Below are 56841 nucleotides of genomic sequence, written 5' to 3'. Positions count from 1 at the left end.
CACCAACGCCATTAAAAAAGGCGATAAGTATCGCCCCAAAAACATTTAATCCATACTCGATCGAAACCATAGCTCCGACAATCGAGAAGCAAATCACATCGATTGCGTCGGAGAAAATAAATATAAATCTGCCTTGCAGTTTTTTGGTCTGGGCTGCGAAAATATGCGAGGCGATAAGCACCGCAATGACGATGATTACTGGCATATAGTGCGTGAAGGAATACAGCGGTCTGCCCACCGTGATATCGCGCACAATCCCGCCGCCAAGGGCGGTCAAAAACGCAGCCAAAAAAATCCCTAGCCAGTCGCAATCCCTTTTAACCGCGAATAAAAATCCGCTCAAAGAGGCTGAGGCAATGCCGATGTATTCGATATATAAAATGATATTATGCTGTGTCATTGGCGTGGGTAAATTCTAAGATTTAGTGAAATTTGGGCTAAAATTTGCATTAAATTTCGCCCTTGTTTTGGAAAAACCACAAAAACGCCGCCACTAACCCAGAGGCTCGCACGATTTTTTCGTCATACATAAATTTTTTAGCTTCATCTAACGGCAAAAAATACAGCTCGATATTCTCACCATCGACCCCGCCACCTGCGCCTTTTTTCATGCTTTCATCAATCTCGCCGTAAAATAAAATTTGGCGATTTGCGCCAAAACCAAGCGCGCTGTAAAAGCTCGTGATAAACTCCAAATTTTTAAGTTCATATCCGGTTTCTTCGTAAATTTCCTCGATTGCGGTTTGTTCCTCGCTAATGCCTTTGTCTAAAATCCCAGCGCACAGCTCGTAGGTAAAGCCCTTTTCATCGCAGTTTATTAAATTTTCGTCTTGGTAAAACCACACACTTGGGCGAAACTGCTTAACGAGCAAAAACGCCTTTTTTTCGCTGTGATACAGCAGTATTGAGACACTATCATGCACCTTGACGCAGTCCCACGCCCGCGCCTCGCCGTTTAATTCAAAATTTAGCCTAAATGGCTTAATGAAATTCGAGTGTTCGAGTTTTGAAATTTTAAAATTTTTTATATCAATATCCATGTCGCAAGTCCTAAAAAGCTAAAAAATCCCACTATATCAGTAACCGTGGTCAGCAAAACCGAGCTTCCCACAGCTGGATCAATTCCAAAACGGCGCAAGGCAATCGGAATAATCGCGCCAAAAAATCCAGCCAAGGTCAAATTTATCACCATTGACATCGCAATCACGACGCCAAGAAGCTTCATACCAAACCACACCCACGCCACAACTCCCATTGCCACGGCAAAAATCGAGCCATTTACTAGCGAAATGGTAACTTCGCGCGTGATTACCGAGCGGATATCGCGTGCCTCGATTTCGCCGAGGGCTAGGCGACGAACCGTAACGGTGAGAGCCTGTGTGCCTGTGTTTCCGCCCATGGAGGCCACGATTGGCATAAGCACGGCAAGGGCGACGAGTTGCTCGATTGTAGCGTCAAAAAGTCCGATGATAATCGAGCTAATAATCGCCGTGCATAAATTCACGCCCAGCCATGATGCACGCGCCTTTCCAGCTGAAAATGCAGTATCTTCCTCCTCAGCCTCATCATCGACACCAGCAAGGTTATAAATTTGCTCTGTGGCGCGCTCTTGAATCAAATCATGCACATCATCGGCTGTGATTCGCCCAATCAGCACGCCGTTTGCGTCCAAAACAGGGATTACATTTAGGTCAAATTCCTCGAAATCCTTGATGACATCTTCGATTTTATCGGTATCAGTGGCGAAATGCACCTTTGCGTCTGCGTTAAATTTTTGCGAAATTTCTTTTAGCGTGAGCGAAAAATCGTATAAAATCAAATCCGAGGTCGAAAACGCGCTTAGCATGTGGCCTTTATCGTCTAAAACAAAGAGCTGAAAGACATTTTCGATATCGCCGTTTTGGCGCATTACCCTTAGCATATCGACAGCTTCGCCTAGGGTTTGGTTTTCGCGTGCGCTAAAAACCTCGGTTTGCATATACGCGCCAGCTTCGTCATCGTCGTATTTGTTAATCGTCAAAATATCGTGGCGATCGTCCTCATCAAGCCCGTAAAAAAGCTCCTTTGCCTTATCCTCGTCGATTTCTTCGATACTTTGGAGTAGTTCTGCTTGATCATCGCTTTCTAGCTCTTCGATAGCTTCGACGATTTTCTCGCTAGGAAGGGTTTCGATGATATCTTCGAGCATGTGATCTGGCATTTCAAGCGCAGCGTCAGCAAGGTCCTCGGGGTCGAGTTTTTCTAGGAATTCGACATATTTTTCCTCGTCGTGTTTTTTAAGCGCCTTTAAGTGATCTGCAAGGTCCGCTGGGCTTAGCTCTTCTTCTATCGTATCGCCGATATGCGCCTCTAAAAGAGCTTCGGCTTCTTCGTAATCTGTCAAAAATTCTTTATCTTTTGCTTCCATTTTTGCCTCTAATTTATGCTGACTAAATTTTCATAAGGTTCAAATTTCGCTGGGTTTTTCGAGCCGTCTTTAACTGCGTCAAATTTAGCGTTCATATCCTTTACCAACGCCTTAAATTTGCGCTCTTCCTCGCTTACGAAATTTGATTTTGTGATTTTTATGGTTTTTAAGGGATCGACTGGCTGGTTGTTGCGATACAGACCCAAATGCAAATGTGGTCCCGAGCTTAGGCCTGTGGAGCCTACATAGGCGATTAGTTGCCCTTGTTTTACGCTCATGCCGACTTTGAGCCCTTTGGCAAATCCGCTTAAATGCGCATACAGCGTAACCAAACCTCCGCCGTGGTTGATTTCGACGGTGTTTCCATAGCCGTTTTTGCGCCCTACGAAGGTTACTTTGCCATTACCTGCGGCATTTACTTTTGTGCCTTTTGGCGCAGCATAATCCACGCCTAGGTGCGCGCGGTATCGTTTAAGCACCGGGTGGAAGCGTTTAGGCGTGAAACGAGATGAAATTCTAGTATAAACAAGTGGCGTGGTAAGGACGAAATGTTCGACCTTTTTGCCGGTTTCGTTGTAGTATTTGTCCTCGAAATAATAAAGCGATTTTGGTTTTTTGGCTTCTTCGATTGTGCCGGCTAGGATTTTAACCCCGCCAAATGGGCGTCCAAGGCGAGTTTTTTGCTCGTATAAAATCGTAAGGCGATCGCCTTTTTGTAGTTTTTTGAAATTTACCTCGTTTTTAAAAACGCTCGAAAATTCATTTGCTAGCGCGATACTTCCGGTAGCCTTTAAGATATCGTTTGAGGGCGATGAAGTAATCTCAATGCTTAAAGCGTAAGAGTGTTGCTCATAAACAATCGGCGTGTAGATAAATTTGTAAATTCCTTTTTTATCGCGGTAAATTTGGATTTGAAGTTCGTCGTTTATGGGGATTAGGACTTGGACGATTTTGCCAAGCGGGTCTTTTAGCATCATGCACTCGACATCTGCGCGCACTTCGGCGGCTAATTCTTGATCCTCTTTGTCTAAATCATAATATGTCGAGAGCGGAATAGAGAAATTTTCCATAAATTGTAGCAAGCTCACGCCTGAGGGCCATTTAAATTTTTCAACACTCGCAGAAGAGGCAAATGAAAGGCTAAAAAGTAAAAAAATCAGTGCAAAAATTCTCATCATAAACCGCTTTAAAATTGAAATTAAAACCTCAATTCTAGCCAAATTTGGTTTATATTTGGCAAATATCCCTTGCCGTTTGTTGTAAATTCTTATGTATAATTGGCGAAAATTTTATTTTAGGAGTTAAATTTGAAACGAATTTTACTTGCTTTGGGGCTATTTTTATCATCTGTTTTTGGGGCTGAGTTTTATATGCCGCCTTACGAAACACTGATTTTTGATGTGCAAAATGGCGAAGCCGTAATCGCTGATAATCCCGCTATCATGGTAGGAAGCGCTGGGATTGTAATGCATGATTTCGGTAACGGCGAAAACGCTATCATCGCGCGCGCAGTAGTCAGCGAAAAATCCGGCGCAAAGGCAAAAATCAGATTTGAAGTCTTTGGTATGTTGGAGCAAAAAGCCCTGCCACTACCAAAAATTTTGCCAGCTAATGGCGATAAGGTGATTTTAAACTACCTTTATGACCGCGCCCTAATCGTGGCTCCAAATGCCGAAATTTACGCACAAATCGTGCAGGCTTTCCCAAATATCGAGTTTATTCACCCTGACCTTGGCGGAGCGTATTTGAGGCTAAATTCTAAACCAAACCCAAGCCGTGATGATTTCCGCAAAATTTGCGCGAAAAACAGCACTGGGCTAATTTTTATCGCAATGAACGAAAAGAGCGTATTTGCAGACTGCGGCAGCTTCAAACCACTTCGCACTTATGAAAGTGGCAAGGTCGCTTACTACACGCTTCCGTTTTATTCACGCGTAGGGGATATCAAAACCGTGTTTTGGGATTTCACAAATGGTCCGATTAGCGACTATGACAGACACTACTCATATCTTTTGGGCTTAGATGATGAATAATTCTGATATAGAATTTTTTACAAATTTACTAGGCGAGCAAAACGCCTATTTCGACGAAGCGCATAAAATCGCCTACTGCTACGACGCGACTAGAAGGCGTTTTAAGCCAGACGCTGTGCTTTTCCCGCGAGATGAGAGCGATGTGAGCGAGATTTTAAAATACTGCAACGCTCACAATCTGCCAATTATCCCGCGCGGGGCTGGAAGTGGCTTTACTGGCGGTGCATTAGCGCAAGATGGCGGGATAATTCTAGGCTTTGAAAAGCATATGAATAAAATTTTAGAGATTGATTTGCAAAATTTAGTCGCCGTCGTTCAGCCGGGCGTGATAAACAAAGATTTGCAAAACGCAGTCGCCAAAATGGGGCTGTTTTACCCGCCAGATCCTGCGAGTGAGGCATACAGCACGCTTGGTGGCAATGTCGCTGAAAACTCAGGCGGTATGAGAGCGGCGAAATATGGCATAACCAAAGACTATGTCATGGCTCTACGCGCTGTGCTTCCTAGTGGCGAAATCATACGCGCTGGCAAACGCACGATAAAAGATGTCGCAGGGTATAATATCGCTGGAATTTTAATCGCTAGTGAGGGCTCACTTGCTGTGATTACCGAAATCACGCTAAAACTCATCGCAATGCCAAAATTTAAAAAGACCGCAATGGGAATTTTCCCAAGTGTCAAAAACGCAATGGACGCCGTGTATAAGACAATGGCGAGTGGCGTAACGCCCGTGGCAATGGAGTTTTTGGACAATCTGTGCATAAAGGCTGTCGAGCAGAAATTTCACAAAGGTCTGCCAACTAGCGCTGGTGCGATACTAATCTGCGATGTCGATGGCAATATCGAAGATAGCTTAGAAGCCGATTTGCGCGTGATCAAAGATAGTTTTATGGCAAATGGTGCTAGCGAATTTCGTGTGGCAAAGGACGAGCGCGAGAGTGCGGATATTTGGTTTGCGCGCAGAAATTGCTCGCAATCAATCACTTGCTACGGCTCTTTGAAGCTAAACGAAGATATCACCGTGCCACGCTCGAATTTACCTGCGCTTTTGGATAAAATCGCTGAAATTTCGGCTAAATACGGGCTTGTTACGCCTTGTTTTGGACATACAGGCGATGGCAATGTCCATACAAATGTCATGGCTGATAAAAGCAATGTCGAAGAGGTCAAAAAGGCTCACTTAGCTATCGAGGAGATTTTCGCAGCGACTGTGGAGCTTGGTGGCACGCTAAGTGGGGAGCATGGGATTGGCATTTCGAAGGCTCCGTATATGAAAATGGCGTTTAACGAGGCTGAAATGGAGCTTTTCCGCGCGATTAAAAAGGCCTTTGATCCAAACAATATCCTAAATCCGAACAAAATGGGGCTGTAAAATTCGGCTCATTTGCGGTGGGCAAGTATGCCCACCTTACGAAACTGCTATTGTCATTTTATTATTTTTTTTATCTACAATCTCATATTTTTTATTTACCCCATATCTCGCCAGACTAAGCAAAAAATTTGAAAAATTAAATAACATTTTTTTATCACTAAAAGATAAAAATACAGAATTTGCATTATAATCATTTTGGAAAGATATATTAATTTTTTCTTTAAATAATGATTTATCTATTTCTATATATTTGTCATTTATATTTAAATTGTGCGAATTATTCTCTACATCAATGAAAAATCTACAACTTTTACTTTTTAATCTAACCCCATTAACAATATCATTATTTAAATTTGGTATAAATTCCAAAAGTGGCACAGGTTCTTCATCAATGGTGCGATATAATAAATTTTTTGCAAAATAAAATAAAGCCAAATTGGTGCTAAAACAAAAAGATGCCAATTTAGCTTTTTGATTTAAATTAACAAATAAAAAATGTTTATTATCTAAAATTAAATCATCATCAACCGTAATTATATTTTCATCGGTCGGAATTTTATTTATTATAAATTCCAACATATTATTCGCCTTGTGGTAAAAAAAATTCATTTTCATTTGTAGGTATTTTTATAAGTGGTGAAAAATCAACTTTCCAAATATCTACGCTGTCTATCAAATTATTATCATATACAAACATAGTAGCTACACAAAGTGTTCCGTCAATATCATAAAAATCTATATTTGAAATATGCTTACCGCCACCAATATATTTATTACTATCATAAACAAAACCAAAGCTTCCCATACTTCCATCTTCAAAATAAAAAATTTCGTCTGAAAATTTATAATATTTTTTTCTATTTTCATCAAATGAATTTTTAATTAAAATATCCACCATTTGTCTAATTTCCGTAGTTATATGGCTGACTTTCAATTTTTTATTATATACATAAATCTCTTTCATCGCAAAATCCTTATTTAACGATAATGGTGCCCGGCGCAGTATTTCTGGCTTGCGAAGCGAAATTTGGCTAAATTTCAAATTTCACTCTTCGCTAGGGGCGAAATTTTCGAAAATTTCTCTATGCAAAATTTCCTCCAAAATCACCGTCGCATACGAGCCTTTTGGCAGATAAAAGCTAAATCCAAACTGCGCCTTTTCCTCGTCGTAGCTGTGCGAGATATCCTCTATATAGCTCCACGCATAGCGATACGAGCCGTTTGTTTGCGCCAAATACGCCTCAGCCTCGGCGAAAATTTCGCTCTCAAATCTATTCGCCACGCCACTTGCGCGCAGTTTTTGCGCCCCAGCGATGAGCCCAGCGCTCGTGATATCGCGGCGCACAAACCGCTCTACCTCCGCGCCTAAATCCTCGCAGGTAAAAAACGCCCCGTGCGGGAAATGCCCCAAAATCTCGCCCGGAAGTAGCTTGTAAAATTGCGCCTGAGTGGCGATAGATTTGGCAAGGGCTTTGTCAAATCCGTAAATTTTGGCAAACTCGCTCACACTAAATTCGCTAGCAAATTTTGAAATTTCGACCCTTTTGGCTAGCCAAGCGTTAAATAGCTCGCTTTGATACGCGCTGATTAAGAAATCGCGCATTTTAGGGTTTTTAATGCGCTTTTCGCCACGCAGTATCGCAAGACCTGCCTCGGCATTGTCGCCAAATTTGCCAAAGCGCTGAAAGCCAAAATAGTTTGCAAACCCCTGCGCGCTGAGTGTTTCAAGAGCTTCACGCAGTTTTAAAGCGTCAGTTGGCAAGACCTTTTTTAGGCGGATAAAAAAATTATTTCCCTTTAAATGTCCGATTTTTAGCTTGTTTTTGTGGCGATTAAGGCTTAAAATTTTAATTTTTTCGTGCGAAAAACTCTCTAAATTTGGCGCGAATTTGAAAGGAAATGTAACAAACTGGCTAGTTAAGCCCTCTTTGTCTTTGAGCCCTGCATAGCCGAAATCGCGCATCTTAACGCCTAAATGTTCGCTTAAAATCTGCAAGGCTTCCCAGGTGGTTAGGTCCTTTTTTTGCAGATGTATCATCGCATGCTCGCCATCGCCGCTAGGCTCATACAATGGGACTTCGCGCACGACGAAATCGTTTGAGTTTTTGCTAAAATGCGCGTTTATGGGCGCGTGGTTTAAGGTATATAAAAATTTCATATTAATTTCACTTTTTGGCTAAAATAAAAGCGATTATTATATAAAATCGCGCCTAAAAATCTAATTATTAGCCAAATTTTAGTAGAATTTCGGGCGCAAAAAGGAGCAATTATGTTGGAGATTAGGCTTTTCAGATTTGACCCTAAAATCGATGTTTTAAGCTATTTTAAGCCATATATTTTTGAGCGCGAAAATTTCGCTAGCGTGGGCGAGCTTTTAGACGAGATAAAAGCGGGCGATCCGTATTTTAGCTATGAGGGCGTGAGTTTTGTCAAAATTAATGGCGTGGTCGCAAGCGTGGAGGAGCCATTTGGTGGGATTTTGGCGCGTTTTGGCAGGATTTTATACATCGCGCCACTTAGCCAGAGCGAGGCGCGCAAGGATTTGGAGTGCGGATTTGAGAGTTTTTACTCTAAATTTCAAAGTTTTTCTGCTATCGCTAATAGCGATACTTTCGAGTTTTACAAGGAATTAGCACCATATTTTTACAGCTCAAATTTAAGGAAGTTTAGCGAGGTTTTTTTGGGAAACAGCGCCTTTGTTTTTGCGAATTTTCTGCTCGAAAATTTCCCGCAAAAAAGGGGCGAAATTTTAGATTTTATCCGCCCGCAGCTTGTCTATTTCACGCCGTGTAATGCCCTAAATTTGGACTATGATTGCGATTTGATTTATGATAGGCTTTGCGAGCTTTGTGGGATTGATCCAGCGCGCGTGGATAAAATTTATAGCGCACAAAGCCTAGCCGAGATAGACGCAAACACTGCCCCGCACCGCTACACGGGCTTTAAAATCGCTGTTTGGGGCGATGAGGGCGCGCGGGATTTGGTGCGTAGATTTGGCGGAGATGTCGTGAGATTTGAGCGCGAAAACGAGGCGTTAAGGGCTGAAATTTACGGCGCCGAAAAGGAGTGCGCGCTAAGGGTGGCTGGGGAAATTCTCTTTGACGCGTTTGATAGCGGGGCTGATTTTTTGCTGGTAAATTCCAAAAAAGCACTTGGCTTTATTGATGGTAAAAGTGCCGAAATCTGCGCGCTAATGGGGCGCGAGTTAATTGATTTTTACCTGCTTAGCACGGACGAGTTTATCGCTCTTAGCAAGGGTGAAAAGCCAAAAACTTTGGCGTCGCATAAACTAAAAGTCGCGTTGGTGTAGAGCGGTTTGTGAATATGAAATTTCAAATGCTGTTTGGTGGAATAATATTATTAATTCTTGGAATATTTTCATCACTTGGTTTTAAAACTTGGAGTAAATTTAGTGGCTGGGTTGAGCCGTCTGATGAACTATCTGCATTTTATTTGGTTACCGGTTTTCTTTTTATATGTTTGGGTATTTTTTACAAATCAAAACGACAAATTAACACCAAAAATTTTAATTTTATTTCGCCAAAAACCAAAAAACAACCCAAAAAACCAAAAGGCGAAAAAGTCAAATTTGATAAACCAAAAAATAAGTTAAATTTGAAAAATGTAAAATTTAAAAATCAAAAAGACAGTATCGATAAAATGGATTAAATTTAAGGCGCAAATTCGCGCCTTAAATTTCGCCTATGAAACGACCTTGATCTCGATATCCTCGCCGTTGGCGTCGATTAGGATTGCATTTCCTTCTTTTAGCTCGTCGTTTAAAATCATATCGGCTATCTTATCCTCGACCAAATCATAAAGTGCGCGTCTTAGCGGTCTGGCGCCGTATTCTGCATCAAATCCAGCCCCAGCAATGAGCTTTTTGGCATTTTCGCTTAGAGTTGCGCTGATACCGCGCTCTTCGAGCAAATGCGCTAGCTCTTTAAACATAATTCCCACGATATCGATGAGATTGTCTTCGCTAAGGGCGTTGAAAATCACAATGTCATCGAGCCTGTTGATAAACTCGGGTCTGAAATAGTTTTTCAGCTCGTCTTTTACGGCATTTTCGCGCTCATTTTCGCCCAGACTCATAATCTTATCCGAGCCGATATTGCTCGTAAGGATTATAATGGTGTTTTTAAAATCCACGACCACGCCCTTGTTATCGGTCGCGCGCCCGTCATCGAGTATGCCAAGCAAGATATTAAAGACATCTTTGTGCGCCTTTTCGATTTCGTCGAAAAGTAGCACGCTATACGGACGGCGGCGCACAGCCTCGCTTAGCTGACCGCCCTCATCGTATCCCACATATCCAGGAGGCGCACCAAGCAAGCGTGAGACGCTGTGTTTTTCCATATATTCGCTCATATCAAATCTAATCATCGCTCGCTCATCGTCGAATAAAAATTTCGCTAGTGTTTTAGCACTCTCTGTTTTGCCCACGCCAGTAGGTCCTAAAAACAAAAAGCTTCCAATCGGGCGATTTGCGCTTGCAAGGCCAGCCTTGTTTCGCTTCACAGCGCGCGCTATGGCGTGAAGCGCGGCGTCTTGACCCACGACACTTTGTTTTAGGTGAGATTCGATATTTAGGTATTTTTCGCGCTCTGATGAGAGCATTTTGCTTACGCTAATTCCTGTCCATTTGCTAAGGATTCCTGCGACCATTTCCTCATCGACGCGGTTTTTTAGCAAAACTCCGCTTTCCTTCATATCCTCCCATTTGGCTTCTAGCTCTTTGACTTTGGCGTTTGCGGCTGGGATTTTGCCATATTCGATCTCAGCAGCCTTGCTTAAATCCCCTTTGCTTCTAGCGTTTGCGGCTTCGATTTTTAGGCTATCTATTGATTTTTTGGCTTCGCTTATGCCGTTAAATACAGCCTTTTCGTTTTCAAATTTAGCCAAAAGCGAATTTTTGGTTTCGTTTAAATTCTCGATCTCTTTGTCGATTTGATTTAGCCTTTTGTCGTTTTTGGCGTCGTTTTCCATTTTTAGGGCTTCTTTTTCGACTTGAAGGGTTAGAATTTCCCTTTTTGCCTTGGCTAGTTCGTAAGGCTCGCTCTCGATTTGCATTTTTAGCTCAGCGGCAGCCTCGTCGATCAAATCAATCGCCTTATCAGGCAAAAATCTATCGCTGATATAGCGGTGGCTAAGCTTGGTAGCAGCGACTAGCGCGCTATCTGTGATTGTGACATTGTGATGAACCTCTAAGCGCTCTTTTATGCCACGAAGTATCGCCGTAGCCTCGCTCACGGTCGGTTCGGCCACGATGACAGGCTGGAAACGGCGTTGCAAGGCGGCGTCTTTTTCGAAGTATTTGCGGTATTCTTTGAGCGTAGTCGCGCCGATAGTGTGTAGCTCGCCCCTAGCTAGGGCAGGTTTTAGGATATTTGCAGCGTCCATACTGCCTTCACTTGCCCCAGCTCCCACGATAGTGTGAATTTCATCGATGAAAAGTATCACATCGCCAGCTTTTTTAACCTCGTCGATGACGGCTTTTAGGCGATCTTCGAACTCGCCTCTGTATTTCGCACCGGCAATGAGCGCGCTCATATCAAGTGCCATTACGCGCTTGTTTTGTAGGCTAAGCGGGACATCTTTTTGCGCGATTAACTGCGCCAAACCCTCGACAATGGCGGTTTTGCCTACGCCTGGTTCGCCAAGAAGTATTGGGTTGTTTTTTGTTTTGCGGATTAGTATTTGCATCATACGAGTGATGACTTCATCGCGCCCGATAATAGGATCTAACTCGCCATTTATCGCTTTTTGGGTCAAATTTAGCGCAAATTTGCTAAGCGCTTCAAGTGTGTCATCGCCTGTTTTGGTGGTGATATTTTTGCCCGCTCTTAGCATTTCTAGCTCTTTTTTTATCTCGCTAAGATCGGCAAATTTAGCCAAAATTTCTTTTAGCGGAGATTTGTCTAAATTCGCCACTAACCAAGTATCAATAGCGATAAATTTGTCCCCAAGGCTCGTCATTAGGCCTTTTGCGCTCTCTAATGAATTTACCACTTCGCGCGAAATTTTGATATTATCGCGCGTGACATTTGAACTAGTTGGCAGGGTTTGTAGCGCGCTTTTGATTTCTAATTCAACCGCGCTTTTACTGATGTCAAATTTGTTAAAAATTTGATTTAGCACAGAGCTTGAATCCACGCACAATGCCCACAAAATGTGCAAATTCGCAACCTCGCCATTTTTGGAGTGGATAGCTAGGGAGAGCGAACTTTCGAGTAGTGAGTGCATTTTGTCGGTTAAAATTTCAAGTGTTTCGTTCATAAAAAACTCCTTAAAGTTGATTTTGTCTGTATTATATATATTTAGTCTAATTATGTCAAGGTTTTTTAGTAAATAAATTTAATCTTTCAAATTTTTCACTCTGAATTTTAAAATTTTATCGCTAAAAATGGCTTAAATTTAACTAATATTTAGCGAAATTTTTATAGAATTTCGCCTATTTCAAATTAAGGACAAATTTTTGCAACAAAAACATCTCTTTTTTGGCTTTGGTTTTGTATTTTCACTACTTTTTGGTCTGTTTTTTGTAGGAAATTTGGAGGCGAAAGAGGCAAATTCGACCAAAAAACCTGACAGCGAAAAAACAAGGCTTGAAGCGCTGGCAAAGCTTACTAAAACCCTAGCAATCGTGGAAAATAACTATGTCGAGCAGATGAGCTTTTCGGAGCTTGTGGATAAGACGATTTCTGGTCTTATGGGAAATTTGGACGCCCATTCTAGCTTTATGGATCAAAAAGCTTACAATGATACTAAGGTGCAAACTCAGGGCGAATTCGGCGGTTTGGGCATTCAGGTCGGTATGAAAGATGGCGCACTAACTGTCATTTCGCCTATCGAGGGCACACCGGCTGATAAAAAGGGGCTCAAAGCAAATGATGTGATTTTGCGAATCGACGGAAATGCGACACTTGGGATTACAATCGATGAAGCTGTAAGCAAAATGCGTGGCAAACCAAAAACCAAAATCACGCTCACAATCGTTCGCAAAGGCGAGAGTAAGCCCTTTGATGTAGAGATCGTGCGCGATATAATCAAGGTCGAGTCTGCGTATTCTAAAATGATAGATGATGAGAAAATTTTGTATTTGCGTGTAACAAATTTTGACCAGCATGTTACCGCTGATACGGCCAAATTTATAAAAGAACACCCCGAGGCAAAAGGGATAATCCTTGATTTGCGAAATAACCCTGGCGGACTTTTGGAGCAGGCAATCGGGCTTGTGAATTTATTCGTGGATAAGGGCTTAATCGTATCGCAAAAAGGTCGCAACAAATCAGATACTGAGGAGCATAACGCAGATCCTAAGAAAAAGGTAACCGACCTGCCACTCGTCGTGCTAGTAAATGGCGGAAGTGCGAGTGCAAGCGAGATCGTAAGCGGGTCGTTGCAGGATCTAAAACGCGCTGTAATCGTGGGCGAGAATACTTTCGGCAAGGGTAGCGTGCAGGTGATTTTGCCTATCGAAAACAAAGAAGCCTTGCGACTAACAATCGCGCGGTATTACCTTTCTAGTGGTCGCACAATCCAAGCTGTGGGCGTTACGCCTGATTTGATTGTAGCAGCTGGCAAGGTGCCTCAAAAGAGCGAAAATGAATTTTCAGTCAAAGAAGCCGACCTTAAAAAGCACCTAGAAAGCGAGCTTGCAAAGGTCGAAGAGCCGAAAAAAGAAGAAGAAAAAAAAGAGAAAAAAGATGAGAAAAATTTCATCTCAAAAGAGCAGATTAACGACGATATTCAGCTAAAAACCGCAATCGATGCGATTAAAATTTTAAGATTAAGTAAAGGAGAGTAGCATGGCAAGCAAAAAAGAGCTTATTTACGAGGGCAAAGGCAAAAAAATGTGGTCAGTCGAGGGCAACGATGATTTGCTAATTAGCGAATTCAAAGATTCCCTAACTGCATTTAACGGCGTGAAAAAGGCAGAAGAGGCTGGAAAAGGTGCGCTTAATTGCAAAATTTCAACTCAAATTTTTCATTTATTAGAGAAAAACGGCATTAAAACTGCGTTAGTTGAGACGCTAAACGAAACTGAGCAATTAGTCAAAAAATGCAAAATTTTCCCACTTGAAATCATCGCGCGAAATGTCGCTACTGGCTCACTTACAAAACGCCTTGGTATCAAAGAGGGCACGATTTTGCCATTTACTTTGGTCGAGTTTTGCTACAAAGACGATGATTTGGGCGATCCGATCTTAAATGACGAACACGCCATAATCCTAGGTGCGGTAAAAGATCAAGCCGAGCTTGACGAGCTTAAAGTAATCGCAAAGAAAATAAATGAAATTTTGGTTAAATTTTTCGATGAGAGAAATTTGCGCCTAATCGACTTTAAAATCGAACTTGGCAAAGATAGCAAGGGCGAAATTTTGCTAGCTGATGAGATTAGCCCTGATAGCTGCCGTTTTTGGGATAAGGATACGAATCAAAAACTAGACAAAGATGTATTCCGTCAAGGGCTCGGTGATGTAAAAGTCGCTTATGAGGAAGTTTTAAAAAGAATTTTAGGATAAAAAATGAAAGTAATCGTAAATGTAAAATTGAAAAATGGCGTTTTAGATCCGCAAGGCAAGGCCGTCAAACACGCCCTAACTTCGCTTGGTTTTAGCGGTGTAAATTCTGTAAGCGTGGCTAAACAAATCGAGCTTGACATGCAAGGCGAGAACAAAGAGGCGATTTATAAAAATGTAGAGCAAATGTGCGAAGACCTGCTAGCCAACACCGTTATCGAAGATTACGAGATTGTGCTATGAAGGTAGCGGTTATCAATTTCCCGGGCACGAACTGCGAACGCGACACGAAGTATGCTTTTGAGCGTCTTGGTTGCGATGTGGAAGTGATTTGGCATAAGGATACTACGCTAAATGCCGATTTGGTCGTGCTTCCTGGCGGTTTTAGTCATGGCGATTATCTAAGAACGGCTGCGATTGCGAAATTTAGCCCTATTATGGAGGCTGTGCGCGCTCACGCCAAAAAGGGTGGGTATTTGCTCGGTATTTGCAATGGATTTCAAATGCTTTTAGAGCTCAAACTCTTAAAGGGCGCGATGAACCGCAACATAAATTTGAGCTTTATCTCTAAATATCACTATCTAAAAGTCATTAGTAATGACAATAAATTTCTTGCTTGTTGCAAAAATGGCGAAATTTTAAATATCCCTATCGCGCACGGCGAGGGCAATTACTATGTCGATAGCGAAAATTTGAAAAAAATGTATGATAATGACCAAATTTTGCTTAAATACTGCGACGAAAATGGCAATGATTTAAACCCAAATGGCTCAGTTGATAGCATAGCTGGAATTTGCGATAAAAACAAAAAAATCTTTGGTCTTATGCCGCACCCTGAGCGCGCTATCGAGGAAATTCTCGGTGGAACGGACGGCGAAAAAATGCTAAAAGGGCTAGTTTGTTAAGAAGAGTTTTAGCCCTTTTTGGAATTTGCGCACTTAGCCTAGCTGCGCCAGAGGTTAGCATAGATTCGCTTGATGATTTGAGCAAATACGCTCCGAAAAAATCAGAGCAAACCAGCTCTACTGAGGGCGCACAGCGTGATAACTCTCGCGTGATGATGAAAATGAATAAAAACGAGGTTATGAATAAAAACCTTAGCCTTGATGATTTGAAGGCGCTCGCACCGACAAACGAGGTGGATTTGGATATTTCTGATGAGAAAATCTATGAGGATATCAAACCCAAAGAACTCACTCTCAAAGTCGATGGAGCGCCTAAAAAAGCCTATTATAATGAAATTTTTAGGATAAATTTCAGCGTGTATTTAGGTCAAAAAGTAACCGTTACGCCAAAGCTAGCGATTGATCGCACGGAGAATCTAATCTGGCTAAACGAGGATAATCTCTCGTGGATACAGGGCGATGAGATGTTTGAAACGACGCTGTATTTTAGCGCAAACGGCGAGGGTGCGAAGATAAACGACATTATTCTAACCTTAGAGCGAAATGGCGAATTTTTTGAAAAAAGCTCGATTAAACCGCGCAATCCTGAGTTTATCAAGCTAGAAAAAAGGGAAAATTTCGTCCATATTTCAGCCGATGATTTGAAGCTAAAAAACTACAAAACCGCCAAATTTGACGATAATTCAAATTTACTCACCCTAGATTTAAGCGTGCGAAACGGCGCGCTTGCCTCATTTAGCGTGGATAATCCTTCTATCATAAAACAAGGCGTGGATTCTGTGCGTGGCGGATACGCTAGCCAGAGTGGATATTATTTCGCTGTAATTGACAAAAATGTGAAAAATTTCGATTTTAGCTATTTTAATCTGCAAACGAAAAAATTCGAAAATTTCGGTATCGAGCTAAATCCGCAGGCCGAGGATCTTAGCACGCAAATCGGGCTCAATCCGAAAGAATCCAAATTCGAAGCTTACAAACAAATCGCCATTTACACCCTCGCAGCGGTGCTTTTGGTGATGTTTTTGCTCAGCAAAAATATCACTCCGCTGATTTTTGCGGTGATTGTTTTGGCGCTAAATTTGTATTATCAAAACCCTTATGGAAACGGCAAAATCGCCAAAAATACCGCCGTGCATATCCTGCCGATACCGACATCTACGGTGTTTTATGTCACCAAAGAGCCTCAAAAGGTCGAAATTTTGGGCGAAAACAAGGGATTTTATAAAATCATGCTAAGTGGTAGCAAAATCGGCTGGATCAAAAAGGACGAAATTGTCAAGGATTAAGGCGCTTTTTTACTCGTTTTGGTTCGTCGCTACGGTAATGGTCGTAATCGTGCTGATGTGGGCGAAAAACAGCTCGCACCGCACATTTCGCCGTATGTGGGGCAGGTGGCAAAGATACGCTGTGGGTTATGATATCGAAATTATCGGCTCGCCAGACCCGCAAGTGGGGCTTTTTATCGCAAATCATCAAAGCATTATGGATATCGTGGTCTTAGAAGAAACACACCCTGCAAACATCTGCTGGATAGCCAAAAAAGAGATTGGCGAACTGCCGATAATCGGCAAAATTTTAACCCTGCCAAAGATGATTGCCGTCGATCGCAAAAACCCTCGCGAGCTCGTGCGAATCGTGCATGAAGTAGATGATCGTATAAAAAATGGCCGCGCTATCGTGATGTTTCCAGAAGGCACCAGACATCGTGGCACGAAAATGCTCAAATTTCAAAACGGCGCAAAAATGATAGCAAACAAACTAGGCCTTAAAGTCCAGCCTATCGTGCTTATCGGCACTGGGGCGATTGCGGATTCGAAGGAATTCCGCGTGCGAAGCGGACATGTGAAAATCATCTACCTAGATCCCGTCGATACGAGCGATAGCGCATGGCTAGAAAACACCCGCACCAAAATGCAAGCCATCATCGACGAGCACGAAAATTCAGCGCAAAATTCAGAGCAAAATTCGGCTAGCAATAGTAGCAAACAGTGTTAAATTTGGCTAAATTTGGGGAAATTTTGAAAATTTTAATTCTGTTTTTTTCATTTTTACTTTTTGGCTGTGCTAGCGAAAACACCCTCTCTCTCATCGCTGTGGGGGACAATCTAATCCACTCCAAGCTAATCGAGGGCGCGCATGATAAAACCGCCAAAAGCCACGATTTTAAGCCGTATTATCGCTTTATCAAAGATGAAATCAAAGACAAAGATATCAAAATCATAAACCAAGAAACAATCCTAATCGAAGATAAAAAAAAGCTCTCTGGCTACCCAAATTTCGGCTCTCCGCTCGAAGTAGGCGAGGCTGTGAGGGACGCTGGGTTTAATCTAATCGCCCATGCGACAAACCACGCACTCGATAAGGGCGAAGAAGGCATACTAGATAGCGCGAAATTTTGGTCTGGTTTCGAGGATATCACATATATCGGCATTTCGCCAGATCAAAACAGCAGTAAAATCGTTAAAATTTTGAAAAAAAACAATGTTAGCGTCGCGTTTTTGAACTACACTTATGGGCTAAACGGCCACATAATGCCAAAAGGCAAAGGGTATTTGGTGGATTTGCTAAGCGACGAGGAAAAAATTTTAAGCGACTTAGAACTTGCGAAAAAACACGCCGATTTTGTGGTGGTTTTGCCACATTGGGGCGTGGAATACACGCACAAACCAACCGCCGCGCAGAAAAAGCAGGCGCAGTTTTTGGCAAACTCTGGCGCAGATCTCATCATCGGCACACACCCGCATGTAATCCAGCCATTAGAGCTCATCACCACAGATGATAACAGAAGCGTGCCGTGCTTTTATTCGCTAGGAAACTTCATTTCTAACCAAGACGAGAGCGCGCGCATGCTAGGCGCCATGGCTGATATCGTAATCGAAAAAGAGGGCAACGCGACAAAGATAAAAAGTCTGCGCGCAGTCCCGCTAATCACGCACATTAGCCCATACTCGCACGATTTTTCGGTGCATTTGCTCGCTCACTACCCTGAAATGCTTGCGATGACGCACAGGCTTAGGCGTGTTGGGGACTTTAAAACCGAAAATCTCAAAACGCTTTGGAATAGCGTTTTTCCTGAGTTTGAAATTAAATAAATTTGATTAAAAGGGGAGAGTGTGGAATTTGAAATTTGGCAAATTTTGATTTTAGTTGCTGCGGCGTTTGCTGGTGGATTTATCGACGCAATCGCAGGCGGAGGCGGGCTGATATGCCTGCCGGCACTGCTTGCAGTGGGTATCCCGCCACACCTCGCCCTTGGCACAAACAAGCTTCAAGGCACATTTGGCACATTTTCTGCGGCGCTAAATTTCACGCTCAAAGGGCTAGTCGATCCGCGCAAAATCGCCCTAGCGATACTTTGCACTCTCATTGGCGCATTTATTGGCACGCGTGTGGTGCTTTTAATCGACGCGAAATTTCTAAACTACATTATCCCGGTTTTGCTTTTAGCACTTTTTATCTACACTGTGCTAAGCCCAAATTTAGGCGAGAGCGAGCGCGCAGCAAAGATGAGCAAAAATTTATTTTATGTTTTGTTTGGTCTGCTTTTGGGATTTTATGACGGATTTTTCGGACCTGGGGCTGGGTCGTTTTGGACTTTTGCGCTAGTTGGCGTGCTAGGACTTCACATGAAAACTGCCGTCGCGCAGACAAAAATTTTAAATTTCGTCTCAAATATCGTATCACTAGGCGTGTTTATCATCGGCGGACAGGTGCTGTGGATGATAGGTATCATCATGGGTTGCGCGCAGATAGTAGGCGGCTGGATGGGGTCGAATTTGGTCGTGAAAAAGGACGTGAAATTCGTGCGCACGATACTGCTTTTCGTCGTTGCATGCACGATTTTAAAGCTACTTTATGGACTGATTTTTGGCTAAAATTTGATAGTTTTATAAAAAAACTTAAATTTATTGGCTCATAAGTTAAAAGTGGCTAAAATTTTTTAATTTTTTTTTGAAAGGATACTGTATGAAGGTAATTTCGACAAAAAAAGCCCCAGGTGCCATTGGGCCGTATTCACAAGCAATCGTCGCAAACGGATTTGTTTTCACTTCTGGTCAGATTGCGCTCACGCCAGATGGCGAGTTCGCTGGTGGCGATGTGAGAGCGCAAACTACGCAGGTTATGGCTAATTTAAAAGCGATTTTGAAAAAGGCTGGAAGCGACTTTGACCACGCGATTAAAACCACGATTTTTTTGGCTGATATGGGCGATTTCGCGGCGGTAAATGAGGTGTATGGTGAGTATTTCAAAGACACTAAACCGGCTCGCTCAACCGTTCAGGTCGCAAAACTCCCAAAAGACGCTCTTGTAGAAATCGAAGTCATCGCAAGCGTGAAATAATTCACAAAATTTTACTAAAAATTTTACAAATCATAGGAAAAAATTCCTATGATTTTTTAAATTTAGCCCAAAATTTGGGCGCTAAACCCAAATTTCACTCGCTTCTAGCGTCGCTGATTTCATATCCGAAATTTATCGTTTTTGCCTCGCCGTTATTTAGCCTGAATTTCCAGCTTACTCGGCCCTCAGTGTCGATATTATCAGCTTTCGTGCCACTTTTATCAGTGATTTTGACTTTCTCGTCCGCGCTTAGTGGCATTTTGGCAAGTAGTTCGATATCCCAAGCCCGCTTGCTTGTGTTTTTCACCTCGTAATTCCAGCTAGAAATCGTGGTTTTTTTGGTGCCAAAAAAGTTTTCTTTGGTGTTTTTCTCATCGATTTTTTTGGTGACTTTGATTAGGCGATTTTGTCCTAAAAACACGCTAGTATCCACACCCGCAGGTATTTCTTCGCGCCAGTCTTGGCCTGCATTTACCCCGTCGATTTCGATTGTCGTAAGGGCATGGTTGAGTGGTTTTTCAAGCTTTGTTTTGGCCTGCAAAAACGCTAAATTTTGGCTGTATGCGTCGATAAAAACGCTAAATTTCGCCTCTAAAATTTGCTTGTCAAAGTCGATTTTCGCGCTCTCATTTGGCGCAATGCTTAAATTTTCAATCGTGTATGAGTTCGATAGCGTGAGCTGGGCATTTGTCGCCTGCACGGCGCGGTTGCTCATCGCAGCCCTTGGCGCGGCACTTAGCATGGCTTTTTGCATATACACGCCATCTGCTTCGTATGTTTGCCCACCGATATATTGCGCTTTAAACGGCCTTGGGGCGAGCAGGGCAGAATACGCATACGGATAAATCGCCACACTAAGCGCGTCAAGAGCCGAATTTAGCGGGTTTTTCACGCGGATTGATTGCGTGATAGCAAGCTTTTGCTTCGCTGTATCGGCGCTGATTTTCGCGCTCGCACCTTCGTTTAAAAACGCCGCGTATCGCAATGCAACGCTCTTTGGCGCGCACGCAAAGCTTAAATTCGCATGTCTCATTTGCGCACTTGGTGTGCGTGCGATTTGCTCATTTAGCGCGCTCTCATCGGCTTGAAGCTTAGCTATATTTTCAAAATCCATTAGCGCGCCCATGTAAAATTCATCTGCATTTCCGCTACCAGAACTAGCTAAATTTTTGCTAAATTCAATCTTGGCCTGGATTGCCTTTTTTTGCGCTATTACTTTTGCGAGTGCCTCTTCTAGGCGTTTTCGCTCGTCGCTTTTTATCTCATAAATCCCACTGTCTTCAAGGTTTTCTAGCTCGCACTCGCTTTTTATTTCAAGCAGACCTAAATCGAGTGTGGCAGGGATTTCTACGCTAAATTTCGCAGAGCCCGGGCTAAAAGTTTGGGTCAAAAAACTATCGTTTTGATAAATTTCGATGAAATTTTGCTTTGGTTTTTCTAGCTCGTTTGCGCCACAGAGCGCGCACGATACGATTAGTGGAAGGGTTAGGCTTTTCATTGCATCTCCTTAAAAATTTTCAAAATATTAGTAATTTAAAGTAAATGGTAGTTTAAAAGTGTAAAATGAAAGCTTTATAAAATTTTTAGGGGTGAAATATGCTAGAAGCGCAAGACTGGGAGTTTTTGAAGGGAAATTTTTGCGATAAATTTGATTTTGAGGGTGATGATTTGAGCTTGATTTACAAAAACGCGTATAAAAAGCGCCTAAGAGCAGGGCAGATAATCTATGCTAGCGAGGATTGTTTGGGCTATGTTTTGCTTCGTAGCGGGCTTTTGCGCGCATTTATCGGCACTGGGGGCAAGGAGCTGACCGTTTTTAGCATACAAAACGGCGAGAGCTGTATGATCTGTGATACTTGCAAGTTCGCCCTTGCTCAAAACCGCCTTAGCGTCGAGGCTAGAAGCGAGTGCGAGCTTATCGTAATCCCGCCAAGCATTTTCAAAATCCTAAAAGAACGCTACCCAAGCGTGCTAAATTTCGCCCTAGAAATCGTAGCCAAACGCTTTTCGCAAGTCATAATGGCTAGCGAGCAGGCGATTTTCGCGCCACTTAGCGAGCGCATAATGGGCTTTTTGCGCGAAAATTTGGGCGCAAACGGCGAAGTGTGCGCGACGCACGAAGATATAGCCAATCATATCGGAAGTGCCAGAGAGGCGGTATCGCGCGTGCTAAAAGAGATGGAAAAATCAGGCAAAATCGCCCTTAGCAGGGGCAAGGTCGTGGTGATTGAGATTTGAAATTTTGAAATTTTGCGTTTTGTTTAAATTTTGGTTTGCAAAATACTGCGCCGAAATTTTTTGAAATTTTAAAAATTTTAAAATTTGGCTAAATTTTAAAATTTAGCCAAATTTTGCGTTAAAACAGCCCCTTTAAAATCCCCTTAACAGCCTCTTTTGCCTTGTCTTCACGGCTTTTTTCTTTGGCGTTATTTTGCGCGCCAGTGTTTTGCCCTGATTTAGACCCCTTATCGCCTAAGAGTTTGTCGATACCTTTGCTGATTTCTTTGTTTAATTTTTCCTTCAAATACGCAGAATCGACGCTATATTTTGGGTTTTGCGTAGTGCCTGTGATTTGGACGCTAATATCCGTTTTTTCGATATTTGCCTTAACTGGGATATTGATTTGCTTGCTTTGGGTGTCAAATTTGCCCGCACTCACATTTAGTTTGCTTTTTTGCGCGCTCATATTTGTGTTAAAAGTGATTAAATTTTGCACGATTGTGCCGTCTAAGGTTACATTATTATAAACTTCGCCGGCTAAATCGCGACCTAAAATTTTGCTTACAACGCCCATAAAATCGCTACTTTTTAGGCGTCCTTGATTTATGAGGGAGTTGAATTTACCCTTTTTTGACTTTGTGTTGTAGCTAAAATCCATGTCCCCAACGCCGTCGTAAATGTGGCGCACACCAAGCATATCGGTCAGGTCTTTGACTGCGAATTTCGTGAGTTTGACGCTGACATCATCGTTTATCATTTTGCCGTTCATCGCTCCGCCAAGGATATTTGACGCAAACGAAACGGCAAAATTTTTAGGCTTGTAATCAATTTTGCCGTTTGCGTTAAATTTGCCAAACAGCTCAATGCCAGTTAAAAATTTCATTTTGGTTAAATTTGGCACATTTACGCTATAATCGGCGTTTAGAGTGCTAGTTTTGAGATTGTAGGTGCCTGAAATTTTGTCGAAATTCGCCAAATCTGAGCCAAGTTTGGCGGTAAAATTAGCAAGCGAGTTTTTGATATTTGCACCCAAATTTAGGCTAAATTTCGTATCGCTTGGGAAAGATTTGCCACTAAGTTTGTCGAGGTATTTTTTATAAAGCACGCCATTAGCGATATTTGCGCTAAGTTCGCCATTTATTCCAGAATCTAGATTTAGCTTAGCTTCGCCGTTTATCGCGCCATTTCCGATAGCTTCCATGCCCAAAAATGAGGTTATAACTGCCAAATTTAGCGATTTTGCGCGCACGCTTAGCGCGCTAAGGTTGCCACTAGCTATCAAATTTCCGCCAAGCGCGTCGAGATTTAGGGCTAGGTTAGCTAGTTTGCCCGATTTTAGCGTGATATCAGCCACGCCCTTGCCAGAGCCTGAAAATTTCTGCCCTGTGATGTGAGAGAGTTTGGCAAAGTCACTAATAGCGAAATTTGCGCTTGCTTTGCCGTCTTTGCTAGGCGCATTATACGCGCCATTTATCACGGCTTTAAGGCCGTTTTTAAAGGCGTTTATGTTTGTGTTTTTTAGCGTGAAATCCTTAAAATCGCTGATTAGCTCGCCACTAGCGAGTAAATCGCCAGAGGTTTCGAAATTTATGATTTTGGCTAAATTTTTAAGCTCAGGCACGCTTAGGGTAAAATCGCTTTGAAGGGTGCGTTTTTGCATATCAAAAACGCTTTGTTTCGCGCTTAAATTTGCCAAATTTGAGCTGATTTCGCTCGTGGCTTTGGCGATACCCTCGCTCACGCTGATATCGGAGTTTAGCGCGATTTTAACGCCACTTGGGATAGTTATATTTAAATCTTTTAGCGCCTTTTCATTTAGCAATAAATTTTGCGATTTTATGGTCGCACTGCCCTCTGGTGTGCCGTTTGTGGCGATGATATTGGAGTTAATGGCGACATTTCCGGTGGCGTAAAGTGGCTGACCTGCCACGGCTAAAATTTTGGCGACATTTAAATTTGGCGCTACGATTTGCAGGTCTGTGGGCATAAAATCTGTGAGATTAGCTAGAAATTTCACATCGCTATCAAATGCCCGTCCTGCGCCGTTTGCGCTGATTTTTTGCATATTTCCTAGCACGCGACCATTTAGCGAAATCGCTTCCCCGTCAAGTGCTACGCCAAAGCTTTTTAGATCTTTTGCATTTAGCTCGTAGTTTGTGTCGAAGCTTTTGGAAAAAATGTCGTATTTGCCCACCAAATGAGCCGAAATTTCGCCATTAATTAGCGCCGTAATATCGAAATCGTCGCAGTTAAGGTCGAATTTATCTAGCTTAATATCAAAGCCCGTTTTTTGCGAAAGGTATCGCTCGATATATGGCTTAGTGATAGAGTTGCCAAAATCGCTCCAAAGTAGCGCGAAAACCCCGCCAAAAATCAATCCGATAAAAACCAAAATTCCTATGATATATTTCATAATCTGCCCTTTAAAATTTTTCTTCGATTTTATCGCATTAGATTAAAATTTTATGCCAAAAATTTTGATAAAATAGGGCAAAATTTACTAAATTTCAAGGATTTTTCATGCTACCGCTAAAACAAGTGGAAAATAAAAAAAATAAAAGATTAAATCAAATTTTTGAATTCATCAAATCTCGCCCCGCAAAAACGCAAGAATTAGCCCAAATTTTCGGTGTCAATGCAAAGACGATAGGTAGAGATATGGAGATTTTAAAGGGTTATGGCGTGGTGAAAGAGGGGTGGAGCTGGAAATACGACCCTAGCGCGCAAATGCGGGATTTAAGCGACGAGGAGAGGCTGGTGCTAAGCCTGATAGCAAGTTTGTGCGAAAACATATCCTCTGACTTTTATTTCAAAAATAGCGAGCTGATTTCTGGGCTACTTGGAGGCATGGACGAGCAGATTTTGGCGTTTTTTGGCAACGAAAAGCTGGATAAAAAATCAATAGAAAAATTTAGTCTTGTCCAAAAAGCGATAAAAAACAAAAATATCATCAAATGCACTTACGGCAAGCATGAATTCAAAGCAAAACCCCTAAAAATCGCGTTTTTGGAGGGGTTTTGGTATTTGTTTGTGTTCGATTGCGGCGAAGGGGATAGGTTTAAGAAATTTCATTTCAAAGATATCGAAAATATAAAAATCACGCCCGAGGTTTTCAAAACATCCGCACAGGTGCAAAAGCGCATAAAACAGGCGCGCTCGGTGTGGTTCGAGCTCGAAGATAAATATAGGGCGAGGCTGTGGATAGATGAAGTGATCGCGAAGTATTTTAGGCGCAAACCATATATCAACTGCGATTTTACAAAGGAGTGCGAGGACGGCTCGATCGAGATTGAGTTTGGGTTTAGCAATCCTATGGAGGTCAAACCGCTGATTTATCGGTTTTTGCCACATATCAAGGTCGTCGAACCAGCCTGGCTAAATGATGAGATAAAGGCGCAAATCGCGGGGTATTTAGGCGAGATAAGCTAGTCTTGCAAACTTTGCTTATCTCGTGATTATCACAAATAACCAGCTTCAAGCCTATCGTTTATGCCATCTAGTCTGTGCTCTAAATCGATTATTGTATTTTCTAAAACCGCTATTTTCGCTTCTAAATTTGATATTTTTTTCTCTAAATTTCGCTCGTTGTCTTGCACATCGATTATCGTGTCTTTTAGAAATTCTATATCGTTTTTTAAATCCGATACTCTTTTTTTAAACTATCATCGTAGTATGGCGAATAATCAGTAATTTTTCTATCGCCAACTTTGAAATCTTTGATTATTTGTATAGCTTCTTCTTCGTCCTTTACACTAAATGTGCCAAAATGAGCACCTGCCGGTCTGAAAAGACCAAAACTAATCTTGTTTTCTTTCGTATCGATAAGGCAAGCCATTCCACGGCTATCATTAACAAACGCATTTGAGCCTTGTTTTCTTTGTAAAGCACCGATTTCTAGCGGGAATTTGTCTAAATTTAGCATATTTCTATCCTTTTAATTTAACGTGAATTTTAAAGAATTTAGCCAAGCTAGGCTTGGCTAAATTTGGTCATATTTTTATTCCAGCAGAGATTATCATTTTGGCAAATTCTATGCCAGTAATAAGTCTTATTTTATTTTCTTTTGCTAAATTTATGGCTTCTTGCGAATACCTATCTGCTGTCGAAACTACCCAATATTGCCTGAAATAATCATCTTCGGCAATTTGCTTTATTTCGGCATATTCTTTTATCTGAGTTACAGCCCAATCATTGGTTTGACCTTCGTGAAATTTCGCTTGAACATTAATAACTGTTTTTATATTATCAAAAACAGCCATCACATCAACATCATCATTGTTTTCTTTATCGGATCTATTTTTTGACGGGATAACTACTTCTATTGCACCTATTTTTTCAAAATATGTTTTTACAAGATTTTCAAATTTATCAGGGTTTAAATTTTTTAAAATTTCACTATGCAAAATTTTAGCCATTTTTTCAATCGCCTCTGATAAATTTGCATTTTTTCGGCTTAGTGCATTTTCTACACTATCTGCCAAATCATCGATTTTTGCCATAGTTTGTCTAATTTTCATACGAGCGGTTAGGGCACTATCTGCATGTTCGGCACGGGATAATTTTGCTAAAATTTTTACCTTTCTAACATAGCCTATATCTATAAAATCATCGCTATTTTCTAATTTTATTCTGCTATTTTCTCGTATGATTTTTTTATCGCCCAAATTAGGCAAATTTACACTCTCATCTGAAATCAGCAAGGCATCACCTTCTATTTTACAAATCCAAAATTCACCGCCGTCTTTTGGGACTACGACTATATCGTCTTTTTTCATATTTGTTACAAAATACCATAGATTATATTTGGCTCGATATTTTTTTATCCAATCCAACTCTGGACTAATTTCCATATTGTCTAAAAATCTCATATAACCATCGTCAGCCAAGACTTTTTGTAAAAAATCTTTGTTTGAATAGTCAGAAAATCCGATTGAGATATATCCTTCTTTTTCTAACAACGGGTAAGAAACATTTTTACCGTTTGAAATTCTATGTAACCAGTAACTCATAAATACTCCTTTTATTAAATTTTTACTATCTTTTTATTTGCTTCTTCGGCTCTTTTTATGGTATTTAAAACACCAGAACTATTGTATCTGTAAAATGCCAGTAAAAAGCCTTCATCATCTATCAAATCAACCATAGCTTGATTTCTAGCGAGATAACCAAAGTGGTAGTTCCCGCCGTTATAGTCTTTTTTGATTTCTCTTACTTCGACTTTGTTGTATTGTAGAATTTCATCATATTTTATGGCAGATTTTTTTTGCCTTTTATGCCATTTTATGGAGTTTGGCACACATAAAATAAGTTTTTTGTTTAGCTCTATTGCAATATCGGCAAAAATCTCATCGCCACCCCTTGCCATACCACTTACAAAAATAACATCTTCATTTTCGATATTTGGAATTTCTTTTTTCAAAGCATTAAAAATATCTTTTTTAGCGATTTCATAAGCCTCTTCATTGTAAGTTCTAAGAGTTTCATCGACTACTGGCAAAGATAGTGCTTTTTCTATCTTTACATGACCTGTTAAAGCAATTACCATTTTAAATCCTTTCATAAAAAATTTTTTGATTATATCCCCCCCCCAGCTTTAAATTTGCTGTTTTTATCATGAAAAAAATCGCAAACCAAAATACTCAGTTTTTTCATCTATATTCTTGAAAAAACCTATTTTATCGTAAATGCAAGGGGTTATCTCTTTGCCGTTTTTATCGCATAGTCCCCATTTGTCATTTTTTTTGAGTTGGACTACGCTTTGATATTCATACCAAAATATCTCATCATATCTGAGCGGTAGTATAAATTCGCCTTTTCTGTTTATTACGCCATATTTTTCATTTTTACACAAAATTGCAAAATCATCCTCCAATGGCTTGGCCTCATCGTATATGAAATCCACCAAAACATTGCCCTCATTATCAATCATTCCCCATTGCTCTGTCACAAAATTTTCTTTTTCATCGCAAATTGTGATGCAAGCACTATCCCAAGTAAAATCTCTAAAATTTTTTATGGTGTTATAAATACAAGGAGCCAAAAATTCGCCTTTTTTATTTATCAATCCTTTATAGATATGGCTATATATGTCATTTTTAATTTTTGTTTCTTGGCTTACAACGGCAACTCCGTGATTAAAAATAAAAGGCTTATCAAATTTTAGTGCGATAACAAATATGCCTTTTTTGTCAATCGCTCCAAATTTGCCATTTAACCCTACACAAGCAAGTTCGTCTCTAAAATAATCAGCAAAATCATAGATACAAGGTATAACTTCTTGCCCCGATCTGTCTATATAGCCGTATTTGCCATCTTTGCTAACAAGGCTCATATCATCGTGAAAAGCCTCAATAACATCGTAGATAAATGGAGTTATAACTCTGCCGTTGTGGTTGATAATACCCATTAAATTGTTGTTATCATGGGCAACAATCAAGTCTTCATAAATAATATCGATATAGCTATAAATGCAAGGTACAAGAATCTTGCCTTTATCGTCTATAAGGCCATATCTGCCACCATATTCAATCATAAATAATGCTCTTTGCGGTTGGGATAAACATAACTGATTGATATCATCGTAGATACAAGGGATAATCTCATTGCCTTTCATATCGATATAGCCAAATTTGTTGTTTTTTTTGCTTTTTATAAAATTAGATTTTAATTCGTGGTTATAGCGTATAAAAAGTTCTTGATGCAAATATGTATAATTTCCTACACTATCATACTCAAATGGAATAATAACTTTTCCAAATTTGTCGATAAATCCCCATTTGCCGTCTTTGTTCGCACCAAAAAAGTTGTCTTTGCAAAAGAAAATGCCATCAAATACACAAGGAATAATCTCTTTGCCAAAATTATCTATAATACCACGCTTTCCCGATTTATTGACTATGAAGAGTATCTCATCGTGGGTGTATATATAGTCGTAGATAAAATCCGCTATCAAATTTCCCTTTTTGTCAAAAAGTCCGCATTTTCGACCAAGTTTAATGGCAACGATAAAATTTTTGTATAAGTGAATTTCATCGTAAATGCACGGGATTATCAAATTTGCATTTTCGTCGCAAACTCCATACATAAAATCTTTCATTACAGTTGTCATACCATACCCACAGCGTATCACGCCATCATATTCACAAGGGATAATCTCATTGCCGTTTTCGTCTATTAAGCCAATTTTTCCATCTTTTTTTATCGCTGCTGCATTTTTCATTTCCGCCCCTTTTTAAAATTTTTTGCGATTTTAACAGAAAAGATAGACATTTTTTGTCAAATTTGCCTGCTAAAATTGCAAATTCAAAGGAGATAAAATGACATATTTACGAGACATTACCGCTATCTATCCGAGCCAGTATCGCCCCACAATCTGCGAAAAAGTAGAAGCTAGCGACGCTAGATTTTACAGATACATACTAGAAAAACGCCCTAGCAAAGAGAGTGCAAATGACAAAAAACTGCTAATCTTGCTAAGCAACCCCCAAGAATCCGACCTTTATATCTGCAACGAAAAAATGCGAAAAATCATCGAATTTTGCGAAGCTAGCGGCTATAATGGATACTGCGTGCTTAGCATTTATCCGCTAATAAGTTCAAATCCTGCGAATTTAAGCGAAAAGCTCTATGATAAATGCGATGCGCTGTATAATTTAAATTTGATAAAATCCAAAATCAAAGCCGATTTTAGCGATATTTGGTTAGCTTATGGCGAGTATGAATTACCGAAATTTATGGTGGAAATTTTGGTTGAAATTTTAAATTTTGCCAAAAAATCTGGGAAAAATTTTTTCACGATAAATGGCAAAATATCTGGGCTTTCGCACTTCAAAAACGGCGTCAATCAAAAGATTGAAGTAGGTGAATTGCAAAAGTTTGAAGGCTTGGAGTCTGAAATTGAAAGATTAGAAAAAATCATAAAATTTGGCTGAAATTCAGCCAAATTTCGCTTTAAATAAAGCCGATTTTGCCCGCTAGCGCATTATGATTTTTATGCGAAATTTCGCTTTCCAGCCGGTCGATAAAATCATCTGCGCTCGCGATAGGGGCGAATTTATGCGCGCGCATAATGGCGGCGAAATCGCCCGGCGTGAGAAAGGCTAAATTTGCTAGTCGCTTTTTTGCCGAATTTGTGATTTTCACACCCATGGCCACGCAGCCCTTTTCAAGTAGTCTAAGTGCTTGTTTTGCGCTTAGATAGTCAAATTTTAGCTTCATATCAAACCTGCGCAAGCTAGCCTCATCAAGCGTGTCGATTAGATTGGTCGTGGCGATAAAGATTCCGTCGAAATCTTGCATTTGCGTTAGCATTTCATTGACTTGGGTGATTTCCCACGAGGCACGCGCACCGCGTCTGTTTTGCAAAAAGCTATCGACTTCGTCGAAAACCAGCACTGCTTTTTTCTTTTTTGCTTGCTTAAACGCCATGGCGATATTTTGCTCGGTTGCGCCTACATAGGCATCTAGCAAGTCGCTAGCGGTTTTGATAATCAACTCTTTGCCTAGCTCTTTTGCCAAAAATTTCGCAAACTCGCTTTTGCCAGTCCCGCTAGGTCCGTAAATGCAAATCCTAGCGCTTTTTGCCGTTTTTAACTCGGTGCTTAAATTTGTCAAATTTAGCGCCGAATTCACACAGGCTATGTCATAATTTGGCGAAATTTTGATTTTTTGTTTTTTCTTTTTTGTGCCGAAATTTTCGCCAAACTGCGCCTTTAAATTTCCAAAAATGAGATTTTTGAAAATTTCATCTTTATCTCCGTTCTGGATATTTGAAACGACTTTTGTTGCGCCAGAAATCAGCGCAGGCGAGATTTGGGGGATTTTGGCTAGTTTTTTGGCTGTGCGCTCGCAAATATGGTTTTGGGCGTATTTTTGGATAATTTCGAGCCTTTTGCGCTTTGGCGGCAAAGAAAACTCAATCACCATATCAAATCGCCTAATATAGGCATTATCCATGCACTCTATGTTATTTGTAACCCAAAATGTCGGCACGGCGTTGGATTCTAGCGTGCGATTTATCATGGCTTTGGAGATATCGTTGCTTTTAAATACATCCTCGACTTCATCGAACATTATCAAAGCCTCGTGCGATTTTAGAATTTTGTCTGTGAATTTAATCTTGCGAAATCTAGCGTCGCCCTTTTCGGAGCGAAAGTCATCGTCATCGCAATATGGGATTTCGTATAGGCTTTTGCCTACGCTTTTGGCAAACATTTTGACAAATTCTGTCTTGCCAGTGCCCGGCTCGCCATAAAGCAAGATATTTGTGCCTTTTAGCCCACGCGATACGAAGCTTTTTAGGCTATCTTCATCGATTTTGAGATAGTCGTAATCGCTAAAATTTAGCTCGCAATCGCCACATTTGCGCAAATAGTATGAAAACAAATACTCAATATCTGTGCCACTTTCGACCATTTTGTATGGGAAATTCTCATCGGCGTAGTCAAGTATTTCGTCTATGCTGGGTTTGTAGTTGTTGTGGCACAGTTTATTAAAAATATAGCTACTCATCAAATTTGATTTTCTATCCAGTGCCTTTCTTACGGCGTCTTGGTCTAAATTTAAGATTGTTGCGATAGCGTAGTGTAGATTTGCGCTAGTGATTTTATCTGTGTATCTGCACCCTCTAAAAAAGTTGTGATTGTCAAATACGCGAACGCATATCGAAAATTCGAGTATATCGCGCTCGGTCTGGTTTAGATTTAAAAATTTGCAAATGAAATTTAGGTTGTCATCTAAAATTTTATAGGTTTTTAAATTTTTGTTTTCATATTTACTAAGCTCGGATTTGATGAAATTTTTATCAACTTTGTTTTGTGAGCCTTCGAAATCATACTCGATTTCCTCTTCTTTGTCGAACATTTTGTATTCGTTGATATAGGCTATCGTCCTTAAAACCCAAAGTCTGAACTTTTCGCTAATCTCAAATGGCACGCCTGAATTTCGCATTTTCTATCCTTTCTTTTAAATTTCGATTGGATTTTACTCAAAATTTCAGACACTTTTGTGTCAAATTTAGCCACGAAAATTTTTAAATTTGACAAATTTTCGGTGATTTTATCACTATGAGAGCGCTCTTAAAATGCTATAATCGCGTCAAATTCGTAAAATTTAGAAAAAAGGAGAGAGTATGCAAAGCATAAAAAGCCGTATGATTCGCATAGTAATCGGCGCGATAATCATGGTAGTCGGGGCGTTTTATCACAGCTGGTGGGGCGCAGTGGGGCTAGTGCCGTTTGTCGTGGGGGTAAGTGGATTTTGTCCTGCGTGCTATTTTTTGAATCGTTGCAAACTGCCACAAAATTAAAATTTAAAAGTAGGGCAAGCTTGCCCTACAAATTAATTTGAAGTATTTGAATCGCTTGAAGTGTTGTTGATATAGGCGTTTGTGCTGATTTTGTTCCACTCGCGGCCGATTTTTAAAAAGGCTCTTTGGCTATCTAAAATCTCTTTGAAAAGCGGATCTTTCGCGCTTTCTTCATCTAAAATTTCATTTGTCGCGCTTTTTAGTTTTTCGACTACATCGGCTGGGAAATTGCGGACTTGCACATTTGGAAACTGCGCTTTAAGCTCTGCCCAAATTTTAGAATTCTCATAAAAGCCCTTGTTTTGGAAATTTTCGCCAGCTAGGCGTGTTGCTGCTTCGATGATAGCTTGCAAATCAGCAGGAAGCTTCTCGAAAGCCTTTAAATTCACCAAAATTTGGCAATCCCCAGCTGGTTCTTGCCAGCCTGTGTAGTAGTAGTTCGCCACTTTGTGGAAGCCAAGAGGCATATCATACACCGGGCTTACCCACTCCACAGCGTCGATTGTGCCCATTTCTAGCGCCATAAATAGCTCGCCAGTTGGGACAGTGTTTATCGTAGCGCCTAATTTGCTCATTACCTCGCCACCAAAGCCAGGAATTCTAAATTTAATGCCTTGCAAATCAGCTAACGAGTTGATCTCTTTTTTGAACCAACCGCCCATTTGCATGCCGGTTGAGCCCATTAGAAATGTCTTCATGCCATACGCGCTAAACATTTTATCATTTAGCTCTTTTCCGCCACCATAATAATACCAAGCGTGTTGCTCATCAGTAGTCATACCAAACGGCACGGCAGTCCATAGCATGGTCTTTGCGTCCTTGCCTTTGTAGTAATACAGCGAAGTATAGCCTAAATCATACTGACCGCTTTTGACAAAATCAAAAACACCAAAGCTGGCTTTGTGCTTTGACGGAGTGTCGATACGGATTTCCAATCGTCCGCCACTTAGCTCTTCGGCGTATTTTTTAAACTCATTAGCCGCGTCGCCAAGGACAGGCATGGTGCTTTCCCAGGTGCTAGCTAGGCGCAAGCGGTATTTTTTATCCGCTGCGAAAGCGTGTGTCGAAAAAAGCATTACAAATGCTAAAACTAAAAATTTTTTCATAAAATCTCCCTCCAATAAATTTTTTAAAATTTTAATTAAATAATTCAGGTTTGTTTGCGCGCAAAAACTCAACCACAGCGATTGGCTCGTCTGCACCCTGTGCGTCTGAGTTTTGCAAAACAGCGTCGATATTTTCGATATAGGCTTGCGCGGCGACTTGGAGTTTGTCGCGTCTGACGCCAGCGTAGATTAGCATGGCTTCGAGTGTGATATTTAGCTCGTAGATTAAATCATCGTTGCTTAAATTTTCGTTTTCAGATTTCATTGTCTGCCTTTTGGGTTTTTAAATTTATGAGTTGTTCGATTTGGGACTTTATCGCTTCGTATGAATTCGCGTCTTTAAAACCGATGAAAATCCCGCCACTAGCGTTCGCGTGTCCGCCACCGCCAAGTAGATTTTTCGCCATTGCACTCACATCGACTTTGCCGTTTGCGCGAAAACTTAGCGTTTTTTTCGAGGTTACATCGATGAAAAAATCAATATCTGGGTTTTTGACCAAAAAATCGTTTCCGATGACGCTGACATTGCCGATATTATAGGTCAAAATGCCCTTAAAGCCCTCGTATTCGATACTAAATCTCTCTTTTTGTGCGCCAAGAAGAGTTACGACATAATCTGAGATTAGGTTGCTTAGCGTGTCGTTTCGCTCACTATTAAAAAAGCTTTTTTTGATAGCGTGAAGCGCGTCATCTAGGGCTATGTGAGGCTCATTTAAATTTTGAAATTCAAAAATTTTATTTAGCAAAAAATTTATATACTCTCTGCTTTGCTCTTCAAACATGATTTTGTTGATCTCTTTTGCATTTGAAACCATACCAAGGCAAACCTTGCCAAGCTCGAATTCGCTCTCATCTTTTAGCCAGATATCGACTGCATTTACGACCTTGACAAATTTCGCTAGCTCTTCGTCCTCGCCAAAAATCGCGCTGAAAAAATCATAGGTGATTTTGGTAGCGCAGCGAGAATTATCTAGTAGATACCAAGGGTGCTTCTGTGCGCACTCTGCGCCACTTTGGTGATGATCGAGCAAGAAAATTTTGGCGTTTTTTTGCGCTAATTGTGTTTGAAATTTCTCGCACTGAGCGGGGAGCAAATTTAGATCAGTTATCAAAACAAGTGATTTTGCGTCTGGGTTAGTTTGCAAATTTTCATCGATTTTGCCCAAAATTTGGTCAAATTTTTCGACGATTTCTTTGCCATAATTTGCGTTAAAAAACTCCACGCCACTAAGGTAGTGCGCGACTACGAGCTGGGCAGAGTATCCGTCTAAATCGGTGTGGCTTAGGTGGTAAATTTTCATTAACGCTCTTTTTTGATAATGTCTTGCAAGGTGACATTTTGCATATACTCATCGACTTTGTCTTGAAGCTCGTTAAACATGAGATTTACGCGACACAAAGCCCGTCCGTTTGGGCAGCCTTTGGTGCCTTCTTGTGTGCAATCAAAAATCGAAGCTTTGCGTTTTTCGGCGCTTGTAATGATTTCAAGTAGGGTGATTTCGCTAGGTTTTTTGGCTAGACTAAATCCGCCTTTGGCACCTTTAAATGAGTTTAAAAGCTTGCTTCTAGCTAGGCTTTGCAAAATTTTGGCTAAAAAACTGCGTGAAATTTGAAGTTTTTCAGATATCGTATCGACATCCACAGACTCGCTATTTTGATTTTGAGCTATGCAAATCATCGCAAGTAGGGCGTATTCTGACGCTTTTGTAAAGAGCATTTTCTCTCCTTTTTTGATAAATCCGACTATTTTACCCAAAAAAAGCAAAAATTTAGGTAAATTTAGTATAATTACCGCTTATTTTATTTCACCGATCAGGAGGTCATTATGGCTTTAGACACGGCTCAAAAAGCACAAATAGTTGCGAAATTCGCTAGAAAAGAGAAAGATACAGGTTCAGCAGAGGTGCAAATCGCGCTACTTTCTGCAAAGATTGCATATCTTACAGATCATATCAAAGCAAATCCAAAAGATTTCTCATCTCGCCTTGGACTACTTAAAATCGTAGGTCAAAGAAAAAGAATGATGAAATATCTAAAAAACAAAGATTACGCTACATATTCAAAACTAGTTGCAGAACTTGGTTTAAGAGATAAATAATTTCAGTTTTTATTTTGTCTTAAAGCGCGTCTAGCCCCGCTAGATGCGCTTTTTTTATGCTTATTTTTTTTATTTTTAATTAAATTTGTTGTAAAATTTGCTTTTTTGAATTTTACAAAGGATAAAAAATGCGTAAAATCGGTTTTGACATTGGGATTTCAAGTATCGGCTGGGCGCTAGTTGATACAGGCGAAAGCGATAATGAATTTGAGATTATTGATTGTGGTGTGAGAATTTTTGAAAAAGCTGAAAATCCAAAAGATGGTTCGTCTCTTGCTTTGCCTAGGCGCGAGGCAAGAAGCGCAAGGCGTCGTCTTGCAAGGCGAAAAGCAAGATTAAATGCTGTCAAAAGGCTACTTTGCAAAGAATTTGATATTAAATTTAACGATTTTATTATGCAGGGCGAAAATTTGCCGAAGATTTTCGCTACTGATAAAAACACGTTAAATCCGTGGCAACTTCGCAAATTTGCGTTGGAGCGAAAACTAGATAAATTTGAACTTGCAAGAGTGATTTTACATATCGCAAAACACCGCGGATATGATGATTTGCGGTATTTTGGCGATAGTGATGACGCAGATAGTAAAAAAGTCTTAGGTGCTATTTCAAAAAATAAAAAATTTACTGAGCGTGGTTTTAAAACAGCTTCTAATATGCTTTTAAACGATTTTGAAAAAAAAGGAAATTTCAAGTATTCGTAACCGCGACAAAGACGGAGCGGGGAATTATGAAAATTCAATTCCACAAAGTCTAAACAAAGAAGAACTTACGCTAATTTTAGAAAAACAAGCCGAATTCGGCTATAAATTTAGCGAAAATTTTGCACAAAATCTCATACAAAAGGTCTTTTACTCTCGTCCATTAAAAGACTTTGAAAATAAAGTTGGCAAATGTATTTTTTACGAAAAAGAAAAAAGAGTGGCAAAATTTACGCCATTGGCACAAGAATTTATCGCTTTAACTAAGATTATAAATACGCTTATAAATATCTACAAAGACACAGGCGAAATTTTGCAACAAGAAAAAATTATAGAAATTTTAAATCTTGCAAAATCAAAAGGCGAATTTAAATATAAAGATTTGGCAAAAGCACTGAATTTGCAAAATTACAAAATTAAAGGCTCAAAAAAAGATGATTTAAGCGATATTTTTATAGATTTTAAAAAATATAAAAAATTTACTCAAATTTGCTCTGAAAAATTTGGTGGTGAATTTTGCGATGTTTTTAATGATAAATTTAATGATATTGCACGAATTTGCACCTATAAAAAGGATTTTGACAGCCTTAAAATCGCTCTTAGTAAGTATGAATTTGATGACGAGCAAATAAACGAGCTTTTAAAACTAAAATTTAGCACAAATATCGAGCTAAGCGAAAAAGCGTTAAGGCAAATTTTGCCTTTGATGATGAGTGGCAAACGATATGACGAGGCGTGTAAAGAAGCAAATTTAACTCTAAAAATTCGTGAAAAAAGCGAAAATTTACCACCGCTTTGCGACACGCCACACGGAGCAAGTCTGACAAATCCGGTCGTAGCAAGGGCTGTGAGCGAATATCGAAAAGTTTTAAATTCTATTATCAAAAAGCACGGGCTGGTTCATCAAATTTATTTTGAGCTTACGCGCGAAGTCGGTAAAAATTTCGCTAGCAGAAACGAAGCGATAAAAAAACAAAACGAAAATTTTGCCAAAAACGAAGCCGCGAAAAATCGTCTAGAACAATATGGACTTGAAATAAATAGCGCAAATATCCTAAAAATGAAGCTTTTCATCGAGCAAAATGAGTTTTGCGCTTACAGCGGAGAAAAAATCACGCGTGAAGATTTATTAGATCCCAAAAGGCTTGAAGTTGATCATATTTTGCCGTATTCTAGGAGTTTTGACGATAGCCAGAGTAATAAAGTTTTGGTTTTTATTTCGCAAAATCAAGAGAAGAAAAACCGCACGCCTTTTGAGTGCTGGGGAAATACGCCAAAATGGGAATTTATCAAAAATTTTGCCGAAATTCACTACAAAAAGGCAAATCCAGCCAAATTTAAAAAGCTTTTAAACAGTGATTTTAAAAGCCGTGAGCAGGGTTTTCGTGCGAGCAACTTAAACGATACTTCTTATTTAAATCGCCTTATTATGAACTATACGAAAGATTATCTGAAATTTTTGCCGTTAAAATCTGAAAATTCTCGCCATGTTTATTCGATAAACGGCGGTTTTACTACACCGCTTCGTAGATTTTTAGGGCTTGAAGAAAAAAATCGCAACACTCATTTGCACCACGCACAAGATGCCCTTATAGTCGCACTTTGCAACGAAAAAATGAATAAAGCGTTTAATGAATTTATGAGCCATATCGAAACCAAAAAACTTTTAGAGAGTTCAAAAGATGAATTTGGCGAATTTGACAAAGAAAAATATAAAGAAATTTTGCAAAATAGGCTCGATAAAGATGAGCGAACAAAGAAAAAACTTCGCCTTGATGATTTTATTTATTTAGAAAAATTTTAGAAAAAATGTTGAAAAGGCACTTAGTAAAATTTTCGTTTCCAAACCACCACGAAAAAAGGTTACAGGGGCGTTACATTTAGAAACCGTCGCCTCAAAAGAGCAGATGATCAAAGAGTATAAAAGTGAAGCTGGATTTGAAATGGCGCTTAAAACAAGGCGAATTATCCGGCTTAAAAATGGTGGTTTTGTAAAAAATGATAGTATGCCACGAGTGGATATTTTTGCTCACAAGCAAACGGGCAAATTTTACGGAGTGCCGATTTATGCTATGGATTTTGCTCTTGGAGTTTTGCCAAATCGTGCCGCAGTGCAAGGCAAAGATAAAAATGGCGTTATGAAAGATTGGCTAGAAATGGACGAAAACTATGAGTTTAAATTTTCACTCTTTCCAAATGATTTAATCGCTGTGCAAAAAAGCGGTATGGAAAATCCTATTTTGTGCTATTATGAAGGATTTGGAATTACGACGGCTCAAATTCGAGTAGCAAAACATAGTAACAACAAAGCCGATTTAACAAGCGATGAGATTAAAATTTACGGCGATATATCAAAAAAAGATAAAGTCGAACAGCCTAGTCTTGGAATTCAAGGTTTGCAAATTTTTGAAAAAATGAAAGTCTCGCCACTTGGAGAAATAAGCGCATGTAAATTTGAACCAAGACAAGGCGTAAAGCTAAAATCATCGCCAAAATTCCCAAACAAAGGCTAGATTATGGCAGGGTTTGATGAGAGTTTTAGAAGTTTGATGATAGGCGCTCAGGCAAAACTCAGCTTAAAAAATGCGAATTTGCTCGTTGAGCGACCAGAAAAAGATAGCGTAAGTGTGCCACTAGCCGATATACACACTATCATTTTAGAAAGCCCCGCTATCACGCTAACTTCGGCACTGCTTAGTGCTTTGGCGGAGCATAAAATCGTCCTTTTGTGTTGCGACGCTTCGCACTCGCCAAACGGCGTTTTTATGCCCTATCTTACGCATTATCAAGCTAATGCCGTCATAAAATCGCAAATTGCCCAAACTAAGCAACACAAGGCGATTTTATGGCAGAGCATAATAAAAACGAAAATCATAAATCAAGCAAATTTGGCAGCTAAATTTGATAAAAGTGTAAGCGAAGAGCTAATAAATTTAAGCAAAAAAGTTGTTTTAGCTGACGCTAAAAACTGCGAAGGAATTGCGGCGGCAAAGTATTTTAAAACGCTTTTTGGGGCTGAATTTAGCCGTGATGAGCCGATTTGGATAAATTCAGCCCTTAATTATGTCTATGCGATAATCCGCTCGTGCGTGGTGCGAAATATCGTCGCAAGTGGTCTTTTGCCGATTTTTGGCGTGGGACACGATAATATTTTTAACAATTTCAACCTAGCGGATGATTTAATGGAGCCCTATCGTCCCTTTGGCGATGAGCTTGTTTTGAAGCTCTTTGATGAGAGCAAAGATACATTTTTGAGCGTAAAAGATAAGGCGAATTTGGCTGAAATTTTAGAAGTTTCTACGAAAATAAACGGTAAGAAATTTAGCCTTGCTATGGCTATTGCTAAAACCGTGCAAAGCTACAAAAATAGCCTTATGAGTGGCATTTGCGAGCTAGAATTTGCCGGGTTGTAAATGGAAAATTTTATGAGAGTTTTGGTTATGTTTGATGTGCCAGTCGCTACAAAAGACGAGCGAAAAAAGGCGAGTAAATTTCGCAACAACTTGCTAAAACAAGGCTTTTTTATGATGCAGTTTTCTGTATATATGCGGGTTGTGCGTGGGCTAACAGCAGCGAATTCGGCTGTCGAACGCCTCAAAAAAATACTTCCGCCAAAAGGGAATATTCGCTCACTTATCATTACCGAAAAGCAGTTTGACAAAATGCAACTTTTGCTAGGCGAAGACGACGAACAGATGAAAAAATCAAAGCCAAAACAACTTACGCTTTTTGATGATTTGGAAGATTTTTAAATTTGCGTTGTAAAAGAAAGAAAATTTGGCAAATTTTATAAATTTGCCAAAATAAAAAATTCGGTTTTTCTAAGGGATTTAAACCCTGCGGGAGACCGAAAACTCCCTTATTTTAGGCGCTCGTTAAATTTGTCTTGTGTTTTATAGCCTATTTTTTGATATTTTGCTATAAAAATTTTCGTTTTATCCCTTAAAATCAGATTTTGCTAAGGGTATATTATAGCAAAAACAAATTTAAGGAGTGCCTAAAACACTACTCTTGCAAATTACACCAATTACAATATTATAGCAAAAACAAATTTAAGGAGTGCCTAAAACCTAAATCTTTTTCAGTGTGTCTTGTTCCACATTATAGCAAAAACAAATTTAAGGAGCGCCTAAAACTAAAATATCATAAAATAGCTTAATTATTTTATTATAGCAAAAACAAATTTAAGGAGCGCCTAAAACCGTATTTTCTTGCGTATTTAAACTTAAAGATTATAGCAAAAACAAATTTAAGGAGCGCCTAAAACCAGCAGTTTGAGCGTAGTGAAAAACTTCTTGGTTAAAAAAATTTGCTTTAAGTTAAAATTAAGATTAATTTCCTTTAAAGATTATTTCGCGACAAAAAACAATAAAAATTTTCAAATTTCCTCGCAAATTTTCCAAATTTTAGCCCATTTTAAGGGGGGGGATACAATATAAACTTTATTTTTTTTACAAAGGGCGGAAAATGATTGATAGCGTGGTTGCAAGCGAGCTGTTTATAAACGAGGATATTTTGACATTTTGGGCGGGCAGAAACAAAGAAATCTGCGATATGTGCGTGGCAAATGAAAATTTCGATCGTATCAAACGCTACAATATTTCGCTATCGAATCTCAAAGTCGATACTTTCAGAGCCGGCCATGTGCTTTTTGGCGATGTTGGCGATATATTTTTGAAATTCAGCGCGGGGCGCATTAGGTTTTACGGCGACAAGGCGCCGAGGCTGTATCAGGGCGTATGCCATACCAAAACCAGAATCGGACGAAAAGATGTGGAGTTTCATTTCGTCTATGCCTCAGCTTACGACGCTAGCGACAATCTCATCGAGGTTTTGCATATCGCAAATGATAAAGAGACTATGTTTTGCCTCGTCGATATCATGCTAAATGGCCAAGATTTCAGCGTCGATGAATACCATGCGCCGACTAAAATCGACCTTGACGCTGACCACACTAGAAGGGTTGCGAGTGTAGATGTGCGAAACCAGCAGTGGAACATAAACACCGCCAAAACAGCCGAAAAAGCCAAAGACGAAAATTTAGATAGCGAGCTTATGAAACGCTCTAAATTCGAGGTTGCGGGGCAGATTTCGACACTGCTAGAAAAGCACAAAGAGACGCTGAAAAATATCACAAATAGAAGTGGCGAGAATTTTTACGACTTGTATGCGAAATTTAGCGTTTATGACGATTTTTTGAAAATCGAGAGCTACAAAAGCGCGCTTGGCGATATCCAAACAATCCTAAATAAAATTTATAAAATCAAATTTGACAGGCTTTTAGACTGAAATTTGGGTCAAATTTGGCTTTTTGTTTGAAATTTGCGTGAAATTTTATGATAAATTTTATGATAAATTTTGCGCAAAATTTCAAGTAAAATTTGGGCTTGAATTTTTGATTTTTTTGTCATTATGAGCGGGTGATAGCGAAAAATTTGCCTGATTTGTCATTGCGAGTTTTCGTAGAAAGCGAAGCAATCTACGAGTTTAAATCACCAAAACGCAAATTCCGTGTCATTGCGAGGAGCTGTTTTGGTGCTGACAAAGAAATCTAGTAAATTTTAAATTCAAAATTCCGTATAAATTTAGCGTTGAGCGATTTTTTGAATTTGGGCTAAATTTTAATATTTTGCAAAAATACTGCGCCGAAATTTTTGGCTCGTAGATTGCCACGGCGACTGCGTCGCCTCGCAATGACAAATCACAAAATTTTCAAAATTTCACGCTCAAATTCCACAAATTTCACGCCAAATTTTACTCACCAGAGAAATCCTCCGCTACCATTGCGGCTAGGCGGAGTTTTTCATTATCGAAATGCGTGTAAATGCGCGAGGTATTCAGGCTCGCATGCCCTAGGGCTTCTTGGACTAGCACCAAATCTTTTTCGCGCTTGTAAAGCATGGTCGCAAAGGTGTGACGCAACATGTGCGCGCCGTTTTTTTTCTTGCGAATTCCTACGCTTAAAAGCAGTTTTTCTACGATTCTGCTGATATAAGCCTGAGTGAGCGCCGAGCCTTTTTTGTTGGTAAAGACATAATCATCTTTGTTTGCAAAATTCGTTTCCAATGCGTCCAAATCGCCCTGGATAAGGCGTTTTTTTATCATTACGACGCGGTATTTATTTCCCTTGCCTCGTATCCGCAATACATACAAATCTCCGTCCTCGCTGATATCCTTGCGGCGCAGGTTTATCGCCTCTCCGACGCGGATTCCTGTGTAGATAATCACCTTTAAAATAAGGCGATTTCTATGGGTGAATTTCTTAAAATCTGCGCTATTTATCGCGCCGATAAATTTTGAAATTTCATCTTCGCTTAGAAATTCAGGCAGTTTCACGCCACGATTTCCGCTCACGCCGCCCCAGCTTTTAAGCTCTATTCCGTAGTTGTGCGAGGCGCCATTAGTTTCGTTTTGGCGGTCGATGAAGCCAAAAAAGTTTATCACGGCGATTCGGTAGTTTTTTTTGCTCGCATCGCTTAGCCCTCCCGTGATAGAGGCCAAAACCTCGCTTAAAAGCTCTTCGTCGATATTTTTCATGCTTTCTAGCTCGTAGGATAAAAGCGCATTATAGAGCTTAAAAAGCGGGTTGAAATATGTATTAATGCCCGTTAGCCCTGCATTTCTGGCGTCTTTGGCTAGGGTTGAGAGAACTTCGATATTTGGGACATTTTTGGCTAGTGCCATTATGGTTTTGCTAAACAGCTCCTCGTTTTTAAGCTCTTTGTTTGAAAGCGAGCTTAGCTTATACCTGACGAATTTGGCCATCCAAAAAAGTAGCGAAGAGGCGAAATTTTCTTTGGCGTCTAGGGGTTGTTTCATTTCTCGTCCTTAAAAATCACAAATGGCAACATTAGCGTGTTTTTGATGAGATTATATGGGGTTTTTAAAACATCTGTTGTAACGGCTGTCGAGTAGGTCGGCTTGCTCATAGTGCCTCGGATTTCGATGATAGTCGAGATCGTCTTATCCTCGCCTAAAATTATTTGATTTAAAAGCGGGATTTTCGAGATTATCGAGCTTGCGTCTTTGAGATATTTCAGCTCTAAATCAATATTTAGCGCGCCTGATTTTAGATTTACTTCGCCGTTTCCTGCGATATCTGCGCTCGTGCCCTCAAACTGCATTGCGTTTAGATAGATTTTATCCTCGCTGCGGCGGAAGTAAATTTTGCCGTTTTTCACGCTAAATCCGCGGTCATTAAAATCTGGCGTTTTGAAAGCCAGAAGCGAAGGGACGGAGTTTAGGAAGCTAAGGAGTTTTTGATAGACGATATAATCTTTCAAAAATGTATTTTCGACCAAAATCTCCCCTCGATAGTTTCTCGGATCGATTCCGCTGGCTTTGAGCGTGAAATTTCCACTATCGAAGCTTTGCGAGCCGATGATTTGATTCAGCTCCCTGCCACTGATATTTTGCGCGAAAATTTGAAATAGGCTTTTTTTGAAAATTAGCTTAAAATCGCCTTGCTTGAATTTCGCATTTAGGCTCATATCCTTGCCAGAAAGCGAGCCCGAATACGACACTAAGTCGATAGTTTTATTCATATCGGTTAAAATCACAGATGAATTTGTGCCAGAAAAGTTAAATTTCGAGCGCGCAGAATTCGAGCCTGAGTTAAATTCGCTGGTTTGGACGCTAGTATTTATCATGATATCGAGGTCTTTGAGCGTGATATTTGTGCCAGCCTTGCCACTGCTAAAACTTAGTTTGCCATTGCCCGTAGCGCCATTTAGCGAGCTTCCTGCGACCTTTAAATTTAGGCTATCGCTATTGTAATACCTGCCATTTTTTTCTATCAAACCAAAGTCAAATTTCAAATTTTTGCTAGTGATTGTGAAATTTGAAAAATCAGCCGTGCTAATGTGCGCATCACCGCCCGTGATTCCGATAGTTTTGAGGGTTTTTGAAAAATTTATTAGATCTTTTATCTGGGCTACATTTATGTCGATTTTATCGCCAAATCTCATATCCGCGCCCAAAAACTGCGAGTGCAAAATCGGCGCAGTCCCGCTAAAATCGAGCGTGAGATTGTCTTTGACATTTGAGAATTTTAAAATTTCATTATCCCCAGCCGTGATATTAAAGCTTTTTATCTCGCCACTAAATTTAGCCTTACGCGTGGTAAAATCGATACTCCCGTCAGCCGTGGCGTTGAAAATTTCATTTTGTAGATTTGAGTTTTTGATATCAAGCTTTTTCTCCGTGATATGCACGCTAGCATGCGAGCTTTTAAATTTTGCCTTTGAAATCATAATTTCGCCGTTTTTTAGGCTCACATTTGCATCCAGGGCTGCGTTTTCATGCACTGGGTCGATGTCGATTAGCACTCGTGCGTCGATTTGCTCGGCCTTGCTGACATACACTGGCTCATTTATGCCATAAAACGCCAAAATATCAATCAAATCCTTGCCGATATTTTCTTTGGTGCGCAAATCAAGCGCGACAATCGGCTCTCCGCTAAAAATTTGCTTGATTTTTACCCCAGAGCCATCTAAGCTAATGTCATTAAAGGTCGGATTGCCGATAGCTATATCTAGTGTGCCGTTTTCTAGCGTGATATCAGCGCAATCAGCGATAACTGGCGAAACGGTGCTAGCAAAACTCACATTTAAATCCTGCGCGCTGGCTCTTGCGAAAATGCGCTTCTCATCGGCGTGGGGATCGTCTAAATCAATGGCGATTTTTAGGGTGTCGATGTAGTATTTCTGCGCTACGACCAGCCCGTAAATCCACTCTTTGGCGTGAGGATTGAGGCCTGTGAGCGCGCCAAGCTCGTCCATAAAGCGTTTTAGGCTCGTGGCATGGGCGTTTGAAATCTCTAAATTTAAATTCGAGCCTATATTTAGCGCAGAAATTTCGCCTGAGATTTCATGCGAAGCAAATGTGCCGTTAAAATCATAAATGCTGGATTTGAAATTCGCGCTAGCCTCGCCTTTAAGCGTGGCGTTGAAATCTTTGAGTGAGATTTCATTTACGCTTACTTTTAGGCCGTTGCTAAGCTGGCTAAGGCCTGCGTTTATGCGAAAATAGCGAGTATCGATAAAAAAAACATCATTTTGGTATAAAACCTCGATTTTATCCTCGCCAATGTGCAAATTTTGGATATTAATCTCCTCGAAAAATTTCATCGCAAGGGTAAATTTCTTGCTATATTCGATGAGTTTTTCGTTTTTTTCTCTAAGTTCGGCTGGGGTTTTTGGCGTAGGATTTGCGTCTGAGAGCTCTTTTTTGTTGATTTGCAGATCTTTTACGCGCAAGATTAGATTGTTTTCAAGCTTTAAAAAAAATCCCTCGATTTTGACGAATTTATTCTCAAATTTATCGATTTTTACCCCTGTTTTTATAAAGATAATTCCACTCATAAAAAGTAAAAGCAAAATGGTAAAAAATCCGTAGATTATATTTCGTATCACACGCTCTCCAAACTTTTGGCTAAATAAATTTGTGCGTATAATATAAAATTTAGGCAAAATTTGGGCTTATTTTCGTATAATTTCGCAAAATTTGATTAAGGAAAATTATGCAATCTTTGGGCAGGCTTATCCGTTTTTTATCTTTTGTAGTTGAAATTTTATTAATTTTCGTAGCAGTTATTTTCTGGGATTTTCACCAAAGCGCGCAAAATCCAAAAATCGTCGCAGTAGGGCAAGGAAGCGCGGTAAAAATCCTATCATCGCTGGGGACTGGGGCGAGATTTGGCAAAACTCACGCTAGACTTCTCTCGCTTTATGGTGGCGCAAAAACCGGTGAATTGGAGCTTAGCGCGGAAAATTTACCAAAATATAGATTTTTATACGAGCTAGCTCACGCAAAGCCTGTGATGAACGAAATCAAGCTAATTCCTGGCGAGACCACGATAGTATTTTTGCAAAATTTAGCCAAATCCCGTGCGTTAAGTTTTGAAATTTTAGAGAGCGAATACAACGCAACTGCGCCGTTTTATGAGGGATTTTTGGTGCCTGAGACCTATAAAATTAATAAAAACGAAAACGAAAAAAATATCATTAAAATTTTAAGCGCGAGTGCGAATAAATTTCACGCCGAATTTAGAGAAAAATACTGCGCCGATTGCAACGATACAGCCTATAAAGAGGCGCTAATCAAGGCTTCGATTATCCAAAAAGAGGCCGCAAACGCTGATGAAATGCCAATCGTAGCCTCAGTAATTGAAAACCGCCTAAAAATCGGTATGCGACTTCAAATGGACGGCACGCTAAATTACGGGCTGTATTCGCACACTAGGGTTACGCCAGCGCGTATCCGCACCGATACTAGCCACTACAACACATACCTAAACGACGGCCTGCCACACGAGCCTGTGTGCGTGGTCTCGCCAAACGCGATAAAAGCGGTCTTTGCGCCAGCAAGCACTGAATTTTTATATTTCATGCGAAATAAAAAAACAGGCTTGCATGATTTTGCCAAAACACAGGCCGAGCACGAGCGCAATGTCAGAGCCGCACGAAATGCAAAATAACAAAAAGGAGAGATTATGGCGATTTACTACACTTACACGGACGAATCCCCAGCCATAGCCACACACTCGCTACTACCGATAATTGGGGCGTTTTTACGCTCGGAAAATATCGAGGTAAAAACGGCTGATATTTCGCTTGCTAGCAGGGTTTTGGCGAATTTTAGCGAGTATCTAAGCGAGGAGCAAAAAACTAGCGATGATTTGGCGTTTTTGGCAAATTTGACCAAAAGTAATGACGCAAACATCATAAAACTACCAAATATTTCAGCCTCGCTTCCACAGCTAAAAGCCTGCATTAGCGAGCTTCAAGCGAAGGGTTATGCTTTGCCAAACTACCCTGATAACGCACAAAGCGACGAGGAAAAATCTATCAAAGCCCGCTATGCAAAGGTGCTAGGAAGCGCGGTAAATCCAGTCCTTCGCGAGGGCAACTCAGACAGACGCGCCGCAAAAAGCGTCAAAGACTACGCTAGGGCAAATCCTGTGTGGAGCGCCCAGTGGAGCGGGAGCGAGCAAACCTGCGTGGCAAGCATGAGCGGGGGCGATTTTTACGCTTCTGAGAAATCGAAAATTTTCGCTAATGGTGCAAATTTAAGCATAAATTTCACTTGCGCTAGTGGAGAGAAAACCTGCCTAAAAACCCTGAAAATCGAAGCTGGCGAGGTCGTAGATAGCGCGTTTATGAGCGTGAGCGAGCTTGGTAATTTTATCGCCGCTAGCGCGCAAAAAGCCAAAGAAAGCGGGCTTGTATATAGCGCGCATTTGAAGGCTACGATGATGAAAGTAAGCGATCCTGTGATTTTCGGACGATTTGTGAGCGTGCTATTTAAGGGAGTTTTCGCTGAATTTAAAGATGAATTTGCGAAATTAGGCATAAATGCAAACGACGGGCTAAAAGGGGTATATGAGAAAATAAAAAATTCGCCAAATTTCGCCCAAATAAAGGCTAAATTTGACGAAGCGTTTGCGAATTTGCCCGAAATTTATCATATCGACGAAAATACGACAAATTTCGATATGCCAAATTTGGTGATAATCGACGCTTCGATGCCTGCGATGATACGAAACGGCGGGAAGCTACGCACCAAAGGCGGGCAAATGCGCGAAGCAATGGCGGCGATTCCCGATAGAAGCTACGCTAAAATTTACGAGGCGATGATTGAGGATTTGAGGGCGCATGGGTTTTTGGACCCTGCTAAAATCGGAGCCGTGGCAAATGTGGGATTAATGGCGCAAAAAGCCGAAGAATACGGCTCGCACGATAAGACCTTTATCATGGAAAATGACGGGCGTATCGAGGTTGTAAGCGAAAATGGCGAGGTGGTTTTTGCGTATGATTTGCAAAAAGGCGATATTTTTCGCATGACGCAAACCAAAGAAAAAGCGATTAAAAACTGGGTAAATTTGGCGTTTTCTCGCGCTAAAATCAGTGGCGAGAGGCTGATTTTTTGGCTAGATGAGGCTAGGGCGCACGATAGAAATATAAAAGAAATTTTGCTAAGCCAAATTGCTCAAAATGCCGAATTTAAGGGCGCAAATTTTGAAATTTTAGATCCGTATGAAGCTGTAATCAAGACAAACGAGATTATTCGAAGCGGGCAAAATGTCATAAGCGCGACGGGCAATATTTTGCGCGATTATTTGACCGATTTATACCCGATTTTGGAGCTTGGAAGTAGCGCGAAAATGCTCTCAATCGTGCCACTTTTGGAGGGTGGAGCGATGTTTGAGACGGGTGCTGGTGGGACTGCGCCGGATTTAGTGGCTATGATGAGAGAGCAAAATCACCTTAGCTGGGATAGTTTGGGCGAGTTTATGGCACTGTGTGAGGCGCTGGAATTTGTAGCGCAAAAAGAGCAAAACAAAAAAGCAAAAACCCTAGCAAATGCGCTAAATGCGGCTATTTTTAGGTATTTAAATGAAGCAAAATCCCCAAGCCGCGAAGTAGGGCAAAATGATATTCGCGCCAGCCACTATTTTTTGGCTAAATTTTGGGCGGAAGAATTGGCAAAATTCGAGCCAAAATTCGAGCAAATTTATGCAAAATTTAGCGAAAACGAGGCACAAATTTTAGATGAATTAAACGCGGAGCAGGGCAAAAGCGTGGATTTTGGCGGATATTTTATGCTGGAATTTGACAAAATGCAAAAAATCATGCGCCCAAGCAAAATTTTAAACAAAATCATAGAGGAAATTTAATGAAAATAGCAATAATCGGAGCTGGAAATATCGGCGCAAATGTCGCAAACAATGTGATTGTAAATGAAAATTTAGCCAAATCTATCAGCGAAATCGCGCTTGTGGATATCGCAGAAAACATAGCGCGCGGTAAGGCGCTGGATTTGGCGCATTTAGCGAGCCTTTGTGAGTGCGATGTGAAAGTGCGCGCTGGAAGCGAGCCAGAGCTTTTAAAGGAGGCAGATATCGTCGTAATCACGGCTGGGCTTACGCGAAAAGCGGGGCAAAGCAGGGAAGATTTGCTTAAATCAAATGCCAAAATCGTGAGCGAGTGCGCGAGGAACACAGCTAAATTCGCCCCTAATGCGATAATCATCATCGTAACAAATCCGCTTGATTTAATGGTTTTGTGCGCGCAAAAAGCAAGCAATTTCGCGCCTAGTCGCGTTATCGGCATGGCTGGCGAGCTAGATAGCGCGAGGCTGAAATTTGAGATTGCGAAATTTAGCGGAGATAAAATTTCTGCTCTAAATGCCCCAGTGGTAGGCACTCACAACGATGAAATGGTGATTTTAAAGGACGAGATAAATGCTAAAATTTCGCCTGTCGATTTAAACACTGCCTCGCAAAATACCCTAAATAGTGGCAAAAGCGTAGTTAGCCTGCTTGGCACTTCGGCGTATTTCGCCCCAGCTGGTGGGATCGTAAAAATCATAAAAAGTATAATCGCAGATGATAACAAAACCCTAATTTGCTCTGTGGTAGATGAAAACGGCGTGCCATTTGGCAGGTTTGTGAGTATCGGCAAAAACGGCGCGACACCCCTAGAATTCGAGTATCCGTTGGAATTTAAGAAAAAATACAACAAAATGGGGCAAAGCATAAGAGAGCTTGAATTTTAAATTCGTGGCAAATTTGCAAAAACGCAAATTTGCCTAAATTTCAAAACGCCCTAACTATCATTTTGCGATACTGGCTAAGCTTCTTTTCATCGCTGTTTTGCATAAATTCTTTAATGTAAGCTAGCAAATTTTCCTTTGTATGGGTCGGCAAACCCTGCGGCGGCTAAATTTCGAATCTGCTCGGCGCTTTTGTCGTAGAAATTATCTATTCTAGCGTATCGGTGGATACTTTCCACGCTTGGGACATATTTGTGAAGCAGTTCGGCGACTCTCATTAGCGTATCGTAACTAGCCGCAAAGCCGTCCGCGCCTTGCAAAAATATCCGTTTTGGTGCGCCAAAAACGCTTGGTATCTCCTTTATAATCTTCCGTCAATCGATACTCTGTTTAAATTTTTCTCGCCGATAGTTTTGATTGCAAAGTCTAGTTTGCTTAGCATTTTTTCTTTGTGAGTGTTAAGCATGCCATCAATTCTCACGCTATCAAATGGGTGCAATGCCCAAAAATATGTGCCTTCAAGCTCTAAATTTGCGATAAATTCGCGCTCTTCTTCTAAAATTTCTTTTTCGCTGGCTGGGATAAATTCGCCGTTTAAAATTTGCTCATTTAGCTTCGTATCTTTAAACGCGGTCATTGTGTTTAGTAAAATTTTGCTTGGTTTGATTTTGTTTTCTAACCTCGCCATTGCCCGTGCAGACTCGCTTGCCATGCCACGCCCAGCCGTGCCAAGCATAAGCAAATCACAATGTGAAATGCCGATTTTATTTAGCCTTAGGCACTGAGTTTTGCTATCATCTGCGTCGTAACCTTTGCCTAAATTTCGCATTACGGCGTTAAGACCGCTTTCTATGCCGATGTATAAATCATCTACGCCAGCCTCTTTTAGCGCGATTAATTCCTCATCGCTTTTGGTGGTGATGTTATCGATCCTAGCATACATTGTGATAGTTTTGATATTTGGCAAATATTTTTTGATTAGCTCGATTCGCGCTAAAAGTTTTTTCGTTCCTAGCGCAAATGGATCGCCGCCTACTAGGTAAATGCGCGTCGCTTCCCTCGCGTATGAGCCGTGAAATTTGACGATTTCGGATAGAAATTCCTCGACCTGTGCAAGGCTTAGCATACGAAATTTCACATTTGCATACATATTGCAATACGAGCAAGAGTTGTGCGAACAACCCTCGGTAATTGGGAGCAAAAGGGTGTTTGCCTCCACTGGCGGGCGGTAGATTGTGCCGTTGTAGTTCATTTTTTCTCCTTATTTTTAAAATTCGATATTTTTATGATTTTCGAAATGTAAATTTAAAAAAAGTAAAATTTGAAAATTTATAAAATTTGGGTTACAACTCTTTGATTATATAGCTAGCTAGCTCTTTTATCGCCTCTTCGTTTCTGCGATAATATGTCCATTTGCCGTGTCTTTCGCAGAGCAAAAGCCCGGCTCTTTGGAGCATATCGAGGTAGTTTGACACGGTAGAGGGCGACAGACCTGCCTTTTCTTGGATACTGCTGACGCACACGCCACCTTTTAGATCGACTACTTCGCCAAGCGAACTGCCTTGTGGTGGGAAATTCGCGTCAGGGTTTTTGAGCCAGTTAAGGATATTTAGTCTAGTTTCGTTGTTTAGTGCTTTGCAAATTTCAATTACATCAATTTTCATTTTTTACCTTTTTTAAAATCGCGAGATTTTATCATACATTTCGATAATTGTCAATATATCAAAATATCTCAAATTTTAAAATTTTATTCTTCTGGGTTGATTTCGACTATTTTATTTAGGACATATTGTTCTAAATCTCGTTTGGCAATATCGTTTTTAAGGGCTTCGTTGTAGATTTTTTCGACAGGTTTGGAGTATTTTTCGTATGGAAAATACAAAAAGTGATTTGCCCAAGCTTTTTGGATTAAATTTTTAGTGATTTCCTTGCGCCCCCATGCCTTAAAACAGTCAAATCCGATAAAGACAGCAGAGGTCAGCAAAATGGTAAAAAGTATGGAAAAGTGAAAGTCGATTTTGGTAAAAAGCAGGTGAGTAATGCCTATGGCAAACATCACGAAAACAAAGGCAAATGTCCCAAAAATCGCATACGAGCGACCATAATTAAATCTGAAATTTAGCTTAGCGGGATCGACTAGCATACCGTCGTTAAACTCAGCGTTTGCCTCCAATAAATCGCGGAAAAGCACAGGTTTATCCGAGATATGAAACATAATATTTAAAATTTTGTCTTTGCAGTTTTTATTCATCTTTTTTCCTTGTCAAATTTGGCGCCATTATATCTGAATTTTAATTTTTATAAGATAAAATCACCTTTTAAATTTAAGGAGAGCGTAATGTTTGAGATAGCCAATATGAATAACGATGATTTTGTCTATATCAATGGCGAAATCGTGCGTGCCAAAGACGCTGCGATAAGCCCATTTGACCGCGGTTTCATGCTAGGGGACGGCATTTATGAGGCAGCACCTGTGGTAAATGGCAAAATTTGCGATAAAGCCGATTTCTGGGAGAGATTTGAAAATTCTGTCGCACAAATCGAGCTTAAAATCCCATATACTCACGAAGAATACGAGGCGTTTTTAAACGAAGTCATCGCCAAAAACGGCGTCAAAGAGGGCGTTGTTTATACGCAAATCACGCGTGGTGCGGCGTTTAGGGATTTCGATTATACTGATACGAAGCCGACTGTGTTTGCCTATGCCTTTTCGAAAGTGATTTTCGATAATCCCCTTGGCACCAAAGGTATCGAAATCGTAAGCCTGCCTGAGATTCGCTGGCATAGACGCGATATCAAATCAATCTCGCTTCTAGCGCAGTGTATCTCAAAGCACCTAGCGCACAAGGCTGGGGCTTTCGAGTGCTTTTTGGTAGAAGACGGCTTGGTGACTGAGTGTTCGAGTTCGAGCGCGTTTATCATAAAAGACGGCGTTTTGATTACCAGGCCGCTATCGCACGACATTTTGCCGGGCATTAGACGCAAGGTGATTTTGGGCTTTGCGGGCGAGCTTGGGCTAAAAGTCGAGCAAAGGGCGTTTAGCATGGAGGAAGTCTATGGCGCGGACGAGGTTTTCATCAGCGCAGCTTCTTTGATGGCAATCCCTGTCATCAAAGCTGACGGCAAGCCGATAAATGGCGGCAAAATCGGCAAATTTACCCCGCTAATTCGCGAGCGCTACGCCAAACACCTAAAAGAAGAAGCTGGGCTTTTGTAATTGAAATTTTAAATTTAGTCTATCGTGGTGGGCGAGAATGCCCACTTTGCAGTGCTGTTTTTTAAAAGTAAAATGATAATTTAATAAAACGAGATAAAACAAAATTTAAAAAGGTCATTTAAATGATTGAAAATAGAGTGATTTCTGTGATAATCCCAGTTTATAATGCCGAACAATATTTATATGAGTGCCTAAATTCTGTTACAAATCAATCGTATAAAAATTTAGAAATTATTTTAGTCGATGACGGAAGCATGGATAAAAGCTTTGAGATTTGCGATAAATTTGCCTTGCAAGATAGCCGTATCAAGGTGCTTCATCAAAAAAATGGCGGTGTTAGTGTGGCACGAAACAGTGGGCTGGATATTGCAACTGGCGAGTTTGTGACCTTTGTAGATAGTGATGATATGATTGATAAAGAGCATATCGCAAATATGCTAAATTTATTCGATGAAAATATCGATATAGTTTGTATGCCACTTGAAACAGACGGGCTAAATTTTAGCAAAAAAGAGTTAGACGCAATTTCTGCTTTTAAATATATTTTATACGAAAAAGAGAATTGGTTTGGTTGGAGCAACTGTAACAAGCTTTTTAGAAGAGATATTTTAAAAGATATAAGATATTTGCCAGATGAAAAGGTTGGAGAAGATTTTAGCTTTATCTATAAGGTTATTTTAAATTCAAAAAAAATCGTTTTTGGAAACAAAAAAACTTATAATTACAGAGTTTCCGATACTTCTGTTATGCGTTCTAGTTTTGATGAAAGACACCGAACGCTTTTGGTAGTTTGCGATCGATTTATAAAATATGTAAAAGACAAAGATATAGACTTATTGGACGAAGCATACTATTTTAAGGCTAATAGGCTTATATTATTGCTTTTGTATGCAAGAAAAAACAACGACATAAAAAGCGATATAAAATTTGTAAAAACTTATTCAAATGAATTAAAAAAGATAAAAAAGCAAATTTACAAAAATAAATTTTTGGGTTTTAAATTTAAATTCAAATGTTTTTTACACGCAAATTTTGCTATTTTGTTATACGCAAGGTATAAATTGAAAATTTTCTTAAAAAGCTTAAAATAATCAAACAAGTAGCGTTTGAAAAAGTATAAATTTGCAAATTTATATTTTTCCACGAAATTCCTTGTATGCTCTTGCAATGAGAAATTAATGCAAATTTTGGTTATTTTTTGCATTTTAGACGATTTGATTATAAATTTTAAAAAATTCATTTTCTTCGTAAAATTTCACCACGGCTTTGTCGATTTTGACTATGCGCGAAAGGTAGGCGTAAAGCCCTTCTTTGCGCGTGTAGAGGATTTTTAAGCCATTTAGGCTCGTGGCGCGTGAGAGCGCGACATAGAGTTGGCCGTTGGCAAAAATCCTATCTATATCGCAGGCTAGGTTTTCGATACTCATGCCTTGGGATTTGTGGATTGTGATCGCGTAGGCAAGTTTTAGCGGGAATTGATAATACCGCGCGATTAAAAAATCGCTCGCCTCGTCCTCGTCCGCTCTAATCTCGCTGTAATCATACCCCGCGCGCTCGACTCGCACGAAGGCGCCTGATTTTTTGCGCACTACGATAGATTCAATTTCGCCAAAGCCGTTTAGCTCGATATTTTCTACCACGCCACTTTCGCCGTTGTAAAACTCGCCTGATTTATTCATCGTAAAAAGCACTTTTGCGCCGACTTTTAGGCGCAGGGATTGGCTCAAATTTAGCGAATTTAGCCATTTTGAAATTTTATTATCATCGTAAGAGTTTTCGTGGATTTCGCACAGCCCCTCGCACAGATACAGCCTCGAATCTAGCGCGGCTAGCCTAGCTTCGTTTATCGCATCGACCTCGGCATTTCGCCCAGAGATTATGGTCGCATTATCGTCTAAACTCTCACGCGGAGTGATTAAATTCGCCAAAAATTTGGCTAAATTTTCGCTAATTTTGCCAAGCCTGATTTGCGATAAAATTTCATACAAACTCTCATCGTCCGTGCGCTTAGAACCTAGCATTTCTATGTAGAAAAATTTCATCCCTTCCCATGCGTGCGTGCCAAAGGCATACTCGCTCATACGCAAAAGCGAGCCTTGTTTGCTGGCACTTAGCTCGTCTTTTTTGACGACTGGCGGGAGTTGATAAAAATCGCCCGTTACTAGCAAATGACCGCTAAATTTGGACTTTACGAGGCGGTATTCGATCATCTCAAAGACATCAGCGCCGACCATTGAAATTTCATCAAGCACGATTAAATCAGTAATTGAGAGAATTTTGTTGAGTTCGGTTATTTTGGCTTTTTGCGAGCGGTCTAATTTTTTGAGTTCTTCAAAATTTTTGCTAATGCCAAATTTAAAAAAACTATGCAAGGTTACACCGCCGATTTCTACGGCACTAATGCCGGTTGAGCCTAGCACGATGACGATTTTGCCGTGAGTGCGAAACTCTTCGATGACGCCTTTGACGACATAGCTTTTGCCTACACCGCCACCGCCTGTGATAAATACATTTTGTGATTTGAGCTTTTGTGATACGAAATTAATCAAATTTTATCCTGTTTTTTGGCAAAATTATAGCCAAAAATTTTTAAAGGTAGCAGTTTTGAGAAGGCAAATTTTAATATTTATAACATTTATGTGGATTTTGGCTGGTTGTGCCTCACACGCGCCACAAAAATCCAAATTTATCCCAGAAAATCCAGAGGTTTTGGCATTGGAATTTGAGCAAAGTGCGGAAATTTTGCCACCTGTGAGCGCCCAAAGCGTGGCAAGCGGGGAGAATTTTAAGGAAAGGTATTTTCGCGTTTGGGACGCTGAAAAAATCACCGCTAGCCCAAAGGACGCATTTTGGGGGCTAAACTACGCTAAGGGCAGGCACTTTGATCTAGGGGGAAACATCTACCCGCAAGCTGTGTATGATGCCATGCACGAAAATGCGAACAAAAAAGCCCTTGGTAGCGTAAATATCCCAGCAATCACCATAAAAAACACGCTTTTGCGAAATATCCCAAGCGATATGCCGATTTTCGGCGATCCTAGCGAGCCGGGCGAGGGCGAGCCTTTTGATTATGCGGCAAATTCGGCTCTTGGCGTGGGATACCCGCTTTTTATCTCGCATTTTAGCAAAGACGGCGTCTGGGCGTTCGTGCAAAATGACGGCGTGTGGGGCTGGGTGAAGGCTAGCGATATCCAAGAAATGGGGATAAACGGCGCTAGCGCGTATAAAAATTCGAAATTTATAGCGATTTTGCAGGATAATGCGCCGATTTATGACGAGAGTAGGCGTGAAATTTTTAGAGCGCGCACGGGGACGATTTTGCCGTATGATTTCGCTGGTGGCGGGCTATATGGTGGCAAGATGATTAGCAAAGAGGGCGTGAGAGCGTATTTTGTGGAGGATAAATTTGCCAGAATTTGGCCAGCCGAGCTAAATAGCGAAAACGCAAAACTAATCAGCGCAAGCTTGATAGGGCAAAAATATGGCTGGGGCGGATACAAACTACTGCGCGATTGCTCGTTACTGACAAAGGATTTTTTGGCGAATTTTGGGCTTTGGCTTCCAAGGAATTCAAAGGCGCAATCAAAGCGCGGAAGGACATTTTCGCTAGCAAATTTAAGTGCGAGTGAGAAGCTAAATTTGATCAAAACACACGCCAAACCTTATGCGAGTGTGATTTATATGCCAGGGCATGTAATGCTCTATGTAGGTGAGATAGAGGGCGCACCAGCCGTGCTTCACAATGTCTGGGGGCTAAGGCGTATGAATAAAGAGCGCGCGGTGATTGGCAAAACGGCAATTACCTCGCTAAGCATAGGCGAGGATAGGGCTGATATCGCAGAAGATAGATTGCTAATCTCGCGTATTAGTGCATTTAGCGTGCTTAGCGAAGATGACGGGGTTAGCATACGAGAACTTTTTGGACTAGAAAAATGAGATCGAAACTTTACAACGACAATCTTTTAATCGAAGCCCAAACCCATATTGATAGACTTCATCTAAATATCGCGTGGGAGCGGTTTTGTGAATTTTACAAAAAGGCTGGCGCGATACGCAAAA

Annotated in this window: 58 protein-coding genes (2 of these 58 only partly in view); 31 read left to right on the top strand and 27 right to left on the bottom strand. The window is 40.5% G+C overall.

Annotated elements, in window-relative coordinates:
• The 4 genes in view from OFO01_RS04680 to OFO01_RS04665 are tightly spaced (at most 49 nt apart) and all read right to left on the bottom strand, a layout consistent with a single transcriptional unit that may run on beyond the window.
• On the bottom strand, nt 1-400 hold the 5' portion of the coding sequence (locus tag OFO01_RS04680) for a trimeric intracellular cation channel family protein (protein WP_270859031.1). It extends 224 nt beyond the left edge of the window; the window shows 400 of its 624 coding nt (coding positions 1-400); it begins with the start codon at nt 398-400; its stop codon lies off the left edge, out of view.
• Between the two features lie 49 nt (nt 401-449).
• On the bottom strand, nt 450-1040 hold the full coding sequence (locus OFO01_RS04675; RefSeq protein ID WP_270859030.1) for an NUDIX domain-containing protein: 591 nt from the start codon (nt 1038-1040) through the stop codon (nt 450-452).
• Nucleotides 1025-2407 carry a magnesium transporter gene (mgtE, locus tag OFO01_RS04670; RefSeq protein ID WP_270859029.1) on the bottom strand — a complete coding sequence of 461 codons (1383 nt, stop codon included), beginning with the start codon at nt 2405-2407 and terminating at the stop codon, nt 1025-1027. The genes OFO01_RS04675 and mgtE overlap by 16 nt, the downstream gene beginning before the upstream one ends.
• An 8-nt stretch (nt 2408-2415) precedes the next feature.
• On the bottom strand, nt 2416-3585 hold the full coding sequence (locus OFO01_RS04665) for a peptidoglycan DD-metalloendopeptidase family protein (RefSeq protein WP_270859028.1): 1170 nt from the start codon (nt 3583-3585) through the stop codon (nt 2416-2418).
• Between the two features lie 129 nt (nt 3586-3714).
• Here OFO01_RS04665 and OFO01_RS04660 point away from each other — a divergent pair, with 129 nt between their 5' ends.
• A complete protein-coding gene (locus tag OFO01_RS04660) occupies nt 3715-4440 on the top strand; it encodes a plasminogen-binding N-terminal domain-containing protein (protein ID WP_270859027.1) in 726 nt (241 codons plus the stop codon).
• A complete protein-coding gene (locus OFO01_RS04655) occupies nt 4433-5812 on the top strand; it encodes an FAD-linked oxidase C-terminal domain-containing protein (RefSeq protein WP_270859026.1) in 1380 nt (459 codons plus the stop codon). Before OFO01_RS04660 ends, OFO01_RS04655 begins: the two co-directional genes overlap by 8 nt.
• A 36-nt stretch (nt 5813-5848) precedes the next feature.
• On the opposite strand, the gene OFO01_RS04650 is transcribed toward OFO01_RS04655, so the two are convergent.
• The 3 genes from OFO01_RS04650 to truD all read right to left on the bottom strand — a co-directional run bounded on the left by OFO01_RS04650 (nt 5849) and on the right by truD (nt 7970).
• Nucleotides 5849-6391: a hypothetical protein gene (locus OFO01_RS04650; protein WP_270859025.1), complete on the bottom strand. Its 543-nt coding sequence runs from the start codon at nt 6389-6391 to the stop codon at nt 5849-5851.
• A 1-nt stretch (nt 6392) separates the two neighbouring features.
• Nucleotides 6393-6776: a DUF6984 family protein gene (locus OFO01_RS04645; protein WP_270859024.1), complete on the bottom strand. Its 384-nt coding sequence runs from the start codon at nt 6774-6776 to the stop codon at nt 6393-6395.
• Nucleotides 6777-6857: 81 nt separating this feature from the next.
• Entirely contained in the window at nt 6858-7970 is a 1113-nt protein-coding gene (gene truD / locus OFO01_RS04640) for a tRNA pseudouridine(13) synthase TruD (RefSeq protein ID WP_270859023.1), read from the bottom strand.
• Nucleotides 7971-8081: 111 nt separating this feature from the next.
• Here truD and OFO01_RS04635 point away from each other — a divergent pair, with 111 nt between their 5' ends.
• On the top strand, nt 8082-9122 hold the full coding sequence (locus OFO01_RS04635) for a hypothetical protein (protein ID WP_270859022.1): 1041 nt from the start codon (nt 8082-8084) through the stop codon (nt 9120-9122).
• A gap of 14 nt (nt 9123-9136) precedes the next feature.
• Nucleotides 9137-9481, top strand: coding sequence for a hypothetical protein (locus tag OFO01_RS04630; RefSeq protein ID WP_270859021.1), 345 nt, complete (start codon nt 9137-9139; stop codon nt 9479-9481).
• A 33-nt stretch (nt 9482-9514) separates the two neighbouring features.
• On the opposite strand, the gene OFO01_RS04625 is transcribed toward OFO01_RS04630, so the two are convergent.
• A complete protein-coding gene (locus tag OFO01_RS04625) occupies nt 9515-12091 on the bottom strand; it encodes an ATP-dependent Clp protease ATP-binding subunit (RefSeq protein WP_270859020.1) in 2577 nt (858 codons plus the stop codon).
• Nucleotides 12092-12275: 184 nt separating this feature from the next.
• Between OFO01_RS04625 and OFO01_RS04620 the strand changes: the two genes are divergently transcribed.
• The 9 genes from OFO01_RS04620 to OFO01_RS04580 all read left to right on the top strand — a co-directional run bounded on the left by OFO01_RS04620 (nt 12276) and on the right by OFO01_RS04580 (nt 19583).
• On the top strand, nt 12276-13622 hold the full coding sequence (locus tag OFO01_RS04620; RefSeq protein ID WP_442868035.1) for a S41 family peptidase: 1347 nt from the start codon (nt 12276-12278) through the stop codon (nt 13620-13622).
• Between the two features lies 1 nt (nt 13623).
• Nucleotides 13624-14340: a phosphoribosylaminoimidazolesuccinocarboxamide synthase gene (gene purC / locus OFO01_RS04615; protein WP_270859019.1), complete on the top strand. Its 717-nt coding sequence runs from the start codon at nt 13624-13626 to the stop codon at nt 14338-14340.
• A 3-nt stretch (nt 14341-14343) separates the two neighbouring features.
• Nucleotides 14344-14580 carry a phosphoribosylformylglycinamidine synthase subunit PurS gene (gene purS / locus OFO01_RS04610; protein WP_270859018.1) on the top strand — a complete coding sequence of 79 codons (237 nt, stop codon included), beginning with the start codon at nt 14344-14346 and terminating at the stop codon, nt 14578-14580.
• The gene (gene purQ / locus OFO01_RS04605) at nt 14577-15242 is read left to right on the top strand and encodes a phosphoribosylformylglycinamidine synthase I (protein ID WP_270859017.1); all 666 of its coding nucleotides are present in this window, start codon (nt 14577-14579) and stop codon (nt 15240-15242) included. The genes purS and purQ overlap by 4 nt, the downstream gene beginning before the upstream one ends.
• Nucleotides 15236-16528 carry a hypothetical protein gene (locus OFO01_RS04600; RefSeq protein ID WP_270859016.1) on the top strand — a complete coding sequence of 431 codons (1293 nt, stop codon included), beginning with the start codon at nt 15236-15238 and terminating at the stop codon, nt 16526-16528. The genes purQ and OFO01_RS04600 overlap by 7 nt, the downstream gene beginning before the upstream one ends.
• On the top strand, nt 16515-17237 hold the full coding sequence (locus OFO01_RS04595; protein WP_270859015.1) for a lysophospholipid acyltransferase family protein: 723 nt from the start codon (nt 16515-16517) through the stop codon (nt 17235-17237). The genes OFO01_RS04600 and OFO01_RS04595 overlap by 14 nt, the downstream gene beginning before the upstream one ends.
• Nucleotides 17238-17260: 23 nt before the next feature.
• On the top strand, nt 17261-18334 hold the full coding sequence (locus tag OFO01_RS04590; protein ID WP_270859014.1) for a CapA family protein: 1074 nt from the start codon (nt 17261-17263) through the stop codon (nt 18332-18334).
• Between the two features lie 21 nt (nt 18335-18355).
• Nucleotides 18356-19117, top strand: a complete 762-nt coding sequence (locus OFO01_RS04585) for a TSUP family transporter (RefSeq protein WP_270859013.1) — start codon at nt 18356-18358, stop codon at nt 19115-19117.
• A 91-nt stretch (nt 19118-19208) separates the two neighbouring features.
• Nucleotides 19209-19583, top strand: a complete 375-nt coding sequence (locus OFO01_RS04580; protein ID WP_270859012.1) for a RidA family protein — start codon at nt 19209-19211, stop codon at nt 19581-19583.
• Nucleotides 19584-19677: 94 nt separating this feature from the next.
• On the opposite strand, the gene OFO01_RS04575 is transcribed toward OFO01_RS04580, so the two are convergent.
• Nucleotides 19678-21081 carry a DUF4139 domain-containing protein gene (locus tag OFO01_RS04575; RefSeq protein ID WP_270859011.1) on the bottom strand — a complete coding sequence of 468 codons (1404 nt, stop codon included), beginning with the start codon at nt 21079-21081 and terminating at the stop codon, nt 19678-19680.
• Between the two features lie 98 nt (nt 21082-21179).
• On the opposite strand from OFO01_RS04575, the gene OFO01_RS04570 reads away from it, so the two are divergent.
• Complete coding sequence (locus OFO01_RS04570; protein ID WP_270859010.1) at nt 21180-21821, top strand: Crp/Fnr family transcriptional regulator; 642 nt, start codon at nt 21180-21182, stop codon at nt 21819-21821.
• Nucleotides 21822-21939: 118 nt separating this feature from the next.
• Here the strand turns inward: OFO01_RS04570 and OFO01_RS04565 are convergent, their stop codons facing one another.
• Nucleotides 21940-24216, bottom strand: coding sequence for a hypothetical protein (locus tag OFO01_RS04565; protein WP_270859009.1), 2277 nt, complete (start codon nt 24214-24216; stop codon nt 21940-21942).
• A 107-nt stretch (nt 24217-24323) separates the two neighbouring features.
• Between OFO01_RS04565 and OFO01_RS04560 the strand changes: the two genes are divergently transcribed.
• Complete coding sequence (locus tag OFO01_RS04560; RefSeq protein WP_270859008.1) at nt 24324-25232, top strand: helix-turn-helix transcriptional regulator; 909 nt, start codon at nt 24324-24326, stop codon at nt 25230-25232.
• 29 nt (nt 25233-25261) lie between these two features.
• Here OFO01_RS04560 and OFO01_RS04555 read toward each other — a convergent pair whose 3' ends face one another.
• The 5 genes from OFO01_RS04555 to OFO01_RS04535 all read right to left on the bottom strand — a co-directional run bounded on the left by OFO01_RS04555 (nt 25262) and on the right by OFO01_RS04535 (nt 29022).
• Complete coding sequence (locus tag OFO01_RS04555; protein ID WP_270859007.1) at nt 25262-25399, bottom strand: hypothetical protein; 138 nt, start codon at nt 25397-25399, stop codon at nt 25262-25264.
• A 38-nt stretch (nt 25400-25437) separates the two neighbouring features.
• Nucleotides 25438-25725 (bottom strand): hypothetical protein, encoded by a 288-nt coding sequence (locus OFO01_RS04550; RefSeq protein WP_270859006.1) that lies wholly within the window; start codon nt 25723-25725, stop codon nt 25438-25440.
• Nucleotides 25726-25792: 67 nt separating this feature from the next.
• Nucleotides 25793-26812, bottom strand: a complete 1020-nt coding sequence (locus tag OFO01_RS04545; RefSeq protein WP_270859005.1) for a restriction endonuclease — start codon at nt 26810-26812, stop codon at nt 25793-25795.
• A gap of 14 nt (nt 26813-26826) precedes the next feature.
• A complete protein-coding gene (locus OFO01_RS04540) occupies nt 26827-27348 on the bottom strand; it encodes a DNA-processing protein DprA (RefSeq protein ID WP_270859004.1) in 522 nt (173 codons plus the stop codon).
• Nucleotides 27349-27414: 66 nt separating this feature from the next.
• Nucleotides 27415-29022 (bottom strand): WG repeat-containing protein, encoded by a 1608-nt coding sequence (locus OFO01_RS04535; protein WP_270859003.1) that lies wholly within the window; start codon nt 29020-29022, stop codon nt 27415-27417.
• 97 nt (nt 29023-29119) lie between these two features.
• Here OFO01_RS04535 and OFO01_RS04530 point away from each other — a divergent pair, with 97 nt between their 5' ends.
• Complete coding sequence (locus OFO01_RS04530) at nt 29120-29734, top strand: DUF1643 domain-containing protein (RefSeq protein WP_270859002.1); 615 nt, start codon at nt 29120-29122, stop codon at nt 29732-29734.
• 19 nt (nt 29735-29753) lie between these two features.
• Here the strand turns inward: OFO01_RS04530 and OFO01_RS04525 are convergent, their stop codons facing one another.
• Nucleotides 29754-31751, bottom strand: coding sequence for an ATP-binding protein (locus tag OFO01_RS04525; protein ID WP_270859001.1), 1998 nt, complete (start codon nt 31749-31751; stop codon nt 29754-29756).
• A gap of 181 nt (nt 31752-31932) precedes the next feature.
• Between OFO01_RS04525 and OFO01_RS04520 the strand changes: the two genes are divergently transcribed.
• On the top strand, nt 31933-32109 hold the full coding sequence (locus OFO01_RS04520) for a YgaP family membrane protein (RefSeq protein WP_270859000.1): 177 nt from the start codon (nt 31933-31935) through the stop codon (nt 32107-32109).
• Nucleotides 32110-32141: 32 nt separating this feature from the next.
• Here OFO01_RS04520 and OFO01_RS04515 read toward each other — a convergent pair whose 3' ends face one another.
• The 4 genes from OFO01_RS04515 to OFO01_RS04500 are packed head-to-tail and all read right to left on the bottom strand — an operon-like array spanning nt 32142 to nt 34932.
• Entirely contained in the window at nt 32142-33215 is a 1074-nt protein-coding gene (locus tag OFO01_RS04515) for a TRAP transporter substrate-binding protein (RefSeq protein ID WP_270858999.1), read from the bottom strand.
• A 31-nt stretch (nt 33216-33246) separates the two neighbouring features.
• Nucleotides 33247-33480 (bottom strand): hypothetical protein, encoded by a 234-nt coding sequence (locus OFO01_RS04510; RefSeq protein ID WP_270858998.1) that lies wholly within the window; start codon nt 33478-33480, stop codon nt 33247-33249.
• The gene (locus OFO01_RS04505; protein WP_270858997.1) at nt 33470-34516 is read right to left on the bottom strand and encodes a DHH family phosphoesterase; all 1047 of its coding nucleotides are present in this window, start codon (nt 34514-34516) and stop codon (nt 33470-33472) included. The genes OFO01_RS04510 and OFO01_RS04505 overlap by 11 nt, the downstream gene beginning before the upstream one ends.
• Nucleotides 34516-34932 carry an Rrf2 family transcriptional regulator gene (locus OFO01_RS04500; RefSeq protein ID WP_270858996.1) on the bottom strand — a complete coding sequence of 139 codons (417 nt, stop codon included), beginning with the start codon at nt 34930-34932 and terminating at the stop codon, nt 34516-34518. The genes OFO01_RS04505 and OFO01_RS04500 overlap by 1 nt, the downstream gene beginning before the upstream one ends.
• Nucleotides 34933-35040: 108 nt before the next feature.
• On the opposite strand from OFO01_RS04500, the gene rpsO reads away from it, so the two are divergent.
• The 7 genes from rpsO to OFO01_RS04465 all read left to right on the top strand — a co-directional run bounded on the left by rpsO (nt 35041) and on the right by OFO01_RS04465 (nt 41300).
• Nucleotides 35041-35313: a 30S ribosomal protein S15 gene (gene rpsO / locus OFO01_RS04495; RefSeq protein WP_270858995.1), complete on the top strand. Its 273-nt coding sequence runs from the start codon at nt 35041-35043 to the stop codon at nt 35311-35313.
• A 128-nt stretch (nt 35314-35441) separates the two neighbouring features.
• Complete coding sequence (cas9, locus tag OFO01_RS04490) at nt 35442-36014, top strand: type II CRISPR RNA-guided endonuclease Cas9 (protein WP_270858994.1); 573 nt, start codon at nt 35442-35444, stop codon at nt 36012-36014.
• Nucleotides 35983-37815, top strand: coding sequence for a type II CRISPR RNA-guided endonuclease Cas9 (gene cas9, locus OFO01_RS04485; RefSeq protein ID WP_270858993.1), 1833 nt, complete (start codon nt 35983-35985; stop codon nt 37813-37815). The genes cas9 (OFO01_RS04490) and cas9 (OFO01_RS04485) overlap by 32 nt, the downstream gene beginning before the upstream one ends.
• A gap of 103 nt (nt 37816-37918) precedes the next feature.
• Entirely contained in the window at nt 37919-38524 is a 606-nt protein-coding gene (locus OFO01_RS04480) for a hypothetical protein (RefSeq protein ID WP_270858992.1), read from the top strand.
• 3 nt (nt 38525-38527) lie between these two features.
• Nucleotides 38528-39424, top strand: a complete 897-nt coding sequence (cas1, locus tag OFO01_RS04475) for a type II CRISPR-associated endonuclease Cas1 (protein ID WP_270858991.1) — start codon at nt 38528-38530, stop codon at nt 39422-39424.
• Between the two features lie 12 nt (nt 39425-39436).
• Entirely contained in the window at nt 39437-39763 is a 327-nt protein-coding gene (gene cas2 / locus OFO01_RS04470; protein WP_270858990.1) for a CRISPR-associated endonuclease Cas2, read from the top strand.
• A 715-nt stretch (nt 39764-40478) separates the two neighbouring features.
• Entirely contained in the window at nt 40479-41300 is an 822-nt protein-coding gene (locus OFO01_RS04465) for a hypothetical protein (protein ID WP_270858989.1), read from the top strand.
• 465 nt (nt 41301-41765) lie between these two features.
• On the opposite strand, the gene OFO01_RS04460 is transcribed toward OFO01_RS04465, so the two are convergent.
• Complete coding sequence (locus OFO01_RS04460; protein WP_270858988.1) at nt 41766-42830, bottom strand: tyrosine-type recombinase/integrase; 1065 nt, start codon at nt 42828-42830, stop codon at nt 41766-41768.
• The gene (locus OFO01_RS04455; protein ID WP_270858987.1) at nt 42827-45424 is read right to left on the bottom strand and encodes a YhdP family protein; all 2598 of its coding nucleotides are present in this window, start codon (nt 45422-45424) and stop codon (nt 42827-42829) included. Before OFO01_RS04455 ends, OFO01_RS04460 begins: the two co-directional genes overlap by 4 nt.
• Before the next feature lie 107 nt (nt 45425-45531).
• On the opposite strand from OFO01_RS04455, the gene mltG reads away from it, so the two are divergent.
• From mltG to OFO01_RS04440, 3 genes are read left to right on the top strand one after another with little or no spacing between them, the layout of a single operon-like run.
• Nucleotides 45532-46488 carry an endolytic transglycosylase MltG gene (gene mltG, locus OFO01_RS04450; protein WP_270858986.1) on the top strand — a complete coding sequence of 319 codons (957 nt, stop codon included), beginning with the start codon at nt 45532-45534 and terminating at the stop codon, nt 46486-46488.
• Nucleotides 46489-46503: 15 nt separating this feature from the next.
• A complete protein-coding gene (locus OFO01_RS04445; protein WP_270858985.1) occupies nt 46504-48687 on the top strand; it encodes an NADP-dependent isocitrate dehydrogenase in 2184 nt (727 codons plus the stop codon).
• On the top strand, nt 48687-49568 hold the full coding sequence (locus OFO01_RS04440; protein ID WP_270858984.1) for a lactate/malate family dehydrogenase: 882 nt from the start codon (nt 48687-48689) through the stop codon (nt 49566-49568). The genes OFO01_RS04445 and OFO01_RS04440 overlap by 1 nt, the downstream gene beginning before the upstream one ends.
• Nucleotides 49569-49678: 110 nt before the next feature.
• On the opposite strand, the gene OFO01_RS04435 is transcribed toward OFO01_RS04440, so the two are convergent.
• From OFO01_RS04435 to OFO01_RS04420, 4 genes are all read right to left on the bottom strand, one after another.
• Nucleotides 49679-49885: a hypothetical protein gene (locus tag OFO01_RS04435; protein ID WP_270858983.1), complete on the bottom strand. Its 207-nt coding sequence runs from the start codon at nt 49883-49885 to the stop codon at nt 49679-49681.
• A gap of 41 nt (nt 49886-49926) precedes the next feature.
• On the bottom strand, nt 49927-50817 hold the full coding sequence (locus OFO01_RS04430) for a radical SAM protein (protein WP_270858982.1): 891 nt from the start codon (nt 50815-50817) through the stop codon (nt 49927-49929).
• 91 nt (nt 50818-50908) lie between these two features.
• A complete protein-coding gene (locus OFO01_RS04425) occupies nt 50909-51229 on the bottom strand; it encodes an ArsR/SmtB family transcription factor (protein WP_270858981.1) in 321 nt (106 codons plus the stop codon).
• An 83-nt stretch (nt 51230-51312) separates the two neighbouring features.
• Nucleotides 51313-51816 carry a hypothetical protein gene (locus tag OFO01_RS04420; protein ID WP_270858980.1) on the bottom strand — a complete coding sequence of 168 codons (504 nt, stop codon included), beginning with the start codon at nt 51814-51816 and terminating at the stop codon, nt 51313-51315.
• 87 nt (nt 51817-51903) lie between these two features.
• Here OFO01_RS04420 and OFO01_RS04415 point away from each other — a divergent pair, with 87 nt between their 5' ends.
• Both OFO01_RS04415 and OFO01_RS04410 read left to right on the top strand, forming a co-directional pair.
• Complete coding sequence (locus OFO01_RS04415) at nt 51904-52782, top strand: aminotransferase class IV (RefSeq protein WP_270858979.1); 879 nt, start codon at nt 51904-51906, stop codon at nt 52780-52782.
• 122 nt (nt 52783-52904) lie between these two features.
• Nucleotides 52905-53873 (top strand): glycosyltransferase family 2 protein, encoded by a 969-nt coding sequence (locus OFO01_RS04410; protein WP_270858978.1) that lies wholly within the window; start codon nt 52905-52907, stop codon nt 53871-53873.
• Between the two features lie 114 nt (nt 53874-53987).
• Here OFO01_RS04410 and OFO01_RS04405 read toward each other — a convergent pair whose 3' ends face one another.
• Nucleotides 53988-55331, bottom strand: coding sequence for an ATP-dependent DNA helicase (locus OFO01_RS04405; protein ID WP_270858977.1), 1344 nt, complete (start codon nt 55329-55331; stop codon nt 53988-53990).
• Between the two features lie 55 nt (nt 55332-55386).
• Between OFO01_RS04405 and OFO01_RS04400 the strand changes: the two genes are divergently transcribed.
• Nucleotides 55387-56718: an SH3 domain-containing C40 family peptidase gene (locus tag OFO01_RS04400; RefSeq protein ID WP_270858976.1), complete on the top strand. Its 1332-nt coding sequence runs from the start codon at nt 55387-55389 to the stop codon at nt 56716-56718.
• Nucleotides 56715-56841 carry the start of a hypothetical protein gene (locus tag OFO01_RS04395; RefSeq protein ID WP_270858975.1) on the top strand. 830 nt of this gene lie beyond the right edge of the window, so only the first 127 of its 957 coding nucleotides appear in the window; it begins with the start codon at nt 56715-56717; the stop codon falls past the right edge of the window. Before OFO01_RS04400 ends, OFO01_RS04395 begins: the two co-directional genes overlap by 4 nt.

It is taken from the genome of Campylobacter sp. JMF_01 NE2 (assembly GCF_027737365.1).
Lineage (GTDB): Bacteria > Campylobacterota > Campylobacteria > Campylobacterales > Campylobacteraceae > Campylobacter_B.
The sequence above is the reverse complement of the archived record's forward strand: the minus strand, read 5'-3'. Positions and strand labels throughout refer to the sequence as shown.

What these genes read in the sequence shown, in the direction of transcription:
- OFO01_RS04505 (WP_270858997.1), bottom strand. Translation starts at nt 34,516, where the DNA reads ATGAAAATTTACCACCTAAGCCACACCGATTTAGACGGATACTCTGCC.
- OFO01_RS04540 (WP_270859004.1), bottom strand. Translation starts at nt 27,348, where the DNA reads ATGGTAATTGCTTTAACAGGTCATGTAAAGATAGAAAAAGCACTATCT.
- OFO01_RS04635 (WP_270859022.1), top strand. Translation starts at nt 8,082, where the DNA reads ATGTTGGAGATTAGGCTTTTCAGATTTGACCCTAAAATCGATGTTTTA.
- OFO01_RS04445 (WP_270858985.1), top strand. Translation starts at nt 46,504, where the DNA reads ATGGCGATTTACTACACTTACACGGACGAATCCCCAGCCATAGCCACA.
- cas1 (WP_270858991.1), top strand. Translation starts at nt 38,528, where the DNA reads ATGGCAGGGTTTGATGAGAGTTTTAGAAGTTTGATGATAGGCGCTCAG.
- mgtE (WP_270859029.1), bottom strand. Translation starts at nt 2,407, where the DNA reads ATGGAAGCAAAAGATAAAGAATTTTTGACAGATTACGAAGAAGCCGAA.
- mltG (WP_270858986.1), top strand. Translation starts at nt 45,532, where the DNA reads ATGCAATCTTTGGGCAGGCTTATCCGTTTTTTATCTTTTGTAGTTGAA.
- OFO01_RS04535 (WP_270859003.1), bottom strand. Translation starts at nt 29,022, where the DNA reads ATGAAAAATGCAGCAGCGATAAAAAAAGATGGAAAAATTGGCTTAATA.
- OFO01_RS04630 (WP_270859021.1), top strand. Translation starts at nt 9,137, where the DNA reads ATGAAATTTCAAATGCTGTTTGGTGGAATAATATTATTAATTCTTGGA.
- OFO01_RS04425 (WP_270858981.1), bottom strand. Translation starts at nt 51,229, where the DNA reads ATGAAAATTGATGTAATTGAAATTTGCAAAGCACTAAACAACGAAACT.
- OFO01_RS04545 (WP_270859005.1), bottom strand. Translation starts at nt 26,812, where the DNA reads ATGAGTTACTGGTTACATAGAATTTCAAACGGTAAAAATGTTTCTTAC.
- OFO01_RS04560 (WP_270859008.1), top strand. Translation starts at nt 24,324, where the DNA reads ATGCTACCGCTAAAACAAGTGGAAAATAAAAAAAATAAAAGATTAAAT.
- OFO01_RS04530 (WP_270859002.1), top strand. Translation starts at nt 29,120, where the DNA reads ATGACATATTTACGAGACATTACCGCTATCTATCCGAGCCAGTATCGC.
- OFO01_RS04565 (WP_270859009.1), bottom strand. Translation starts at nt 24,216, where the DNA reads ATGAAATATATCATAGGAATTTTGGTTTTTATCGGATTGATTTTTGGC.
- OFO01_RS04415 (WP_270858979.1), top strand. Translation starts at nt 51,904, where the DNA reads ATGTTTGAGATAGCCAATATGAATAACGATGATTTTGTCTATATCAAT.
- purQ (WP_270859017.1), top strand. Translation starts at nt 14,577, where the DNA reads ATGAAGGTAGCGGTTATCAATTTCCCGGGCACGAACTGCGAACGCGAC.
- truD (WP_270859023.1), bottom strand. Translation starts at nt 7,970, where the DNA reads ATGAAATTTTTATATACCTTAAACCACGCGCCCATAAACGCGCATTTT.
- OFO01_RS04675 (WP_270859030.1), bottom strand. Translation starts at nt 1,040, where the DNA reads ATGGATATTGATATAAAAAATTTTAAAATTTCAAAACTCGAACACTCG.
- OFO01_RS04520 (WP_270859000.1), top strand. Translation starts at nt 31,933, where the DNA reads ATGCAAAGCATAAAAAGCCGTATGATTCGCATAGTAATCGGCGCGATA.
- OFO01_RS04570 (WP_270859010.1), top strand. Translation starts at nt 21,180, where the DNA reads ATGCTAGAAGCGCAAGACTGGGAGTTTTTGAAGGGAAATTTTTGCGAT.
- OFO01_RS04625 (WP_270859020.1), bottom strand. Translation starts at nt 12,091, where the DNA reads ATGAACGAAACACTTGAAATTTTAACCGACAAAATGCACTCACTACTC.
- OFO01_RS04420 (WP_270858980.1), bottom strand. Translation starts at nt 51,816, where the DNA reads ATGAATAAAAACTGCAAAGACAAAATTTTAAATATTATGTTTCATATC.
- purS (WP_270859018.1), top strand. Translation starts at nt 14,344, where the DNA reads ATGAAAGTAATCGTAAATGTAAAATTGAAAAATGGCGTTTTAGATCCG.
- purC (WP_270859019.1), top strand. Translation starts at nt 13,624, where the DNA reads ATGGCAAGCAAAAAAGAGCTTATTTACGAGGGCAAAGGCAAAAAAATG.
- rpsO (WP_270858995.1), top strand. Translation starts at nt 35,041, where the DNA reads ATGGCTTTAGACACGGCTCAAAAAGCACAAATAGTTGCGAAATTCGCT.
- OFO01_RS04515 (WP_270858999.1), bottom strand. Translation starts at nt 33,215, where the DNA reads ATGAAAAAATTTTTAGTTTTAGCATTTGTAATGCTTTTTTCGACACAC.
- OFO01_RS04410 (WP_270858978.1), top strand. Translation starts at nt 52,905, where the DNA reads ATGATTGAAAATAGAGTGATTTCTGTGATAATCCCAGTTTATAATGCC.
- OFO01_RS04510 (WP_270858998.1), bottom strand. Translation starts at nt 33,480, where the DNA reads ATGAAATCTGAAAACGAAAATTTAAGCAACGATGATTTAATCTACGAG.
- OFO01_RS04430 (WP_270858982.1), bottom strand. Translation starts at nt 50,817, where the DNA reads ATGAACTACAACGGCACAATCTACCGCCCGCCAGTGGAGGCAAACACC.
- OFO01_RS04655 (WP_270859026.1), top strand. Translation starts at nt 4,433, where the DNA reads ATGAATAATTCTGATATAGAATTTTTTACAAATTTACTAGGCGAGCAA.
- OFO01_RS04550 (WP_270859006.1), bottom strand. Translation starts at nt 25,725, where the DNA reads ATGCTAAATTTAGACAAATTCCCGCTAGAAATCGGTGCTTTACAAAGA.
- OFO01_RS04575 (WP_270859011.1), bottom strand. Translation starts at nt 21,081, where the DNA reads ATGAAAAGCCTAACCCTTCCACTAATCGTATCGTGCGCGCTCTGTGGC.
- OFO01_RS04650 (WP_270859025.1), bottom strand. Translation starts at nt 6,391, where the DNA reads ATGTTGGAATTTATAATAAATAAAATTCCGACCGATGAAAATATAATT.
- OFO01_RS04645 (WP_270859024.1), bottom strand. Translation starts at nt 6,776, where the DNA reads ATGAAAGAGATTTATGTATATAATAAAAAATTGAAAGTCAGCCATATA.
- cas9 (WP_270858994.1), top strand. Translation starts at nt 35,442, where the DNA reads ATGCGTAAAATCGGTTTTGACATTGGGATTTCAAGTATCGGCTGGGCG.
- OFO01_RS04665 (WP_270859028.1), bottom strand. Translation starts at nt 3,585, where the DNA reads ATGATGAGAATTTTTGCACTGATTTTTTTACTTTTTAGCCTTTCATTT.
- OFO01_RS04460 (WP_270858988.1), bottom strand. Translation starts at nt 42,830, where the DNA reads ATGAAACAACCCCTAGACGCCAAAGAAAATTTCGCCTCTTCGCTACTT.
- OFO01_RS04465 (WP_270858989.1), top strand. Translation starts at nt 40,479, where the DNA reads ATGATTGATAGCGTGGTTGCAAGCGAGCTGTTTATAAACGAGGATATT.
- OFO01_RS04500 (WP_270858996.1), bottom strand. Translation starts at nt 34,932, where the DNA reads ATGCTCTTTACAAAAGCGTCAGAATACGCCCTACTTGCGATGATTTGC.
- OFO01_RS04525 (WP_270859001.1), bottom strand. Translation starts at nt 31,751, where the DNA reads ATGCGAAATTCAGGCGTGCCATTTGAGATTAGCGAAAAGTTCAGACTT.
- cas2 (WP_270858990.1), top strand. Translation starts at nt 39,437, where the DNA reads ATGAGAGTTTTGGTTATGTTTGATGTGCCAGTCGCTACAAAAGACGAG.
- OFO01_RS04480 (WP_270858992.1), top strand. Translation starts at nt 37,919, where the DNA reads ATGATCAAAGAGTATAAAAGTGAAGCTGGATTTGAAATGGCGCTTAAA.
- OFO01_RS04580 (WP_270859012.1), top strand. Translation starts at nt 19,209, where the DNA reads ATGAAGGTAATTTCGACAAAAAAAGCCCCAGGTGCCATTGGGCCGTAT.
- OFO01_RS04440 (WP_270858984.1), top strand. Translation starts at nt 48,687, where the DNA reads ATGAAAATAGCAATAATCGGAGCTGGAAATATCGGCGCAAATGTCGCA.